Origin of the sequence: Pseudomonas sp. B5(2017) (genome assembly GCF_002112825.1) — a bacterium.
Lineage (GTDB): Bacteria > Pseudomonadota > Gammaproteobacteria > Pseudomonadales > Pseudomonadaceae > Aquipseudomonas > Aquipseudomonas putida_Z.
Genome location: NZ_NEIR01000007.1, coordinates 227393 through 281923, shown reverse-complemented (window position 1 = coordinate 281923; position 54531 = coordinate 227393). Strand labels below are relative to the sequence as shown.

Genomic DNA, 54531 nt, shown 5'->3' with positions numbered 1-54531 from the left:
ACGGGAAGCGCGCCAGCCACAGCGACATCAGCAATGCCCCCACCGCTGGCGCCGAGCGCAGCAGGCCGAGGCCCAGCGGGCCGGTCAGCAGGATGTCCTTGGCGAACACCGGCAACAGCGCGGTGGCACCGCCCAGCAGTACGGCGAACAGGTCCAGCGAGATGGCGCCGAGGATGTCCGGCCGGCTGCGAATGAAGCGGATGCCGGCCAGCAGCGATTCGATGCTGGCGCGTCCGCGCTGGGCCACCTGGCCGCGTGCCTGCAGGCTCAGGGTCAGCACGCAGGCGATGGCGTACAGGGCCACGGTGGGGCCGTATACCCAGATGCTGCCGAAGGCATACAGGAAGCCGCCAACCGCCGGCGCCACAATGGTTGCCGACTGGGTGGCCGAGGCCGAAGCCGCCACCGCGCGTGGGAACAGCCCGGCCGGTACCACATTGGGCAGCAGCGCCTGGGTCGCCGGCATTTCGAACGAACGCGTGGCACCGAGCAGGAAGGCGAGGGCGAAGATCAGCTCGCGGGTGACGTTGTCGGTGGCACTGCCCAGCGCCAGTGCCAGGGCTATCAGCCCCTGCAGGCTCTGGCACAGCGCAGCGACCTTGCGCCGGTCATAGCGGTCGGCGACATGCCCGGTGTGCAGCATGAACAGCACCCGTGGGGCGAACTCGACCAGGCCGACCAGGCCCAGGTCCAGCACATTGCCGGTCAATTGGTAGAGGTGCCAGCCAATGGCCACGGTGAGCATCTGGAAGCCGCTGGCGGTGAACACGCGGGCCAGCCAGAAGGCCAGGAAAGGGCGGTGGTGACGCAACAACTGCGGTGCGGAATCGGACATCGGAAACCAGGGGCCTCGGCGCAGTAGAGGGGTGCGCAGCGTATCATCTGTTTGTAACAAACGGTTACTGTTTGCCGGGGTCGGCACTTTTTCACGCGTCATGAAAGGGGGTGGGGCAACCGGTCACGCGGCAATCAACCACACGGCCCGGCGGGCCATTCAGGACTATGCTTCCTAGCAATCGTTGATCTGGGTCAATCGTTCCAGATGTAACGATCGGGCCCTTGGGCCGAAATCCCTGCGATCGAACAGAACAATTCCAACGCGCCGCACTCGACTACCGTGGGGGCAGTGGGCGACGGGGCCAGCGGCCCGGACGCCGGATTATCTGAAGAGGAAGCACCATGTTCGGAATAGAGGCCTTAGAGCTCGCCCGAATGCAGTTCGCCTTTACCGTGTCGTTCCATATCCTGTTCCCGGCCATCACCATTGGCCTGGCGAGCTACCTGGCAGTCCTCGAAGGCCTCTGGCTGCGGACCAACAACCAGGTCTACCGTGACCTTTATCACTTCTGGTCGAAAATCTTCGCCGTCAACTTCGGCATGGGGGTGGTTTCCGGCCTGGTCATGGCCTACCAGTTCGGTACCAACTGGAGCCGCTTCTCCGACTTCGCCGGCGCCATTACCGGCCCGCTGCTCACCTATGAGGTGCTGACCGCGTTCTTCCTCGAGGCTGGTTTCCTGGGGGTCATGCTGTTTGGCTGGAACCGCGTCGGCCGTGGCCTGCACTTCTTTTCCACGGTGATGGTGGCGCTCGGCACCCTGGTCTCGACCTTCTGGATCCTCGCCTCCAACAGTTGGATGCAGACCCCGCAAGGCCACGAGATCATCGATGGCCGGGTGGTGCCGGTGGACTGGCTGGCGGTGGTATTCAACCCCTCGTTCCCCTACCGCCTGATGCACATGGCCACGGCCGCGTTCGTTGCCACCGCGTTCTTCGTCGGTGCCTCGGCGGCCTGGCACCTGCTGCGCGGGCGTGACAACCCGGCGGTGCGCAAGATGCTGTCGATGGCCATGTGGATGGCGCTGATCGTCGCCCCGATCCAGGCGGTGATCGGTGACTTCCATGGCCTCAACACGCTCAAGCACCAGCCGGTGAAAATCGCCGCGATCGAAGGCCACTGGGAGAACGTGCCCGGCGAGCCGACCCCGCTGATCTTGTTCGGCATTCCCGACATGCAGGCCGAAACCACCCGCTTCAAGCTCGAGATCCCGGCGCTCGGCAGCCTGATCCTGACCCACAGCCTGGACAAGCAGGTGCCGGCGATGAAGGAGTTCCCGCCCGAAGACCGGCCCAACTCGACCATCGTCTTCTGGTCGTTCCGGATCATGGTCGGGCTGGGGTTCCTGATGATCTTCGTCGGCCTGTGGAGCCTCTGGCTGCGCAAGCGCGGCACGCTCTATACCTCGCGGCCGTTCCTGTACCTGGCCCTGTGGATGGGCCCTTCCGGGCTGATCGCGCTGCTGGCCGGCTGGTTCACCACCGAAATCGGCCGCCAGCCCTGGGTGGTGTATGGCCTGATGCGCACGGCAGACGGTGTGTCCAACCACAGTTACGCCCAGCTCGGCTTCACCCTGGTGGCCTTCGTGGTGGTGTACTTCGCCCTGTTCGGCACCGGCCTTGGCTACATGATGCGCCTGGTGCGCAAAGGGCCGCAGACCGGTGAGGGTGACGAGCACAACCCAGGTGGCCCTGGCACCAAACGCACGCCGGCGCGGCCGCTGTCCGCCGCCGATGATGGCCGAGAGGCCAACTCCGCCAGCCTGAGCAAGGGGAACTGAGCCATGGGTATCGACCTTCCGCTGATCTGGGCCGTGATCATCATCTTCGGCGTCATGATGTACGTGGTGATGGATGGTTTCGACCTGGGGATCGGCATGCTCTTCCCGTTCGTCAAGGGCGAGCAGGACCGAGATGTGATGATGAACACCGTCGCCCCCGTGTGGGACGGTAACGAGACCTGGCTGGTGCTGGGCGGTGCCGGGCTGTTCGGGGCGTTCCCGATGGCTTACTCGGTAGTGCTGGAGGCCCTGTACCTGCCATTGATCCTGATGCTGATCGGCCTGATCTTCCGCGGCGTGGCCTTCGAGTTCCGCTTCAAGGCCAAGGCCGACAAGCGCCATATCTGGGACAAGGCGTTCATCTGGGGCTCGTTGATCGCCACCTTCTTCCAGGGGGTGGCGCTGGGTGCCTTCCTCGAAGGCTTCAAGGTGGTCGACCGGCATTTCGCCGGTGGCACCCTTGACTGGCTGACCCCGTTCAGCCTGTTCTGCGGCCTGGGGCTGATCGTTGCCTACACCCTGCTGGGCTGCACCTGGCTGATCATGAAGACCGAAGGGGCGCTGCAGCAGAAGATGCACGACATCGCCCGGCCGCTGGCGCTGGTGCTGCTGGTAGTGATCGGCATCGTCAGCCTGTGGACACCGATCGCCTACCCGCAGATCGCCGACCGCTGGTTCAGCATGCCTAACCTGGTCTGGTTCATGCCGGTGCCGATCCTGGTGCTGGTGACCTTCTACGGGTTGCTCAAGGCGGTGGCGCGCAATGCGCACTACACGCCGTTCCTGCTGACGTTGGTGCTGATCTTCCTCGGTTACAGCGGCCTGGGCATCAGCCTGTGGCCGAACATCATCCCGCCGTCGATCTCGATCTGGGATGCCGCGGCACCACCGCAGAGCCAGGGCTTCATGCTGGTGGGCACACTGTTCATCCTGCCGTTCATCCTCATGTATACCTTCTGGAGCTACTACGTGTTCCGCGGCAAGGTGACCCATGAAGACGGCTATCACTAGGAGGGCTGCATGATGACCGGCAAGCATGGCTTGGACGAGAAGAAACCCCTGTGGCAGCGGCTGGGCTGGCTGCTGCTGATCTGGGCGATGAGCGTGGCGGCCCTGGGCGTGGCGGCCTACGTGATGCGCCTGTTCATGGGGGCTGCGGGGCTGACCACCCATTGAACCAATGGGGGCGCTTTGCGCCCCTTTCGCGACACAAGGCCGCTCCTACAGGGATCGCGATCATTCAGATTGTCGCGTCTCCCGGTAGGAGCGGCCTTGTGTCGCGATGGGCTGCAAAGCAGCCCCCAAAGCCTATTTACGAGCTTTAAGGATGACGAACTTGGGCGTTGCCGCCACCTGCTCCACCCCCCGGAACAACCGCGCCAGCTTGCTGTGATAACCCAGGTGCCGGTTACCCACGATATACAGCGCCCCGCCCACCACCAACGCCTCGCGCGCCTGCTGGAACATGCGCCAGGCGAGGAAATCGCCCACCACCTGCTGCTGGTGGAACGGCGGATTGCACAGCACCACGTCCAGCGACTGCTTCTCTACCCCCGCCAACCCATCGGCTGCCTCGAACACCGCCGGGCGCTCGCCCAGCGCGGCCTGCCAGTTCTCCCGCGCCGATTGCACCGCCATGTACGACTCGTCGACCAGGGTGTATTGGGCATCCGGGTTAGCCAGGGCGCTGGCGATCGCCAGCACGCCGTTGCCACAGCCCAGGTCCGCCACCCGCGCGCGGCCCAGTTCGCGGGGCAGGTGCGGCAGGAACGCCCGCGTGCCGATATCCAACCCCTCACGGCAGAATACGTTGGCGTGGTTGAGCAACTCCAGCGCCGGCACGTCGAGGCGGTAGCGGCTAGGGTAGGGCGAGCGGGCGACCGGCCGTTCGGCCACCGTCGCGGTCAGCAAGCGGGCCTTTTTCTGCGCCAGCGAGGCCTGCACCGGGCCGATGTATTTCTCCATCAGGTCACCGGCCGCCCGTGGCAGGTGCTTGATCATCGCCCCGGCAATCACCTGCGCACCGGGCGCCAGGTGGCCTTGCAGGCGGATCAGCTGTTCTTCGAGCAGGGCCAGGGTCTTGGGCACGCGCACCAGTACTCGGTCGAACGGGCCTTGCCAGTGTTCGCTGGCCGGTACGAACGGCACGCTGTCGAATGGCAGGCCATTGCGTGCCAGGTTCTTTTCCAGGGCCAGGTGCGCCAGGTGTGAATCGCCACTGCTGACCACCTGCAGCTTGCCCGCCAGGCTGGCGGCCAGGGCGCCGAAGCTGTCATTGAGCACCAGCACCCGGCAGTCGGCCCCTGGAGCCTGTTCGTGCAGCTGCGCAAGCAGGTACTCGTCGGCGGCATCGAAAGCCTGCAGCGGGTCGTTGGCCTGTTCCGGCTGGCGGATCAGGTCGAGTTCGGCGTAGGGGGTGGTCAACAGGGGCATGGCGTCTGGCTCGGGTACGAAACTGCCCGTTGCGGTTCGCCCCGGGCTTTGCCGGGCGATTCTACAGGGCTTTGCCCAAGGTCGCAGGTTTGAAGCTCAGAGCCAGCCACGCAGGGCGGCGATGGCGATGGCGCCGGCCTTGTTGGCGGCGTTGGTCTTGGTGATGACACTGCGTATATGGAAGTTTACCGTGCTTGTCGACAGTGACAGGATGCAGGCAACGTCGGCGGCGGTCTTGCCGGCGGCCGACCATCTCAGTACTTCCAGCTCCCGCTCGCTCATTTTCGGCTGCGGCGGGCATAGTGCAGTGAGGTGATGTGCGCTGATTACCTCATGCAGTTTGTGACTCAGCCACTGCACATTGCCGGCCTTTCTGTAGAGTTCGACAATACTGATGGGCTTGGTGGACCTGGCCACGCTTATCTGGCTTTCGTTGTGCTGCTGGTCGTGCAATGACTGCGTCCAGCCATGGCGCAAGCCGCTCTGGCAGGCAGCTTCACGAAATTGCGGAGCCTCGCGATACAGGTCATCGGTCCATAGCACAGGCATGGTGGATTTGTGGCTCAAATCGGCAGCCGGGTCCTGCTTGTGCAGGTCATCGCGCTGGTAGCGCTCGATCCATTCACGGGGGTAATTGCTGTACAGGAACAGGTGGGGTGTTTGCGTAGCGATCTGGATGCGAATGTTCAGCCCCAGGTACTCCATGCCCAGATCCTGCGCCATATGCACGGCCATGCCGAACAACTTCTGTGGGCAGCGTTCGGCGTCGAACGCACGAAGATACTCGGGTTTCCAGTGGCGCATCTGAAATACTCCTTGAGCCTCAGGTCCAGTCCGTTTGGGTGCCCGCATGATTGTAGGAAAAGACCTACCAATGTGCTGAGATTTTTTTGTTATAGCGGTCAGGATCCGATGCGACTTCGGCAGGATCGCCGCAGATGAGGCCCTACAAAGCAGTGGTTTTTATCCGCGCCACTTTGCGCGACACTGTGCGCACGCCAAACCTGGAGCCCGATATGACCGCTAGCGCTGAAAAGTTCACCCGCCAGACCCTGCTCGATGTTCAGCCACTCACGCCGAACCTCTTCAGCCTGCGGGTTACGCGCGATGCGGGGTTCCGCTTCCGTTCCGGCCAGTTTGCCCGCCTGGGCGTGACCAAGGCCGATGGCAGCGTGGTGTGGCGCGCCTATTCCATGGTCAGCGCGCCCCATGACGAGCACCTCGACTTCTTCTCCATCGTGGTGCCAGGGGGGGAATTCACCAGCGAGCTGAGCCGGTTGGGGGCAGGCGATACCCTGCTGATCGACCGCCAGGCCTTCGGCTTCCTCACCCTCGACCGCTTCGTCGGTGGCCGCGACCTGTGGTTGCTGGCGACCGGTACTGGCATTGCGCCGTTCATGTCGATCCTGCAGGACTTCGAGGCCTGGGAGCGTTTCGACAACATCAAGCTGGTGTACTCGGTGCGCGAAGCGAAAGAGCTGGCTTATGTGGATGAAATCGCCGGGCTGGAGCAACGCGATTACTTGGCCGAATTCGCTGGCAAGTTGCAGTTCATTCCGGTGGTGACCCGTGAACAGCACCCAGGGGCGTTGAACCAGCGGATTACCACGCTGATCGAGAATGGCGGGCTGGAGAAAGCGGCAGGGCTGGAACTGTCGCCGGAGCATTCGCGGGTGATGCTGTGTGGCAACCCGGAGATGATTGATGAAACGCGCAAGGTACTGAAGGCGCGCGACCTGCAATTGAGCCTGAGCAAGCGGCCGGGGCAGGTGGCTGTGGAGAACTACTGGTAAGGCCGTTGGGGCCGCTTTGCGGCCCATCGCGACACAAGGCCGCTCCTACAGGAACCGCGATTTCCTGGGAAATGCAAAAGCCTTGTAGGAGCGGCCTTGTGTCGCGACAGGGCTGCAAGGCAGCCCCCGGCAATCTCAAGGCAAGCGGTTCTGATTCTGCGCCTTGAGCAAGTCGCGGATCTCGGTCAGCAAGGTCTCTTCTGCAGTCGGCACAGGCGGTGCAGTCGGCGCCACGGCCTCTTCACGCTTGAGCTGGTTGATCGCCTTCACCCCCATGAAGATGGCAAAGGCCACGATCACGAAGTCGATCACGGTCTGGATGAACTTGCCATACGCCAGCACCACCGCCGGAACGTCACCTTCGGCAGCCTTCAGGGTAACTGCCAGGTCGCTGAAGTCCATGCCACCGATCAACAGGCCCAGTGGCGGCATGACCACGTCACCGACGAAAGACGAGACGATCTTGCCGAAGGCCGCGCCGATGATGATACCAACCGCCATGTCGACGACATTGCCTTTGACCGCGAAGGCCTTGAATTCACTGATCATGCCCATGTTTGGTTCCTTGTAACAAAAGGTAAGGTTTACGCAGTGTAAGCCACTCAAACGCTTCATGCGTTGTGCTCAGGGCCACAGACTGCTGTTAGAACGAATAGTTTTGTCGCATCCCGAGGCGTTCGAGGCACGTCCGGCTCGGCTATCATGGCGGTTTTTTTCCAGGAGACCCCAGCCATGGCCAAGGCCAAGCGCTTGTATGGCTGTACCGAGTGCGGTGCGACCTTCCCCAAATGGGCCGGCCAGTGTGGCGAATGCGGGGCCTGGAACACGCTGGTCGAGACCATGATCGAAAGCGGCGGTGCCGCTGCGCCCAGTAGCGGCCGTGCCGGCTGGACCGGGCAGCAGGCGCAGATCAAGACCCTGGCCGAAGTCAGCGTCGAGGAAATCCCGCGCTTCACCACCAGCAGCACCGAACTGGACCGCGTGCTGGGCGGTGGCCTGGTGGATGGCTCGGTGGTGTTGATCGGTGGTGACCCCGGCATCGGCAAGTCGACCATCCTGCTGCAGACCTTGTGCAACATTGCCGTGGGCATGCCGGCGCTGTATGTCACCGGCGAGGAGTCGCAGCAGCAGGTGGCCATGCGCTCCCGGCGCCTGGGCCTGCCCCAGGACCAGCTCAAGGTGATGACCGAAACCTGCATCGAGACCATCATCGCCACGGCCCGCGTCGAGAAGCCGCGGGTCATGGTGATCGACTCGATCCAGACCATTTTCACCGAGCAGCTGCAATCGGCACCCGGCGGCGTGGCCCAGGTGCGCGAAAGCACGGCGTTGCTGGTGCGCTACGCCAAGCAGAGCGGCACGGCGATCTTCCTGGTCGGCCACGTGACCAAGGAAGGCTCGCTGGCCGGCCCGCGGGTACTCGAGCACATGGTCGACACCGTGCTGTATTTCGAGGGCGAGTCCGATGGCCGCCTGCGCCTGCTGCGGGCGGTGAAGAACCGCTTTGGCGCGGTCAACGAGCTGGGTGTGTTCGGCATGACCGACCGTGGCCTGAAGGAGGTGTCCAACCCCTCGGCGATCTTCCTCAACCGCACCCAGGAGGAAGTACCGGGCAGCGTGGTGATGGCGACCTGGGAGGGCACCCGGCCGATGCTGGTGGAGGTGCAGGCGCTGGTCGACGACAGCCACCTGGCCAACCCGCGCCGGGTGACCCTGGGCCTGGACCAGAACCGCCTGGCCATGTTGCTGGCAGTGCTGCACCGCCACGGCGGTATTCCCACCCATGACCAGGATGTGTTCCTCAACGTGGTGGGCGGGGTGAAGGTGCTGGAAACCGCCTCGGACCTGGCGCTGCTGGCGGCGGTGATGTCCAGCCTGCGCAACCGGCCCCTGGCCCATGGCCTGCTGGTGTTTGGCGAGATCGGCCTGTCGGGCGAGGTGCGGCCGGTGCCCAGTGGCCAGGAGCGTTTGAAGGAAGCCGCCAAGCATGGTTTCAAGCGGGCCATCGTGCCCAAGGGCAATGCGCCGAAAGAGGCTCCGGCAGGGTTGCAGGTGATTGCCGTTACCCGGCTGGAGCAGGCCCTGGATGCGCTGTTCGAATAATTCGTGGCCTGTACCGGCCTCTTCGCGGGTAAACCCGCTCCCACAGGTACCGCATCAGCTTCAGGATTGCGCAAACCCTGTGGGAGCGGGTTTACCCGCGAAAGGGCCGGCACAGGCAAAACGAAAAAGGGGCCGACGATGCGCGTCGGCCCCCCCACCTCACCGCTCAGTCAGCGGTCAATGCTCGGCAACCGCGCTGCGCCTGACCGTTTCATTGCCATGCTCGTCCAGTTCCAGCATCGGCACTTCATTACCCTCGGCATCGAACAGCTTGCCATCCTTGAAGTAGTCGCCATCACGCAGCGCTGAAATGTCCGAGTACTGGATGGTGCGCTCGTACGCGGCGGCAAACACCGACTGCTGGTCCGAGTTGCCGGCGGTGAAGTGGTTGAAGATCAGGTTCAGCAGGATGGCCATGATCGCCGCCGAGCTGATGCCCGAGTGGAAGATGGTCTCGAACCAGTTCGGGAAGTGGTGGTAGAAGGTCGGTGCGGCAATCGGGATCATGCCGAAGCCCAGCGAGGCAGCGACGATGATCAGGTTGACGTTGTTCTTGTAGCTGACCTTGGACAGGGTGCGGATACCGCTGGCCGCCACGGTGCCGAACAGCACGATGCCCGCGCCACCCAGTACCGGAGTAGGGACTGCGGCAATCACCCGGCCCATGATCGGCAGCAGGCCGAGCACCACCAGGATCACGCCACCGGTGGCCACCACGTAGCGGCTCTTGACCCCGGTCACGGCTACCAGGCCGACGTTCTGGGCGAACGCGCTCTGGGTGAACGAGCCGAAGATCGGCGCCAGGATGCTCGAGGCCATGTCGGCGCGCAGGCCGTTGCCCAGGCGCTTGGAGTCGACCTTGGTGTCGATGATCTCACCCACGGCGAGGATGTCGGCCGAGGTTTCCACCAGGGTCACCATGATCACGATGCACATCGACAGGATCGCGGCGATGTGGAATTCCGGCATGCCGAAATGGAACGGCGTGGGGAAGGCGAACATCGGGCCCTCGGTGACCTTGCTGAAGTCGGCCATGCCCAGCGCCCAGGCGATCAGGGTACCGAACACCATGGCCAGCAGGATCGACAGGCGCGAGATTGCCGCGCTGCCCAGCTTGCTCAGCAGCAGCACGATGGCGAAGGTCAGGGCTGCCAGGCCGATGTTGGCCACGCTGCCGAATTCCGGCGAGGCGCTGTTGCCACCCATCACCCAGCGAGCGGCCACGGGCATCAGGGTCAGGCCGATGGTGGTGATGACGATGCCGGTTACCAGCGGCGGGAAGAACTTGGTGATGCGCGAGAACACCGGGGTGATCAGAAAGCCGATCAGCGACGCTGCCATGACCGCGCCGAGCACGCCCGGCAGGCCTCCGCCGCCCTCGCTGCTGAGGATTGCACCCATGGTTGCCACACCGGCGAACGAAACGCCCTGCACCAGCGGCAACTGGCAGCCGAAGAACGGCAGGCCGAGGGTTTGCAGCAGGGTGGCCAGGCCACCGGCAAACAACGAAGCGGCGATCAGCATGCCGATTTCGGCACCGTTCAGGCCCGCGGCCTGCCCCAGGATCAGGGGTACCGCGACGATCCCCCCGTACATGGTCAGCACATGCTGCAGACCATAGGCCAGGTTGGCACCAAGGCCGAGGTTTTCATCCTCGGGGCGCTTGGCGGGAGACGTGCTAGGGGACGTAGTCATGGAGCAGGCTCTCTGTTTATTGTTGTGGTGCTACTGTAGACACTTCCTACAAATGATTGCCACAAGAATTGTATACAATATTTTGATCGGAGCGCGCACAAGAGCGCCCGCAAGGTGTGCGAGAACCCAATGCAGAAGGCGTACCAACTCGTCAGAGGCTGTGCTAGAGGGGTGTGTACAAAACGCTGCTACCCAGGCTTAAAGCTGTCTGGGTAGACAGGAAACACAAGGTGGGGAAGCCATTAGCTAGCTAAGAGATTTCATTATTCGATGAGTTCGCGCAGCTCACGCATCATTTCGGTGCTGTCGGCCACGTTCAATTCCACAAGACGGTGCAAATGGCTCATCGACTCGACGTCGATGTACAGGCAGATGAAGCCCAGGCGGTCTGGTTCCTCATGGCGCAGTTCAACCTGCATCTGCACCTCGGTCACTTCGTCGTTGAGCAGGATGTACGCTTCGAAATCCTGGGTCAGATCGGCATCCCAAGGTTCGGGGCATTCGACCAGCAGGCCTTTGAGGGACAGATCGAGCAGTTTCACCTCCCAGCAACGTTCGCCCTGGCACAGCTTTGTCGGGGCGTCGAACTGGATGCGCTGGAAACGGCGGCGTTCGTCGTGATCGCTCATGGGGTAGATCCTCGCATAGGTCCTCAGGTGACATCCTGACTATAGTTAGAGTGGTATGTACATCAGGTACCGCAATCTGGCCGCAGAGGCTCTAGACCAAAGCAAGTGTGGCAATGCGCGATGACTCGCCCTAGACTCGATGGGCGGTCTTTTCCAATCCACCAGCTGGAAGCAAACCATGAACAACAATAATAGCCTGCTACGCCACATTCCGTGGCTGGCGCTGGCAGTCATAGGAGCCTGTGCGCTGGGTGTGGTTGCCCTGCGTCGCGGCGAGGCGATCAATGCCTTGTGGATCGTGGTCGCGGCAGTGGCCATCTACCTGGTCGCCTATCGCTACTACAGCCTGTTCATCGCCAACAAGGTGATGCAGCTCGACCCACGCCGTGCCACCCCGGCGGTGCTCAACAACGACGGCCTGGACTACGTCCCGACCAACAAACACATCCTCTTCGGTCACCACTTCGCCGCCATCGCTGGTGCAGGGCCCTTGGTCGGGCCGGTACTCGCCGCGCAGATGGGCTACCTGCCCGGTACGCTGTGGCTGATCGCCGGCGTGGTGCTGGCTGGTGCGGTGCAGGACTTCATGGTCCTGTTCCTGTCCACCCGCCGCAACGGCCGTTCGCTGGGCGACATGGTGCGCGAGGAGATGGGCCGCATCCCGGGCACCATCGCCCTGTTCGGCTGCTTCCTGATCATGATCATCATCCTCGCGGTACTGGCGCTGATCGTGGTCAAGGCCCTGGCCGAAAGCCCGTGGGGCATGTTCACGGTGATGGCGACCATCCCGATCGCGATGTTCATGGGCATCTACATGCGCTACATCCGCCCGGGCCATATCGGTGAGATCTCGGTCATCGGCGTGGTGCTGCTGCTGGCTTCGATCTGGCTGGGGGGCCAGATTGCCGCAGACCCGACCTGGGGCCCGGCGTTCACCTTCACCGGCGTGCAGATCACCTGGATGCTGGTGGGCTATGGCTTCGTCGCTGCGGTACTGCCGGTATGGCTGGTACTGGCGCCACGTGACTACCTGTCGACCTTCCTCAAGATCGGCACCATCGTCGGCCTGGCCATCGGTATCCTGATCATCGCGCCCGAGCTGAAGATGCCGGCGCTGACCCAGTTCACCGACGGCACCGGCCCGGTGTGGAAGGGCACCCTGTTCCCGTTCCTGTTCATCACCATTGCCTGTGGCGCGGTGTCCGGCTTCCATGCGCTGATCTCCTCGGGGACCACGCCGAAGCTGCTGGACAACGAAACCAACGCCCGCTACATCGGCTACGGCGGCATGCTGATGGAATCGTTCGTTGCCATCATGGCCATGGTCGCCGCCTCTGTGATCGAGCCAGGCGTGTACTTCGCCATGAACAGCCCGGCCGCAGTGGTCGGTGCCGACGTGGCGTCGGTTGCGCAAACGGTGAGCAGCTGGGGCTTCCTGATCACCCCTGAGCAGCTCGAGGCCACCGCCCGCGACATTGGCGAGCACACCGTGCTGGCCCGTGCCGGTGGTGCGCCGACCCTGGCCGTGGGTATCGCGCAGATCCTGCACCAGGTGCTGCCGGGTGAAAACACCATGGCCTTCTGGTACCACTTCGCGATCCTGTTCGAGGCGCTGTTCATCCTCACCGCGGTAGACGCCGGCACCCGTGCCGGGCGCTTCATGCTGCAGGACCTGCTGGGCAGCTTCGTGCCGGCGCTCAAACGCACCGAGTCGTGGACTGCCAACCTGATCGGTACTGCCGGCTGCGTGGCCCTGTGGGGCTACCTGCTGTACCAGGGCGTGATCGACCCGCTGGGTGGCATCAACACCCTGTGGCCGCTGTTCGGTATCTCCAACCAGATGCTGGCCGGTATCGCCCTGATGCTCGGCACCGTGGTGCTGATCAAGATGAAGCGCCAGCGCTACGTCTGGGTCACCCTGCTGCCGGCCGTGTGGCTGCTGATCTGCACCACCACCGCAGGCCTGATCAAGCTGTTCGACCCGAACCCGGCAGTCGGCTTCCTGGCCCTGGCCAAGAAGTACAGCACCGCGCTGGACGCCGGCCAGGTACTGGCCCCGGCCAAGGACATCGGGCAGATGCAGCACGTGATCTTCAACGCCTACACCAACGCCGGCCTGACTGTGCTGTTCCTGGTGGTGGTGTTCAGCGTGCTGTTCTTCGCTGTCAAGGTCGGCTTCGCCGCCCTCGGCCGCAAGGAGCGCACCGACAAGGAAACCCCGTTCCAGGCCCTGCCTGACGCTTGAGAGGACTGCTGCGATGTTCAACGACCTGGGTCGACTGGGTAAGTACCTGGGGCAGGCAGCCCGCCTGATGGTCGGCATGCCCGACTACGACAACTACGTCGAGCACATGCAGACCAAGCACCCGGACAAGCCGGTCATGACGTACGAGGAGTTCTTCCGCGAACGCCAGGAAGCGCGTTATGGCGGCAAGTCCGGGCCCAAGTGCTGCTAAGTCCAGGCTAGCGCGGTACTGTGTAGGAGCGGCCTTGTGTCGCGATCGGGCCGCAACGCGGCCCCGGCAATTTTGGCTGCGAAGCTGAAAATCCGGGGCCGCTTTGCGGCCCGATCGCGACACAAGGCCGCTCCTACAGGGATCGCGCTCCCCCCGTCCATTTCACTGCACAGGAGATGTTCTGCGTGCAGACGCCTATCCCCGTAACCGTACTCACTGGCTTCCTCGGTGCCGGCAAGACCACCTTGCTCAAGCACATGCTCAAGGCCGAGCACGGCCTGAAGATCGCCGTGATCGAAAACGAATTCAGCGAGGCCGGCATCGACAGCCAACTGCTGGGCGACGAGCCGGTGCAGGTGATGACCCTGGCCAATGGCTGCGTGTGCTGCAGCATCCATGGCGACCTGACCCGCGCCTTGTACCTGCTGCTCGAACGCCTGGATGCCGGCGAGATCGCCTTCGACCGCCTGGTAATCGAATGCACCGGCCTGGCCGACCCGGCGCCGGTGGCCCAAACCTTCTTCATCGACGAAGAGCTGCGTGAGCGCTACATCCTCGATGGCATCATCACCCTGGTCGATGCCGCCCACGCCGAGCTGCACCTGACCCAGACCATCGCCCAGGCCCAGGTCGGCTTTGCCGATCGCCTGCTGCTGAGCAAGACCGACCTGGTCGAGCCCGCTGCGGTCGAGGCCCTGCGCGAGCGCCTGGCCCGCATCAATGGCCGGGCTGCGATTCGCGTGGTCGAGCATGGTCGCATCGACCTGGCCGAGCTGCTGGATGTGCGTGGTTTCAACCTCAACCCCGATCTGGGCGCGAACCTGAAGCCAGCGCTACGCCCGCTGCTCAAGCCCGCTACCCCGGACCGGATCTCCACCTTGGTGCTGCGCACGGAAAGCGCGCTGGACATCGACCGCCTCAGCGACTTCATGAACGAACTGCTGGAAACCCACGGCAAGCAGCTGCTGCGCTACAAGGGCGTGCTGAACATTGCCGGTGAAGCGCGCAAGCTGGTGTTCCAGGGTGTGCTCAAGCTCTATGGCTTCGACTGGGACGCCGAATGGGCCGAGGGGGAAACCCGCGAGAGCGTGATGGTGTTCATCGCCGACGAACTGCCCGAAGCTACGATTCGGGCTGGGTTCGAGGCGCTGGCTGCGGGCTGAGCTGACGCGGCGTCTGGGCCTGGAACCACTGCGGCCATGAGCTGCGGTGGCGTGTCTCGAGCTCGATGCACGGGATCAGGCGCTCGGTCAGCAGCGCCGTCTGCCGCACCGCCTTGGCGGTGCGGTACTTGACGCTGTGGATGCACTCGCGGTCGCCGAACTCGCAGCGGTTCAGCGCGGTGCCGCCGCAGGGTCCGTTGGCCAGGCCCTTGGGGCAGGTTTCCGGGCAGATGTACAGGGTGTCTTCCAGGCGGCAGCGGCCGCAGGTGTCGCAGCCTACCAGCGGGTGCTTCACCGCGTGCTCCACCTTGTGCAGCACCTGCGCGCCAAGGCGGGTAGCCCACATCGGTTGGCGCACGGCCCAGCCAAATGCCTTGCTCAGGCCATTGCGGCGGCTGAACAGCAGCGAATGCATGCCGTGCATCAGGTGATAGCGCGCTTTCTCCTTGAACGAGGCATCGACCCGTGACTCGCCCTGGCGCCAGCTTGCCTGCGGCGGATGGAAGCTGACTGCCGGCAGGCCGGGCATCTGCCAGCTGGCCTGCCAGGCCGGCGCCCATTGTTCCAGTGTGTGGATTTGCGCCTGCCAGTGCTCGATGCGTGCCTCCAGGGCCAGCAGTTGCTTGAGTTCGTGAACCCCCGACAGATGCACGCCGGCGTAGCCCATCAGCTTCACGCCGATGATCTGCAAGGCCAGGCGGTCGACGCTGCGCGCCTGGGCAAAGGCCTTGGACTGCGCCGCTTCCGCTTCCAGCATGTCGCGCATGGACGGCGTGACGGTCACGCCGGCCACGTGTTCGAGCATCGTCGCACGCCCGTGGGTGAGGCTCATCAGGCAGGCCAGCATCGGCTTGGGCGCGGCCTGGCGGTTCATCCAGTGCATGGCTTCCTGGTGTTTGCCGGCATCGAAACCCAGTTGCAGGGTGAGGAAGTCGGCGCCCGCCGCCAGTTTTTTCTCGGCCTTGAAGTATTGGGCGCCGCCTTCTTCCTCGCAGTACTTGAACGGGTTGAGCGCCGCGCCAAGCAGCCAGTGCGGGCAGGCCTGGCGGGCGATCTGCAGGGCTGCGACCGATTCCAGGTAGCGCACCGGGCGCTGGCCGGGCTGGTGGCCCGGCAGGCGGTCGCCGGTGAGCAGCAACAGCTGGTCGAGGCCGGCGGCATCCATGCGTTGCAGTTGGGCGAGCAGGTGGTGGCGTTCGCGGTCCTTGCCGGAGAAGTGCGGCAGGGCGGGTACCGGGGTGCTGAACGAGGCGAGGGCGTCCAGTGGCGACATGTCCAGCGGGCTGCCGACCCGGTCGCCGATGGCCACGGTCATCGGCCAGCCACACAGGTGCGCACGTGCCAGGATCGCGTCCATGGCGGCGAAGCGTTCGGCCGAGGGCTTGGGAACGAACTCCATGACGCAGACGAAGGTGTTTTCGCGCAGCGCGGTTTTCAGCAGGCTCATGGGGCCGGGTACCTGGTTTGGTCAGGGTGGCATTGTGCGGCAGAAGGCGGGTGGGATCATGTCCGGATGCGCAGGGTGGTGCTCTGAATGAGACATCCGGGTTTGCCTGTGCCGGCCCTTTCGCGGCTAAAGCCGCTCCCACAGGGTGGCGCGGTACCTGTAGGAGCGGCTTTAGCCGCGAAAGAGCCAGTACAGGCAGTACAAATTCACGAACATGAATAAGTCTTGAGTTCATCTCAAATTTAATGAGTTTGTCTCAAGATGAAAGTGCCCGGAAAATCCCCTCATTCATTTATGCATGCTGAGGGACAAGACATGGCACTGGCACACAACCTGGGCTTTCCACGTATCGGCCACGACCGCGAGCTGAAAAAGGCCCAGGAAGCCTTCTGGAAGGGTGAACTCGACGAAGCCGGCCTGCGTGCCGTCGGCCGCGAGCTGCGTGCCCGCCACTGGCAGGTGCAGAAAGACGCCGGCATCGAACTGCTGCCGGTCGGCGACTTCGCCTGGTACGACCAGGTGCTGACCCACTCGCTGACCTTCGGCGTGATCCCGCAGCGCTTTCGCAGCCACGACGCTGCCGGGCCTACCCTGCAGACCCTGTTCGCCATGGCCCGTGGCGCTGTGGGTGACAGCTGCTGCGGCGGCGCGCACGCCCAGGAAATGACCAAGTGGTTCGACACCAACTACCACTACCTGGTCCCCGAATTCACCGCCGACCAGCAGTTCGCCCTGAGCTGGGAGCAACTGTTCGAAGAAGTGGCAGAAGCCCAGGCCCTGGGCCACGCGGTCAAGCCGGTGGTAATCGGCCCGCTGACCTACCTGTGGCTGGGCAAGGCCAAGGGTGGCGATTTCGACAAGCTGGAGCTGCTCGACCGCCTGCTGCCGCTGTATGACCAGATCCTCAACCGCCTGGCTGCCCAAGGCGTGGAATGGGTGCAGATCGATGAGCCGATCCTGGCCCTGGACCTGCCTCAGGACTGGAAGAATGCCTACGAGCGCGTCTACAACATCCTTCAGCGGGCGCCACTGAAGAAGCTGATCGCCACCTACTTCGGCGGCCTGGAAGACAACCTGGGCCTGGCCGCCAACCTGCCGGTCGATGGCCTGCACATCGACCTGGTACGTGCGCCCGAGCAGTACCCGACCATCCTCGACCGCCTGCCGGCCTACAAGGTGCTGTCGCTGGGCCTGGTCAACGGCCGCAACGTCTGGCGCTGCGACCTGGAAAAGGCGCTGGAGGTACTGCGTCATGCCCATGAGCGCCTGGGTGAGCGGCTGTGGGTGGCGCCGTCCTGCTCGCTGCTGCACAGCCCGGTGGACCTGGACCGTGAAGACCAGCTCGATGCCGAACTGCACAGCTGGCTGGCCTTCGCCGTGCAGAAGTGCCAGGAAGTGGCGCTGCTGGCCAAGGCCATCAATGCCCCGCACGCCGACGATGTGGCCGCCGCACTGGCCCAGAGCCAGGCCGTGCAGGCCAGCCGCGCCGCTTCGCCGCGTATTCACAAGCCGGCCGTGCAGGCCCGCCTGGCGGCCATCAAGCCCGCTGATAGCCAGCGTCAGTCGGCGTTTGCCCAACGTATCGCCAAGCAACGTGCGGGGCTCGACCTGCCGGCGTTCCCGACCACCACCATCGGTTCGTTCCCGCAGACCTCGGCGATTCGCCTGGCACGCCAGGCCTACAGGCAGGGCAAGCTGACCGAGGCCGATTACGTCGAGGCCATGCACAGCGAGATCCGCCATGCGGTGAAAATCCAGGAGGACCTGGGCCTGGATGTGCTGGTGCACGGCGAGGCCGAGCGCAACGACATGGTCGAGTACTTCGCCGAGCAGATCGATGGCTATGTGTTCACCCGCTTCGGCTGGGTGCAGAGCTACGGTTCGCGCTGCGTGAAGCCTGCGGTGATCGTTGGCGACCTGAGCCGGCCGAAGGCCATGACCGTGGAATGGATAAAGTACGCTCAGGGTCTGACCAGCAAGGTGATGAAGGGCATGCTGACCGGCCCGGTGACCATGCTGATGTGGTCGTTCCCACGTGAAGATGTGAGCCGCGAAGTGCAGGCGCGCCAACTGGCGCTGGCGATCCGCGACGAAGTGGTCGACCTGGAAGCGGCGGGCATCAGGATCGTGCAGATCGACGAAGCGGCCTTCCGTGAAGGCCTGCCGCTGCGCCACGGCGCCTGGGCCCATTACCTGGAGTGGGCCACCGAGGCCTTCCGCCTGTGTGCCTCGGGGGTGCGTGACGAAACCCAGATCCACACCCACATGTGCTACAGCGAGTTCAACGACGTGATCGAGTCGATCGCGGCGATGGATGCCGACGTGATCACCGTCGAGACTTCGCGGTCGGACATGGAGCTGCTGGCGGCCTTCGAGCGGTTCGCCTACCCCAACGAGATCGGCCCGGGTGTGTATGACATTCACTCGCCACGGGTGCCGACCCGTGAGGAAATGGTCAAGCTGCTGCGCAAGGCTGCCCGGCGTATCCCGGCCGAGCGCCTGTGGGTCAACCCGGATTGCGGGCTGAAGACCCGTGGCTGGCCGGAGACCGAGGCAGCGCTGGTGAACATGGTCGCAGCTGCCCGCGAGCTGCGTGCCACTGCCTGATTCTTCGCTGCCTGTACCGGCCCTTTCGCGGGTAAACCCGCTCCCACAGGGCCCCCACTGGATTCAGCTTCAGTGGGGGCCCTGTGGGAGCGGGTTTACCCGCGAAGAGGCCGGGCCTGCTTGACTCAGCCCGAGATCAACGCTCGATTGCCAAGGCCACGCCTTGCCCGCCACCAATGCACAGGGTTGCCAGGCCTTTCCTGGCGTCCCGCTTGATCATCTCGTGCAGCAGGGTCACCAGCACCCGGCACCCGGACGCACCAATCGGGTGGCCAAGGGCAATCGCCCCGCCATTCACGTTGACCCGCGTGGCATCCCATTCCAGCGCCTTGCCCACGGCCAGCGCCTGCGCGGCAAAGGCTTCGTTGGCTTCGATCAGGTCCAGCTCAGCCAATTGCCAGCCGGCCTTGTCCAGGCAGCGCTGGGTGGCCGAAACCGGGCCGATGCCCATGATCGCCGGGTCTACACCGGCACTGGCATAAGCCGCGATCCTGGCCAGCACCGGCAGGCCCAGGGCCTTGGCCTTGGCGGCGCTCATCAGCAGCACGGCGGCGGCGCCGTCATTCAGGCTCGAGGCGTTGCCGGCGGTGACGCTGCCGTCCTTCTTGAACGCCGGGCGCAGTTTGCCCAGGGATTCGGCGGTGGTATCCGGGCGTGGCTGCTCGTCCCGCGCGAACACCTTGGGTTCTCCCTTTTTCTGCGGCAGCACGATCGGGGTGATTTCATCATCGAAGCGGCCGGCCTCCATCGCCGCTACCGCCTTGCGCTGCGACTCGGCGGCAAAGGCATCCTGCTGCTCACGGCTGAGGCCGTACTGGTCCACCAGGTTTTCGGCAGTAATACCCATGTGGTAGTCGTTGAAGGCATCCCACAGGCCGTCGGTGATCATGCTGTCGATCAGCTGGCCATGGCCCATGCGCTGGCCGGTGCGGGCCGACGGCATCACGTAGGGGGCAAGGCTCATGTTCTCCTGGCCGCCGGCGATGACTACCTCGGCGTCACCACAGCGGATGGCCTGAGCGGCCAGGTGCAGTGCCTTCAGGCCCGAACCGCAGACCTTGTTCAGGGTCATTGCCGGCACGCTGAAGGGCAGGCCGGCCTTGATCGCGGCCTGGCGTGCCGGGTTCTGCCCGGCACCGGCGGTAAGCACCTGGCCGAGGATGACTTCGTCGACCTGCGCCGGGGCCAGCCCGGTCTGTTCCAGCAGGCGCTGGATCACGGCGGCACCCAGGTCTACTGCAGGCACAGTGGCCAAGGCGCCCTGGAAGCTGCCGATGGCGGTACGGGTTGCGGCGACGATGACCACGTCGTTCATGTTGTTGTTCTCCGTGCGATGGGCGTAATGCCTCAAGCATCGGTGGCTTTGGCTCATTTGTTAAGTTTGTTTTTCTTTGCGATTGATGCGTAAAGCAAATGAATGAGCGTAAAGCGGCCTGCAGAACTATGCTGAGGGATGCGCTACTACACTCATCTGGATGGGAGCACATGCCCATGCGTACATTGATCGCGCTGACCCTTTTGATTGGCAGCAGCACTGTATTAGCCGCCACCGAATGCACCACCGCTGACAAAAGCACCTGGCAGGATCAGGAAAAATTCCAGGCGCAGCTCAAGGAGCAAGGCTACAAGATCAACAAGTTCAAGGTCACCAAGGGCAACTGCTACGAGATCTACGGTTTCGACAAGGATGGCAAGAAGGTCGAGATCTACCATGACCCAGTGACGGGCAAGGCAGTCAAGACCGAGTACCACGATTGAACAGCGACGGCACGGTACAGCTGTGGGACCCCCTACTGCGGCTGTGCCACTGGTCGATCGCCGTGGTGTTCTTCGCCAACTACTTCTTCAACGAAGAGGGTGAAGACTGGCACCAGTGGCTGGGCTACTACGCACTGGCCGTTGTGGTGGTGCGTGTGATCTGGGGCTTTGTCGGGCCACGCAGCGCGCGTTGGGCCGACTTCTGGCCAACCCCGGCAAGCCTGGTCGGGCATGCTCGGGCGCTGCTGCATGGGGAGCTTGACCATCACATGGGGCATTCGCCGATTGGCGCCCTGGTGATGATGCTGATGCTGACCTGCATTGCCGGCCTGGGCCTTACCGGGTGGGCGTCGCAGGAGGTGGACGCGCTGTTTGGTGTCGACTGGCCGATGGACCTGCACAGCTGGCTGGCCAACGCGCTGCTGGTGCTGGTTTGCGTGCATGTGCTGGCGGCCATCTACGAGAGCGTGCGCATGCGGGAAAACCTGCCGTGGTCGATGATCACGGGGCGCCGTCGGCACCGCGATTGACTGTGGCGGCCTCTTCGCGGGCAAGCCCGCTCCCACAAGGACTGTGCAAAACTCAAGGTTTGCGCAGTACCTGTGGGAGCGGGTTTACCCGCGAAGAGGCCAGCACAGGCAACTCTGCTACACAGCCGGGCACTGATGGGTCACACAGTGAATCCCCCCGCCCCCCGCAGCAATGGCATCGATATCCAGCTGCACGATATCCCGCCCCGGATACAACGCCGCCAGCAGCCCCCGCGCTTTCTCGTCCGCCGCCCCATCGCCAAACTGTGGCGCAATGATCGCGCCATTGATCACGAAGTAGTTGATGTACCCAGCGGCAAAGTCGTCATTGCCTTTGCTGAACCTGTTGCGCCGCCCGTGCAGCGGCGGCGACACGACATGCACCTGCAACCTGCGGCCCTCGGCATCGGTGGCCCGCTTGAGGATATCCAGGTGCTTGCGCGTCACGGCGTAGTCATACGAGTCCGGGTCGTTATCCAGGTTGGCAATCACCACCCCCGGCCTGACGAAGCGGGCATAGAAGTCCACGTGCCCGTCGGTGATGTCCTGGCCGGCGATGCCCGGTAGCCAGATGATCTTGCTCAGCCCCAGGCGCTCCTTGAGCTCCGCCTCGATCTCGGCCTTGCTCCAGCCTTTGTTGCGGTTGGCGTTGACCCAGCTGCTCTCGGTCATGATGCCGGTGCCGTGGCCGTCCACCTCTATGGCGCCGCCTTCACCCACCAGGTCGCTGCGCTGGTAGCGGGCACCGGCCAGCGTGGTTACGCGCCTGGCCAGTTGGGCATCGTTGCGGTGACGTTGCTTGTTGCCCCAGCCATTGAAGTTGAAGTCCACCGCCGCCAGGGCTCCGTCATCATCGACGACGAAGTTGGCGCCGATGTCGCGCATCCAGATGTCGTCCAGCTCGCACTCGACGAAACTTGTGCGCTGGCTGGCACAGTGTTGCTCGGCCAGCTCGCGCTCGCTGGCCCGGCAGAACACCGTCACTGGCTGATAGCGCGCGATGGCCTGGGCGATGCGACCGAGGGCGGCCTGCACATCGGCGGTGAAGTCCTCCCAGATCGCATTCTGGGCGCCGAAGGCGATGAATGCGCGCTGCTGCGGCTCGCCTTCGTCCGGCATGAACCAGCGCCCCGGTTCTTCGGCGCGGGCCAGGCCCAGCGGTAGGCCGAGGCTGGCACCAAGGCCGGCGGCCAGCGAAAGTTGCAGGAAGGTTCTACGGCTTGGCATGGCTCAGTCCTGTGCAGTCTTGAAGCGGGTCCACACGCGCATGCGTGCACGCATGTCGGCCTGTGGGATATCGCGGCCCGGGATCAGCCGGGCATAGGTGGCTTGGTCGAGGTAGATATCGGGGTTGTCGCGCATGCGCGGGTCCACTGCCTGGCGTGCCTTGGCGCTGGCGGTAGGGTAACCGGTGAAGTTGCTGATGGCCGCCATGTTCGCCGGGCGCATGACGAAATTGATGAAACGATAGGCGTATTCCGGGTGCTTGGCATCGGCCGGGATGGCCATGGTATCCATCCACACCGTGGTGCCTTGGCGCGGCACGCGGTACTGGAAGTCGAGATGCTTGCCCGCGGCGTCGGCGGTACGCTGCGCCTGGATCACGTCGCCACTGTAGCCCAGTGACAGGCACAGGTTCTCGTTGACCAGTTCGGTCACCGGTTGCGACTGGAACTTGCGCACGTACGGGCGAATCGCCTTGAGCAGTTCGCTGGCTGCGGCCAGGTCTTCGCGCTTGGCACTGCGTGGCTCGCGGCCCAGGTAGTTGAGGACCACTGCCAGCACTTCGTCGGGCGAGTCGATGACTGAAATACCGCAGTCGGCGAATTTGGCGGCCAGCTCCGGCTTGAACAGCAGGTCGAGGTTGTCCAGCGGTGCATCGGGCATGCGCTGGCGGACTTTGTCGGCATTCACCGTCAGGCCGATGGTGCCCCAGGTGTAGGGCACGGTCGCCTGGCTGGCCTTGGGGTATCGGGCGTGCAGCTGACGCAGCCCGGGCTCGATGTCGTCCAGGGCCTCCAGGCGGCTGTGGTCCAGTGGCTGCAGGCTGCCGGCGCGCATCAGGCGCTCGGCGACGGTATCACCGGGGAAGACCAGGTCGTAGCCACTGCGCCCGGACATCAGCTTGGCCTCGAGCACTTCGCTGCCATCCATCACATCGTAGATCACCTGGATGCCGGTTTCGGCCGTGAACTGCTTGAGAGTGTCCTCGGCAAAATAGTCGGCCCAGTTGTACAGGCGCAGCACGGGCTGCTCGGCCTGAGCCTGGCAGGCGCAGACGGCCAGCGCCAAGGCGGCCAGAACGTGGCGTTTCATGCTCATGCCCTCAGGGTGTGTGGGTGGGTGCCGTCCAGGGTCAGCAGCGGTGCGTACATCTCCGGGCGGCGATCGCGGTAGATGCCCCAGCTCAGGCGGTCTTCCCGCATGCCGGCCAGATCCAGGTCGTGCAGCCAGATGCCACTGCTGTCGCGGTCGGCTTCGGCGAGCATGGCGCCCTTGTGATCGCAGATGAACGACGAGCCATAGAAGCGCATGGCCAACGATGCGTCGCTGGCTGCGACTTCTTCGCCCACCCGATTGGCCGCCACCACCGGCAACAGGTTGGCGGCGGCGTGGCCGCGCATGGCCACCTGCCAGTGGTCGCGCGAGTCCAGTTCGGCACAGCCGGGCTCGGAGCCGATGGCGGTGGGGAACAGCAGCACTTCGGCGCCCATCAGTGCCAGGCAGCGGGCGGTCTCGGGGAACCACTGGTCCCAGCAGATGCCGATGCCCAGGCGGCCGAAGGCGGTGTCCCAGACCTTGAAGCCGGTATCGCCGGGGCTGAAGTATTCCTTCTCCTGGTAGCCGATGGCGTTGGGGATGTGGGTCTTGCGGTAGACGCCAAGCAGGCGGCCATCGGCATCGGCCACGGTCAGCGAGTTGAAGAAGGCATTGCCGGCGCGCTCGTACCAGCTCAGCGGCAGCACCACGCCCAGCTCGCCGGCCAGTGCGGCGAAGCGCTGCAGGATCGGGCTGGCGGGGTAGGGCTGGGCGAGGGCCTGGTGCTGGTGGTCCTGTTCGATGCAGAAGTACGGGGTGGCGAACAGCTCCTGCAGCAGGATCACCTGGGCCCCCTTGGCGGCAGCCTGGCGTACCAGTTGTTCGGCGCGGTCGAGGTTGCCAGGCAGGTCCCAGCTGCACGGCATCTGGGTGGTGGCGATGCGCAGCAGGCTCATGGCTGCACCTCGGGTTGTTGCTGGGTGATGCAATGGATGCCGCCACCGCCATGGGCGATGTGGTCGATGCGCACCGGTACGATCTCCCGGCCCGGGAAGGCGTGGGCCAGTTGCGCGGCGGCTTCCTGGTCGGCGGCGATGCCATAGGCCGGCATGATGATCGCGCCGTTGGCGATGTAGAAGTTGGTGTACGAGGCGCAGAATACCTCGGCGTCCTGGTCGACGGCGGCGCTGGCTTCATACAGGTCGAGCAGCTCGAAGTGCCGGCCTTGCGCGTCGGTGGCCAGTTCCAGGGCGCGGCGGTTTTCCCGCACGACTTCGGCGTATACCGAATGCTGGTCATGGGTGGCATCGACCAGCAGCACGCCGGGTCGGGCGAAGGCGCATACACCGTCGACGTGACCGTCGGTCATGTCGCCGGTGATGTATTGTGGGTCACCCGGTAGCCAGATGGTCTTGCGGATGCCCAGGTAGCGGGCGAAGCAGGCCTCGAACTCGGCCTTGCTCACGCCAGGGTTGCGGTTGGGGTTGAGCAGCACCGACTCGGTGGTGATCAGGGTGCCTTCGCCGTCCACATGAATCGCCCCGCCTTCGTTGCACAGCGCAGTGCTGAAGCCATCCAGGCCCAAGTGGTCGAGGATGCGCCGGCCGAGGCTGCGGTCCTGGCCGTGTTGCGACTTGCCTCCCCAGGCGTTGAAGCGCCAGCTCAGGCCGGCCAGGCCATGCTGTGGGTGGCAGACGAAGCTAGGGCCGCTGTCCCGGCACCAGCTGTCGTCCACGGCCATTTCGACCAGTTCGATGTTGGCGCCGCAGAGGGCACGTGCGCTTTGCAAGGCCGAAGGGTCGACCACCATCTTCACCGGCTCGAAACGGGCGATGGCCGCCGCGACCCGGGCGTAGTCCTGCTGTACGTCGGCCAGGCGCACGTGCCAGCCGCTTTCCCACAGGGCCTGGTTGTGTGGCCAGACCATCCAGGTGGCAGCGTGGCGGGCCCATTCGGCGGGCATGCGCCAGCCGCTGTCGAGGGACAGGTGCATAGTGAACTCCGATCAATTAAGGATTTTTATCAACGAAGCCCGCCGTCGCGGGTGTTGATGTCCATGCTATGGCTAGGCTTGGCCTGCGACAAACGATAGATTTAGCGCACATCTGATCAGCAGGGCTTATCAATCATGCTCAAACACTGGCCACCCCTGAATGCCCTGCGCGGCTTCGAAGCCGCTGCGCGGCTGGGCAGCTTCCACAAGGCCGCCGAAGCGCTGAACCTGACCCAGTCGGCCATCAGCCAGCAGATTCGCAGCCTGGAAACCTACCTGGAGCAGCCGCTGTTCCACCGCAGTGGCCGCAGCGTGAGCCTGACCGACGCCGGGCACGACCTGCTCAGCACCACGCAGTCGCTGCTGCAGCACCTGGCGGTGGGCATTCGCCGGCTCGACCAGTACCGCAAGCCCAACCAACTGGTGGTCAACACCAGCCCGGCCTTTGCCAGGCACTGGCTGCTGCCGCGGCTGGCCGACTTTCACCAGCGCTGCCCGGATGTCGACTTGTGGTTGTTCACCAGTTTCGAGGTGCCGGACATGGCGACCGAGACCATCGACCTGGCCATCCGCGACGACCTCAGTGCCCAGGCCGAGTGCAGCTTCAACGTGCTGCACCAGGACCAGCTGTACCCGGCCTGCCACCCGGCGTTGCTGCAAACGCCGATGTCGCGGCGCACCACCTTGCATGGCGAGCGCGAGATGGACTGGAGCCACTGGCAGCTGGAGGGTGGCGAGGATGTGGGGCAGCAGGGCAAGGGGCTGAACTTTTCCGACCCCGGGCTGCTGCTGGATGCGGCGAGCGAGGGGTTGGGGGTGGCCCTGGTCAGCCAGTTGCTGGCGCGGCGGGCGGTGGAGGAGGGGCGTTTGCAGGCTTTGTCGGCGCAGCGCGTGCGTGGGCCGGCGTGGGCGTGCCTGGTGCATCGGGATAGCCAGGATGATCCGCTGGCCCGGCAGTTCCTGGAATGGCTGAAAGGGGCTCTCTTGTCAGATTGATGTTGCCTGCACTGGCCCTATCGCCGGCAAGCCAGCTCCCACAGGTCCCTCACAGGGCTCAAGTTTTGCGCTGTCTTTGTGGGAGCTGGCTTGCCGGCGATAGGGCCGGTACAGGTAATCCACCGTTTTGCATCCCCAAGATCACCCCGTAATATGTGTCGGATAACCTGCGGGGGTAGTCTCACCCTCTGATCAACCGGAATCGCCCATGGCGGCGCTTCCCCCGGCATAAACCTGACGAGGTACAGACATTGGCCATCATTCATCCTAAGGTCCGCGGTTTCATCTGCACCACGACTCACCCGAAGGGCTGCGAGCTCAACGTCCGTGACCAGATCGAAGCCACCCGCAAGCTGGGCGTGCGCGAGGATGGCCCGAAGAAGGTCCTGGTCATCGGTGCTTCCAGCGGCTACGGCCTGGCAGCCCGCATCACCGCGGCGTTCGGCTTCAAGGCCGACACCCTGGGCGTGTTCTTCGAAAAGCCAGGCACCGAGACCAAGGCCGGCACCGCTGGCTGGTACAACGCTGCAGCCTTCGACAAGTTCGCCAAGGCCGAAGGCCTGTACAGCAAGTCGATCAATGGTGACGCTTTCTCCGACGAAGCCCGTGCCAAGGTCATCGAACTGATCAAGAACGAAATGGGCGGCAAGGTCGACCTGGTCATCTACTCGCTGGCCTCGCCAGTGCGCAAGCTGCCGCAGACCGGTGAACTGGTGCGTTCGGCCCTGAAGCCGATCGGCCAGCCGTACAAGTCGACCGCCATCGACACCAACAAGGACACCATCATCGAGGCCAGCATCGAGCCGGCTACCGAGCAGGAAATCGCCGACACCGTCACCGTCATGGGTGGCCAGGACTGGCAGCTGTGGATCGACGCCCTGGCTGGCGCCAACGTGCTGGCCGAAGGCGCCCGCACCGTGGCCTTCAGCTACATCGGCAGCGACATCACCTGGCCGATCTACTGGCACGGTGCGCTGGGCCAGGCCAAGCAGGACCTGGACGAAACCGCCCTGCGCCTGGACAAGAAACTGGCCGGTGAAGTAAAGGGCGGCGCCAACGTGGCGGTGCTGAAGTCGGTGGTTACCCAGGCCAGCTCGGCCATCCCGGTGATGCCGCTTTACCTGTCCATGGTGTTCAAGATCATGCAGGAGAAGGGTGTTCACGAAGGCACCCAGGACCAGCTGGACCGCATGTACCGCGACCGCATGTACCGTGCCGACGGCGCGCCGGCCGAGGTCGACGAGAAGGGCCGCCTGCGCCTGGACGACTGGGAACTGCGTGATGACGTGCAGGACGCCTGCAAGGCGCTGTGGCCACAGGTGACCACCGAGAACCTGTTCGAGCTGACCGACTATGCCGGCTACAAGAAGCAGTTCCTCAACCTGTTCGGCTTCGAGCGCGCTGACGTCAACTACGACGAAGACGTGGCTACCGATGTGAAGTTCGACTGCGTCGAGCTGTAATCGCTGTCGGCCTGTACCGGCCCTTTCGCGGGTAAACCCGCTCCCACAGGGATCCCTTTTAACTTGAGGGAAATGGAGTACCTGTAGGAGCGGGTTTACCCGCGAAGAGGCCGGTACAGGCTATAAAATCTTTGCTAGCTTTGGCGCACAACAACAGGGAATGTGCCATGAGCAGCCTCACCCAACCCGCCACTGCCTTTCGCCACACCGCAGCCGACGGCTACAGCCTCGGCGGCTTCCGCTGGCGCCACGCCCGACCTGACCCCCAGCGCCCGCTGGTGATCATCAACGCTGCCACCTCGGTACGCTGCCGCTACTACTCGCGTTTCGCCGACTACCTGTTCGCCCAAGGTTGCGATGTGCTGACCTACGACTACCGTGGCATCGGCGAATCCCGCCCGGCCTCGCTGCGCGGCTTCCAGGCATCCTGGAGCGACTGGGGCCGGCTGGATTTCGAAGCCATGCTGGTGCATGCCGCAGAACATTTCCCCGGCCAGCCGGTGGACGTGGTGGGGCACAGTTTTGGCGGCTGCGCAGTGGGGCTGGCACCGTCGGCGAGCAAGGTTCGCCGGGTGGTGATGGTTGGCGCGCAATTCGCCTATTGGCGCGATTACGCGGCTGACCAGCGTTGGCAACTGTTCGGCAAGTGGCATGTGGTAATGCCGCTGCTCACCCGGGTGTTCGGTTACTTTCCCGGCAAGCGCCTGGGTTGGCTGGAGGACACGCCATCCGGCGTGGTGCACGACTGGACCACCCGTACCCCACGCTATGAGCACCGACCCAGCGGGCGTGCACTGGAGGCACTACCGTTCGCCCAGGTGCGGGCGGCGACGCTGGCCATCAGCCTGACCGATGACCCCTTTGGTACCGTGGCGGCGACCGAACGTTTGCTGGGTTATCTGCAGGGCGCCGAGCGCCAGCACCTGCGCATTGCGCCTGTGGATATCTCGGTCGATGAAATTGGCCATTTCGCGTTCTTCCATGACCGCTTTCGCGAAAGTTTGTGGCCGGTGGCCTTGCAGTGGTTGCGGCAGGGGGGATTGGCGGGTGAGGTGCCGGGAACCATCATCAGCTGAGGTTGGTTTCGAGATCTTGGGGCCGCTCTGCGGCCCTATCGCGACACAAGGCCGCTCCTACAAGGGAACGCGGTCTTCTGTAGGAGCGGCCTTGTGTCGCGATGGGCTGCAAAGCAGCCCCGGCTATCTCAAGCCTTGCGCGCAAGCGGCAGCTCGGCAAACTTGACGCCCGCCAGCCCATGCTTGATCAGCGCACGGATATTGCCATGGTCGCTGCCCTCGGGCGTGGCTACCACGTCACGGTAGTGCTCGCCAAAGGCCAGCAGTGCTTCCTGGTCGCTCAGCCCTTCCAGCACCGCCAGGCCCAGGGTCTTGCACGAACCTTCGTTCTGCCCGGCCGCATTCGCCACGCCGCCATTGTCGAAGGCCTGTGGCTGGTAGCTGTAGTTGTCGGCAATGAACGCCAGGGTGTCGGCAAACATGTGTTGGCCGCTGGCCAGGCTGGCGCGCAGGGTGTTCAGGTCAGTCACGGGGTTTTCCTTTTTCGAACGCCGCTTGTTGGTCGGCGCTGGCTTCTTTCTGGTATTGGGCTTTCCACTCGGCGTAAGGCATGCCGTACACCGCTTCGCGGGCGTCATCCAGGCTCAGGTCGAGCTGGCGCTCGTCAGCCGCGGCCTTGTACCACTTGGACAGGCAGTTGCGGCAGAAGCCGGACAGGTTCATCAGGTCGATGTTCTGCACGTCGGTGCGCTTCTGCAGGTGTTCGACCAGGCGCCGGAACGCGGCGGCCTCGAGTTCGAGCTGTTGCTGTGGGGTCATGGGCTTCTCTCAGGTCATGCGGTTCTTCAGGTGGCGGCCACCGTTGATGACCACCTGGCTGCCGGTGCTGTACTGGCTGGCGAGCAGGTACTTGACTGTCTCGATCAGCGGGCCGGCGCCGGGTTCGAACTCCAGCAGGGCCTTTTTCAGGGTCTGCTGGCGGTAGGTTTCGTCACCCCCTTCCTTGAGGATCAGCAGCCCCGGCAGGATACCGTTCACATGCACCTTGGGCGCATATTTTTCGGCGAACGACAGCACCATGTTCTGCAATGCGGCCTTGGTCGCGGCGTAGCCGATATGGCTTTTGCTGCCGCGTGAAGAGGTTTCGTCGCAAATGTGGATGATGTCGGCCTTTTCCACCTTGGCCAGCAGGTCGCCCAGGGCCAGGTTGAGGTGGTAGGGCGCTTCGACGTGCAGGCGGAACATGGTCTCGAGGTTGTCGAGGCCATCGTCGAGCCACAGCGAGGCGTTGTGGATGATCGCGCGCAGGCCGTCGTAATGGTTGTGCAGATACTCGATCAGGGCCTGGCGGTCGGCCGCCTGGCACAGGTCTGCCTGGAACTGCACGATGTTCGGGTGGGCCGCCTGTGGCTGGACGCTGCGGCTGGCACTGACCACCGTATGGCCGGCCTGTGCCAGTTCAAGGGCCAGGGCCAGCCCGACGCGCTGGCTGGCTCCGGTAACGAGAATGGGGCTGTTCATGTTCGGGGCGGTCAACTTGTCTGTCCTTTGGTTGCCGCCCAGCATACCCGAACTGTCTACCGCGTGTACGGCCTGGCCTCAGCGGCTGCGCAGGGCGCCAGCGGGGGCCGGGGATGCATGCAGCCAGCCGGCCAGCAGGCGGGTGGAAAGGGGGATGAACAGGTAGACCATCACCGGCGTCAGGCCCAGGGTGCTGAGCAGTACCCGGGGCACCAGGTCCAGTGCTGCCAGCCAGTGGCCGAACACCAGGTTGAACACCAGCGAGACCGGGAAGAAGGCCAGCCAGATGGCCACGGCCTGCTTCCAACGTGGCGGTTTTTGCACCATATTGGTGCCAAACCAGTCGTCAATGCCGCTTACGCGCGCCTCTTTGGGGCGTTCGAACAGGCCGTTGCCGCGCTGCAACCAGGCCCGGCGCGAGGCGGAATGCTCCCAGGCATGCAGGGTCGGCTCGTCGCTGAAACGGAAAATGATCTGGAATTCGTCGCTGTCGCGGGGTGGCGCCAGGATGCCCGAGCCAAGGTAGCCGGGGAAGTCGGTGGCCAGCTGTTCGCCTTCATGCAGCCAGGCCAGCAGGTCCTGGTAGCGGCCATGGGCGGCGCGGCGCGACACCATCAGGGTGACGGGTGGGGTAGACATCGTGTATCTCCTGGCAACGGGGCTGGCGGGTAGCCGGCCCCTTTGGCTGTGTGGCCCGGGGTGGTGGGCGACGCAGGCGTGCATGCAAGAATCGGGCGCGGATTATCGCCCATGTGCGATCTTCGGCAACTGTCAGCCGGCAAACGGTTGCCGTAGTAGACTAGGTGTTCAACTTGGGCACACAGGGTACCCCTTGCAGATGAACGAACAGGGACTGAACCCGGTAATCGATGCGAGCCTCGCGCAGCAGGACCTGTTTCCGATCCGTGAGGTTTCCCGCCTGACCGGCGTCAACGCCGTGACCTTGCGCGCCTGGGAGCGCCGCCATGGCCTGATCCAGCCAACCCGCACCGACAGTGGTCACCGCCTGTACTCCCAGGCCGACATCGATGACATCCGCCGCATCCTTGGCTGGCTGGAGCGCGGCGTGGCGGTAAGCAAGGTCGCCAGCATCCTCGCCCGCGACCATGCCCTTGCCGGGCAGGCGGGTGGCGCGACGGGCGCCTGGGTGCGCTGGCAGCAGCAGATTCGCCAGGCGCTCCAACGTTTTGACCTGGCCGGCCTGGACCGCCTGTTCGACGAGGTGTTTGCCGCTTGCACACTGGACCAGGTATTCAGCGAAGTGTTCATGCCGGTGTGGCATGACCTGGCGGTCGGGCAGGGCGGCTACGGGCAGGCCAGCGAGTGGCTGTTCCTCGATCAGTTCCTGCGTGGCCGGGTGTTCGCCCGCTTGCAACTTGCCCGTGTACCGCGCAGCCGCATGGTGCTGCTGGCACCGTTGCCGGGGCAGTGCCACGAACTGGAGTTGCTGGTGACCAGCCTGATCCTGGGCAGTGATGAAGTTGGCGTGACACCACTGGCGAGCGGGCAGCCGCTGGCAGAACTGGCACTGGTCTGCGAGCGCCTGAAGCCGGATGCCCTGGTGCTGTTCTCCCACCAGCCGCCCACGGCGGAACTCACCCGGCGCCTGACACGCCTGGTGGCAGGGCTGGAATGCCCGTTGTTACTGGCGGGTGAAGCGGCGGAACTGGCACAGGACAGTCTGGCTGGCAGCCCGATCGCCTGCCTGGGCGCGCAGGGTAGCGTGATGCGCCAGCGTTTGCGGCAGTTTCTGGCCGGTCAGTTCGATACCTGAGTGTGCAGCTCTGGGTGGGCCCGGCGATGGGCCTGGAGGATGTAGTCGCGCAGGCGTTCGATCTCTTCGGCCGGGCTCTGGCTGAGGTCGTAGGCGGCCAGGTCCGGGCCGATGCGCCGGCCCAGCACGCCATGCAGTTCGATGGGGGGGATGCCGCCAGGGGCGAAGCGCAGTTCGAAGTGGGCTGGTGCCGCTGGCAGGCCACGGACTTCCAGCAATGTACCCTTGAACGAAATATCGCGGACCCACAGGCCGCTTTCCTGCCCATGGGCATCGAGCAGCGCGCTCGGCTGCTCCATCGACAGGCGCCAGGGGCGCAGCATGGGCCCGTCTTCGTAGATTTCCGGTGAGCCCAGTTGCAGGTGCAGGGCATGGAACTCGTCTTCCACCAGTTGCAGCGGGAAGCTGATCTGCTGGTTGTTGAACTGGGCCTGCAGGGTTACCTGCTCGTTGGCCACCAAGCGGGTAAGCAAGCTCTGGATGCGGCGGTCGCCATTGACCAGCAGGCTCGACATGGGGTCGGCCAGGTTCAACTGCGGCGAATGCTGCATGTTCTGTATGAAATCCAGCTCGTCCTGGGTCAGGAGCGCTTCTGCTTGCATGATCGAACTCGATGGCGATTTCTTCAACGGGATTGACCGTGCGCGGCGTACTTGGTTCAGGTGCGTTCGTCGGGTTTCGGACGAACGCGCAGTTGCGCCAGTTCCCGTTCCAGTTCGACCTGGCGAGTAACGTCTTTCTGGATACCGATGAAGTAGGTGCGCTGTTCGTCGTCGCGCCTTACCGGGGTGATCGACAGTTCGTTCCAGAAAGCGCTGCCATCCTTGCGGTAGTTGCGCAGCACTTCGCGGCACGGTCGGCCTTCGGCCAGGGCCTTGCGGATGCGGGCGCGGCCAAGCTGGTCGCGGTCGTCGGCCTGCAGGAAGCGGCAATCCTGGTAGAGGATTTCGTCACGGCTGTAGCCGGTCAGGCGTTCGAAGGCCGCGTTCACATAGATGAGGATGGTGTCGTCGCCTTCCTGTTCGGCGACCACGATGCCGTCATTGGACGCATCGACCATGGATTGCAGTAGTTGCGCGTTGATCATGTTCGGGCCATTGAATAAACAAGGGTGCGAAGCAGGGCTGAGGAGGGTGACTTTGGTAGAGGCGGCCTTTTGCCAGCGCCGGATGCTAGTATCCTACGTTTTCACTCAGTTTCGGAATCCTCTACCCGATGAAAGTCGCCATTATTTCCGGATCGGTCTACGGCACCGCCGAAGAAGTCGCCCGTCACGCTGAATCGCTGCTCAAGGCTGCGGGCCTGGAGGCCTGGCATGCGGCGCGCGCCACCTTGCAGGACCTTGAAGGTTTCGCCCCCGACGCCTTGCTGGCCGTGACCTCGACCACTGGCATGGGCGAACTGCCGGACAACCTCATGCCGTTGTACAGCAGCATTCGCGATACCCTGCCTGCGGCCTGGCGTGGCCTGCCGGGTGCGGTGATTGCACTGGGTGACAGCAGTTATGGCGATACCTATTGCGGTGGTGGCGAGCAGATGCGCGAGCTGTTTGCCGAACTGGGCGTGCGCGAAGTGCAGCCGATGCTGCGCCTGGATGCCAGCGAGACGGTGACTCCGGAGGCGGATGCAGAGCCTTGGTTGGCTGAGTTGGCAGCAGCATTGAAAGCCTCCTGACCCCAAGCCAGGCGCGGTCCCCTGTGGGAGCGGCCTTGTGTCGCGAAAGGGCCGCAGAGCGGCCCCGGCAATTGATGCACCAGCGCTGAATTCCTGGGGCCGCTTTGCGGCCCTTTCGCGACACAAGGCCGCTCCCACAAAAAAGAGCGTGTTAGCCGTGGAGCTCGCGCAACAAGGCCAACCACGCCTGCGCCGCCCGTGACAGATACGCCCCGCGCCGCCAGATGAACGCGATATCCCAACGCAAATCCCCCGGCGAGCGCAGCGGCAAGCGCACCACACCGGGGCGCTCCAGCGCTTTCGCCACCACACGGGGCAGCAGCACCACGCCCTGGCCCGCCGCCGCCAGCGCCGCAAGGAAGTCCGCCTGGCCACTGCGCCCGCCTTCCTTGGGGGTAAAACCCTGCTGCTGGCATGCCTTCAGCAACCGGTCATTGAGCACGAAGCTGCGCTGGTAAAGCAGGAACGGGGTATCGGCCAGCTGCTGCAGGTCCACCCCGTCCTGGCCCGCCAGCTCGTGGCCGGCAGGCAACAGGGCATCCAGTGGTTCGTTGCAGAACGGCTGGTAGTCGAACGCCTCGTCACTGGGCGTCAGGCTGCCACCCAGTTCCAGTTCGCCACTCTTGACTGCCTGTTCGATGCTGCGGCTGCCGCCTTCGAGCAACTGGACCGCGATGTTCGGGTGACGCCGCCGATACTCGGCGAACAAGCCGGCGAACAGCGCGTCGCTGCCCAGCATCGGCAAGCCCAGGCGCAGTTCACCGCGGCCCATCTGGCTGAGGTCGTCCAGTTCGCTGAGCAGCGCCTGACGTTGGCGCAGCAAGCCTTCGCCACGCTCCAGCACGATGCGCCCGGCAGCGGTCAGGTGCAGCTGCGAGGCCTGGCGCTCCAGCAGCGGCTGGCCCACATCTTGCTCCAGCTGGGCCACCTGTTTGCTCACCGCTGACTGGCTGATGTGCAGGGTCTGAGCCGCCTGGGTAAAACCGCCGCGGTGGACCACTTCGATAAAGCTGCGCAGCTGTTTGAATTCCATGATCGCAATTCCATTCTGGAATGGCGTTCAGTCTAACAATTCGCTTCTGGCCTAGGCAGCCAAATCTTAAAATGAGGGCCTGTCGAGGAACCCCCCATGAAACCCGCGTTATTGAAAAAAGCCCTGCGCCTGCTCGTCGAGCTGGCGATCCTCTGTGCCTTGTTCCTGTTCGGTGGCCAGCTTGCCACCTGGCTGGGCTGGCCGATACCTGGCGGTGTGATGGGCCTGGCATTGCTGCTGTTGCTGTTCGCCTCGGGTGTGCTCAAGCCGGCCATGCTGCAACTGGGCGCCGGCTGGCTGATGGCTGAGATGCTGCTGTTCTTCATCCCGGCGCTGATGAGCCTGCTCGATTACGGCGCCCTGATCCGTGACGAGGGCTGGCGAATCCTGCTGGTGATCGCCGTGAGCACCCTGATGGTAATGGTGGTGACCGCGTTGACCGTGGAACTGGTGTGCCGCTGGAGGTTGCGCCATGAGCCTTGAACCTATGCCGCTGTTCTGGCTGGCCCTGACCTTGCTGGCGTACCTGGGCAGCCGCTGGTTGTACCGGCGCAGCGGGCGCTACCTGCTGTCGCCGCTGATCCTGGTGCCGGTTCTGTTGCTGGCGGTGGCCGTGCCGCTGCACACCGCCTATGCCGAGTACGCCCGCAACACCCACTGGCTGATGAGCGTGCTTGGCCCGGTGACCGTGGCCTTCGCGGTGCCGATCTGGCAGCAACGGGCCATGCTGGTGCGCCACTGGCCGGCACTGATGGTGGGCATGGTCGCCGGCAGCAGCGCTTCGATCGCCAGTTCCTGGGGGTTGGCTCATATGTTGGCGCTGGACAGCGCGACCAGCCTGTCGCTGGTGCCGCGTTCGATCACCACGCCCTTTGCCATGCCATTGGCCCATGACCTGGGCGGCGTACCGGAACTGACGGCGGTGTTCGTGATGTTCACCGGCGTGCTGGGCGCCATGTTCGGCGGTGTGCTGCTGCGCTGGTTGCCATTGCGCACACCACTGGCGCGAGGCGCGCTGTTCGGCGTCGGTGCCCATGGTGCCGGTGTCAGCCGGGCACAGGAGGTGGGCCGCGAGGAAGGCTCGGTGGCCGGCCTGGTCATGGTCCTGACCGGGCTGTTGAACCTGTTCGCGGCACCGCTGCTGGCCATGCTGCTCTGACCGTTCGTGCCACTGACTCGCCAAGTCATCAAGCTGGCTGGCAACGCAAGTTCCAGCCCATGGGCTGCTGGCTAGACTCTGCCTCGACATAGAGAGCACATGTAAGTGCCGAGGTGACATGCAATGACCGCAGCCTTGCTCTATTCCACCAACACCACCTCACCGGGACCGTTCTGATGCCCATGGCCGAAATTCCATTGTGCGTCTGGCGTACCCGGGGACAGAGTTACAGCTTCCGGGGCCAGAGCATCCGCTACTGGACCGCAGGGCAAGGAGAGCCCCTGCTTCTGTTGCACGGCTTCCCTACTGCCAGCTGGGATTGGCGCTACCTGTGGGGGCCATTGGCCCAGCGCTTCCGGTTGATCGCCTGCGACATGCTCGGATTTGGTGATTCGGCCAAACCGGTCGATCACCTGTACAGCCTGATGGAGCAGGCCGACCTGCAGCAGGCCTTGCTCGCCGAGCTGAAGGTCGAGCAGCCGGTGCATCTGCTGGCCCATGACTACGGCGGCAGCGTGGCGCAGGAACTGCTGGCGCGGCATCATGAACAGCGCGCCAACATCGCCAGCTGCGTGTTCCTCAACAGCGGGCTGTTCCCCGAAAGCTGCCGCATGCTGCTGATCCAGAAGTTGCTGCTCAGCCGTCTGGGCTGGCTGGTAGGGCGTTCGTTCGGGCGTGACGACCTGGTGCGCAGCGTGATCCAGGTCTACGGCTCTTGCACCCAACCCAGTGAAAGCGTGCTGGATGACTTCTGGAGTTTGATCGCCGCCAACCGTGGCACGCGCATCCTGCACAAACTGGTGGGGTACATGCCGGAGCGCAGGTTGCACCGCGAGCGCTGGGTTGGCGCGATGCAGCACGAAGGCGTGCCGCTGCGCTTGATCAGTGGCGTGGTCGACCCGCTGTCCGGCGCGCACATGGTGGAGCGCTACCGGCAACTGGTGCCGGAGCCGGACACCGTGCAGTTGCAGGGCATCGGCCATTACCCGCATACCGAAGCGCCGGTGCAGGTGCTGCGCCATTACCTGGCCTTTCGTGAACAACCGCTGAGCTGTTTCCAGCAGAAAGTGGCCTGGTACTGACAGGGCCTCATCGCCGGCAAGCCGGCTCCCACAAGTACAGCGCAGGCCTGGAGGCCGGCGCGGTTGGTGTGAGAGCTGGCTTGCTGGCGATGTGCTGCACAGCGGCCCCATAACCATCGTGCTGCGTTATTGCCAGGCATTCAGCCTGCGTGAGCTTGATTGTCCACCTGCCGCTGGCGGCGGACACTCGGCTGACCTGAACCTGCCTGGAGCCATGAGCATGAGCGAGCCTGTCCGTCTGCAAGATCGCGTGGTGATCGTCACCGGAGCCGGGGGCGGCCTGGGCCGCGCCCATGCGCTGCTGTTCGCTGCGCGTGGTGCGCGGGTGGTGGTCAACGACCTCGGCGGCTCCACCCACGGTGAAGGTGCCAGCGCCTCCGCCGCCGACCAGGTGGTAGCGGAGATCCGCGCCGCTGGTGGCAGTGCCATTGCCAACCATGACTCGGTCAGCCACGGCGCGCGTATTGTCGAGCAGGCCCTGGACAGCTTCGGCCGGGTCGATGTGCTGGTGAACAATGCCGGCATCCTGCGTGACAAGACCTTCCACAAGATGGAAGACAGCGATTGGGAGCAGGTGTATCAGGTGCATGTCGAGGGGGCTTACAAGGTCACCCGCGCCGCCTGGCCGCACCTGCGCGAGCAGAACTGGGGGCGGGTGATCTTCACCGCTTCCACGTCCGGTATCTACGGCAACTTTGGCCAGGCCAACTACGGCATGGCCAAGCTGGGCCTGTATGGGCTGACTCGTACCCTGGCGATCGAAGGGCGCAAGCACGGCATCCTGGTCAACGCCATCGCCCCCACCGGTGGTACCCGCATGACCGAAGGGTTGATCCCGCCCCAGGTGTTCGAGCGGCTCAAGCCAGAGCTGGTCAGCCCGCTGGTGGTGTACCTGGGCAGCGAGCAGTGCCAGGGCAGCGGTGAGCTGTTCGAAGTGGGCGGCGGCTGGGTGGGCAAGGTGCGGTGGGAGCGTAGCCTGGGGGTAGGCTTCGATCCGCGTGAAGGCTTTACCCCGGAGCAGGTGGCGGAGAACTGGGCACGGATTGGCGACTTCGACGGGGCAGTGCACCCACAGGACAGCTTGCAGGCGTTGCAGCAGATGATGGCGAACTTGCAGAAGTATCCGCTGGGCTGAAACTTGTATGCCTGTGCCGGCCTCTTCGCGGGTAAACCCGCTCCCACAGGTACACCACAAGCCTTTGGGGTAGTGATATCTCTGTGGGAGCGGGTTTACCCGCGAAGAGGCCGGCACGGGCGAAGAGTTTTTCAGGGCAAATAAAAAAGGCCGCTGCAAGCCGCAGCGGCCAATCGAGACGTCAGATCAAGGAGCTTCAAAATCTACGTCGGTGAACCTCGCAAGCCTGAAAGGCGGGGGGGAGAGCCCTTCATGCCGGCCAGTGAGTTAAGAATAAGCGCCTGATCCTGTAGGAAAAATAGCCGCTTATGACATTCACCTTTACGTATCGGGCAATAGTGCCGCAAGCGCTCAGCCGGCGGGCGAATAGCCCATGCGCCAGCTGGTTTCCCGCGCTGCCGCCAGCAGCCGTTGCGCCGCCGGGCCATGCTCGTCGGCATGGAAGATCGACGTCGGCCCGACCACGGTCATCACCGCGGCGACCTGCCCCATGGCATTGAACACCGGGGCCGACAGCGCATCCACGCCCGGCATCAACAGCCCGTGCACATGGTGCAGGCCACGTTCACGAATGCCCGCCAGTACCGCCTGGTAGTCGGCGGCGCTGTGCTGCAGGGCGGCCAGTTCCCGGTCACGCAACTCCACGGTCTCGCGCTCGGGCAGGTAGGCGGCGAACACCAGCCCGGTGGACGACGTGAGCAGCGGCAGTACCGAGCCGATCTGCGTTACCACGGTGACCGCACGTACCGCCGGCTCGATGCTGACCACTGTCGCGCCCTGGTTGCCCCATACGGCAACGAAGCAGCTCTCGTTCAGTTCATCGCGCAGCTGCGACAACGGTAGCGCGGCAATCTTCAGCACATCGATACTGCCCAGCGCCGCCAGCCCCACCCGCAGTGCCTCGCGCCCCAGGCCGTAATGGTTGGTGGCCGCATCCTGCTCGGCAAAACCGCTGGCGATCAATGCCTGCAGGTAACGGTGCACCTTGCTCGCCGGCATCTGCACATGTTCCGCGAGGCGCGACAGGGAGGTGGACGGGGAGAGCTCGGCAAGGGCCTTGAGGATGTCGGTGCCGACCTCCGCCGAGCGGACTTTCTGCTTGCCGTTGTCGGCGGGGGAGCTGGCTTTGGCCATGGACATCTTCTTCCGGATTCGTCGAGTCGCGCCTTTATAGCTTGACGCATTGCCCGTAGCAAATTACGTTATTCGTAATCTGATTACGATAAAAACAATGCAGACGCGCTGCCACCCCGCCCCGGGCCAGCAGCCAGCTGCCAGCAACGGCTCGGCCAGAGCCCGGAGGCATCGATGAATCGCGATACGTCACCCGACCTTCACTACCTCAGCGGCTTCGGCAACGAGTTTGCCAGCGAAGCGCTGCCAGGGGCCTTGCCGGTCGGGCAGAACTCGCCGCAGAAGGCGCCCTATGGGCTGTATGCCGAGCTGCTCTCGGGCACGGCGTTCACCATGACCCGCAGCGAGCTGCGCCGCACCTGGCTGTATCGTATTCGTCCGTCTGCCTTGCACCCGCGTTTCGAACGCCTGGCGCGTCAGCCGCTGACCGGCCCGCTGGGGGCCATCACCCCCAACCGCCTGCGCTGGAACCCCCAGCCGATCCCCGTCGAACCGACCGATTTCATCGAGGGCTGGCTGCCCATGGTGGCCAACGCCGCTGCGGAAAAACCGGCCGGCGTGAGCATCTACATCTACCGCGCCAACCGGTCGATGGAGCGGGTGTTCTTCAACGCCGACGGTGAACTGCTGCTGGTGCCGCAACAGGGCCGCCTGCGCATTGCCACCGAACTGGGGGTGATGGAGGTCGAGCCGTTGGAAATCGCGGTAATCCCGCGTGGCATGAAGTTTCGCGTCGAGCTGCTCGACGTCGAGGCCCGCGGCTACATCGCCGAAAACCACGGCGCGCCGCTGCGCATCCCGGACCTGGGCCCGATCGGCAGCAACGGCCTGGCCAACCCGCGCGACTTCCTCACCCCGGTGGCGCACTACGAAGAGGCCGATGGCCCGGTGCAGCTGGTGCAGAAGTTCCTGGGCGAACATTGGGCCTGCGAACTGCAGCACTCGCCACTGGACGTGGTCGCCTGGCACGGCAGCAACGTGCCGTACAAGTACGACCTGCGCCGCTTCAACACCATCGGTACGGTCAGCTTCGACCACCCGGACCCGTCGATTTTCACCGTGCTGACCTCGCCGACCAGCGTGCATGGCCTGGCCAACATGGACTTCGTGATCTTCCCGCCACGCTGGATGGTGGCCGAGAACACCTTCCGTCCACCATGGTTCCACCGCAACCTGATGAACGAGTTCATGGGCCTGATCAACGGTGCCTACGACGCCAAGGCCGAGGGCTTCCTGCCGGGCGGTGCCTCGCTGCACGGAGTGATGAGCGCCCATGGCCCCGACGCGGAAACCTGTGAAAAGGCTATTGCCGCCGACCTGGTGCCGCACAAGATCGACAACACCATGGCCTTCATGTTCGAGACCAGCCAGGTGCTGCGCCCGAGCCTGCAAGCCCTTGAATGCCCGCAGTTGCAGGCCGACTACGATAGTTGCTGGGCCACCTTGCCGAGCACCTTCAACCCGAACCGGAGATAACCCATGAACCAGACCGCCATTGCCCGTAGCTGGGTCGAGCACGCTAACGGGCACAGCGACTTCCCGCTGCAGAACCTGCCGTTGGGCATCTTCAGCCGGCCGGGTGAAGCCAAGCGCTGTGGCGTGGCCATCGGCGACGCCATCCTCGACCTGGAGGCGGTGCTGGCCGCCGGCCTGTTCGACGGTGCCGCCAAGGCCGCTGTCGAGGCCACCCGTGGTGGGGCCTTGAACGCATTCTTCGCCCTCGGCCGCAATGCCCGCGTTGCCCTGCGCGAGCGCCTGCTGGTGCTGCTGGGCGAGCACAGCGAACACCAGGCGGCGCTGCAGGCCGCACTGTACCCGGCCAGCGCCTGCCAACTGCATGTACCGGCGCAGATCGGTGACTACACCGACTTCTACGTGGGTATCGAGCACGCCAAGAACGTCGGCAAGCTGTTCCGCCCCGACAACCCGCTGCTGCCCAACTACAAGTACGTGCCGATCGGTTATCACGGCCGCGCCTCGACCATCCGCCCGTCCGGCACCGATGTGCGCCGGCCCAAGGGCCAGACGCTGCCGGCCGGGCACACCGAGCCAAGCTTCGGCCCCTGCGCGCGCCTGGACTACGAGCTGGAGCTGGGTATCTGGATCGGCCAGGGCAACGACATGGGCCAGGCGATCCCGGTAGGCGATGCCGCCGAGCACGTGGCCGGTCTGTGCCTGCTCAACGACTGGTCAGCGCGCGATATCCAGGCCTGGGAATACCAGCCGCTGGGGCCGTTCCTGTCCAAGAGCTTCATCACCACCATCTCGCCCTGGGTAGTTACCGCCGAAGCGCTGGAACCGTTCCGCTGTGCCCAGCCGGCACGCCCGGAAGGTGACCCACAGCCACTGTCGTACCTTCTGGACAAGCGCGACCAGGCCGCTGGAGCATTCGATATCGAGCTCGAGGTGCTGCTGCTGACCGAGGGCATGCGCGAGCAGGGTCTTGCCCCGCATCGCCTGACCCTGAGCAACACCCGCAGCATGTACTGGACCGTGGCACAGCTGGTCGCGCACCACAGCGTCAACGGCTGCCAGCTGCAACCGGGCGACCTGTTCGGTTCGGGCACGCTGTCGGGCACCGCGCCAGGTTCGTTCGGCAGCCTGCTGGAGATCACCGAAGGCGGCAAGCACCCGGTGGAACTGGCCAGTGGCGAGGTGCGCAAGTTCCTCGAAGACGGCGACGAGATCATCCTGCGTGCCCGCTGCGTGCGTGATGGCGTGGCCAGCATCGGTTTCGGCGAATGCCGCGGCACGGTCATCGCGGCCAACTGAGGAGGCACGGGCATGGAGCTGTACACCTATTACCGTTCCACCTCGTCCTACCGGGTGCGCATTGCCCTGGCACTGAAGGGGCTGGCCTACCAGTCCCTGCCGGTCAACCTGTTGCAGGGTGAGCAGCGCGGTGCGGACTATGTCGCGGTCAACCCGCAGGGCCGTGTGCCGGCCTTGCGCACCGATGGCGGTGAGCTGCTGGTGCAATCGCCGGCGATCATCGAGTACCTGGAAGAGGTTTATCCACAGCCCGCGCTGCTGCCTGCTGCGGCCGAGGCGCGCGCCAAGGTACGGGGTGTGGCGGCGATCATCGGCTGCGACATCCACCCGCTGCACAACGTCAGCGTGCTCAACCGGCTGCGCCAGGCTGGCCAGGACGAGAGCCAGGTCAACCAGTGGATCGGCCACTGGATCAGCCAGGGGCTGGCGGCAGTGGAGCAGCTGATAGGCGATCGCGGCTTCTGCTTCGGTGATGAGCCGGGCCTGGCGGATGTCTACCTGATCCCGCAGTTGTACGCGGCCGAACGCTTCAACATCGACCTCGACAGCTTCCCGCGCATCCTGCGGGTTGCCGCCTTGGCGGCGGGGCACCCGGCGTTCGCCCAGGCCCACCCAGCACAGCAGCCGGACAGCCCGGCTCAGTGAATGGAACGGTTCGCCGCCGGAAGCTTGCCGATACGCTCGGACAGTTTCAGGCGCTGGACCGGGTCCTCCGTCAGCAGTAACGCATGCTCCAAGTCGAAGCGCTCGGCCTGCGGGCAATCCAGGTGCTGGTAGAGCGAGGCGCGGGTCACATAGTCGCTGACCTGCACCGGGCCCAGTTGCATGACCCGCTCGGCATCGATCAGCGCCGCCAGGTGGTCGTCGTTGCTGATGTGCAACTGGCGCAGGTTGCGTGACAGGCGTTGCAGCATCTGCAGCGGGCTGGCACTGCGCATGTGCTCGGCGGTCAGCGCTACATGCGGGCCAAACTGGCGAGCCAGCAGCTCACGGCAATCGTTGGGGTACAGGCGGCGGCCACCACAGGGGTCGAGCAGGTGATCCGCACCTGGCACGCGCAGCAGGAAATGGCCAGGGAAGCCTACGCCCTCAAGAGGGATGGACAGGCGCCGGGCCAGTTCCAGGGCAAGGATGGCCAGGGCCAGCGGTTGGCCACGGCGGCGCTGCAGCACCTTGTCCATCATCGCGGCATGCGGGCGCAGCGGGTGGTATTCATCCTGCTGGAAGCCCAGGGCATTGAGTTGGCGCAGCAGTGGCTGGGCCAGTTCGCACAGCGGCAGCATCGGCAGGTTGGCGCTGATCTCGCGCTGCAGGTCATGCAGCTTGGCAAGGCTGGCCGCGGGCTCGACGCTGCGGTCGTGCTCGGCGGCAATCCATAATGCGGCTTCCAGCAGGGCGACGGGCTCGCGTTCCAGGCAGGCCAGGCAGGCTTGACGTGGCTTCATGGGGCTTCTCCACACACGCTTGAGTATTAGCTGCGGCGCGCGGTTTCGTCCAGTGGTCCGGCGGCGGTGCCAGCCCAAGGGCCATGCCTATACTGGAGAGAGCACCTCGTAGGGGAGCCTGTCGATGTTCGCGCTGATGCAAAGCACCCGTACCCAGTCGCTGCACTTGTTCACCCACCCGCCCACCGGCCTGAAGGCCGTGGTGGCTATCCACAGCGAGCAGTTGGGCCCGGCCATGGGCGGTTGCCGCTACCTGCCTTATGCCGATGATGAAAGCGCCATGGCCGACGCCATCCGCCTGGCCCAGGGCATGAGCTACAAGGCGGCGCTGGCCGGCCTGCCACTGGGGGGCGGCAAGGCGGTGATCATGCGCAACCCGCATGTGGAAAACCGTGCCGCGCTGTTCGAGGCCTTTGGCCACTTCATCGACACCTTGCAAGGGCGCTTCATCATCGCCGTGGACAGCGGCACCTCGACCCTGGACATGGACTGCATTGCCCAGAGCACACCCCATGTGACCAGCACCACGGCCTCGGGTGACCCCTCACCGCATGCGGCGATGGGGGTTTTTGCCGGCATTCGTGCCACCACTTCGTTCCGCCTTGGCAGTGATGACCTGCAAGGGCTGCGGGTTGCGGTGCAAGGGTTGGGCAATGTCGGTTATGCGCTGGCGGAGCAACTGCATGCGGCGGGTGCTGACCTGCTGGTGAGCGATCTGGACCCTGGGCGGGTGCGGCTGGCGGTGGAGCAGTTCAATGCCCATCCGGTGACCAACGATGCGTTGATCAGCACCCCTTGCGACATCTTTGCCCCTTGCGGCGTGGGCCCTGTGTTGAACGGGCAGAGCGTGATGCAGTTGCGTTGCGCGGCAGTGGCGGGGGCGGCGAACAACCAGCTGACCACCTTGCAGGTAGCCGACCAGCTGGAGTCGCGCGGGATACTGTATGCGCCCGATTACGTGATCAATGCCGGTGGGTTGATCTACGTGGCACTTACCCATCGTGGCGAAGACCTGGGCACCATCACTGCGCACCTGGCGCGGATACCTTCACGGCTGACCGAAGTGTTTGGCCATGCACAGGCAGAGAAGCGCTCGCCGGCGCGGGTGGCGCAGATGCTGGCGGAGCGGTTGCTCTACGGCTGAGGGTTGATACCGGCTTTGCTGGCCTCTTCGCGGGCACGCCCGCTCCCACAGGAATACCTCCGGCCCAGCGCTTGTGCCGTACCTGAAGCAGCAACTGCCCCGTCCAAACCTTGAAACCTGCGCGGTCCCTGTGGGAGCGGGTTCACCCGCGAACACGGGCGTAGCCCGTGCCATCCACCGCGTCGCCTGTTTCGCGGGTAAACCCGCTCCCACAGGGATAGCGCCCGAGCCCAGCGCTTGTGCCGTACCTGCAGAAGCCGCCAGTGCAGGCAATTACTCGGCCGCTGGCCCTTCGAGCAACTCGGCCAGCGCATCCGGCTGGCTCTTGAACGCCCGGGCGAACACATCGCGGTTCTTGGCCATGTAGATACCGGCTTCCTCGACCTGTTTCTCGCTCAGCGAGGGCACTGCCTTGTGCAGTACTTCGGCCAGGCGCTCGGCCAGTTCGAGCATCTTGTCGTGACGGTCTGCTTCGGCCTTATCCATGAACAAGCGCTCCGGGTCGCGGCTGCTGCGGTACACCACTTCGACGGCCATTCATCACCTCTATGCCTTTTGCTGGGTTGATACTGTATTCATATACAGTAATGGCAATGTTGATTGCTTCGCAAGCAGAAATTGTAGCGTGGTGCAGAGGGCTTACTGCTTCATGCCCAACTCAGCATCATCCATCAGCGCCTTGGCCATCCGGGCCCTTTCGCGGGTGAACCCGCTCCCACAGGTACGGCATCTACCTCAAGGCCTGTGGAGATCCTGTGGGAGCGGGTTTACCCGCGAAGAGGCCAGCCCAGACAACGCAACACCCAAACCTCAGTGCAAAGTCCGAGTTTCAGCGGGCATCTGCACCTGAACCAGTGCCGACTCAAGCAAAGCCCGCAACGTCTCCAGCTCATGCATTGAGGTCATCATCAGGATCGAAGCCGGCGATTTGGGCTGCAGTAGCAAGGGCTGATGCACCACGGTGGCTGCTCGCTTCTGGCAACTTGCCACGCCTCAAGGTGTCTTGCGGCAATCGGTCGCCTTCCAAGGCAGGGGCCTGGCCTTTTAACTGCATGGCACAAGCGTCACGCCGGTGACGCATCATCCTTCAAGACGTATCGGGGAATGGAACATCGTGAACATCAAATGGGCAGAAAAGCTGCGCAAGGGCCTGCACGGCTCGGCCGACTCGCTGGGCAACCTGTGCGTCGAGGCATTCCATTACCTGGCGCTGTTCGGCATTGGCGCGATCACCGCCTATGCGGCAGTGATGACGTTCCTGGACATGCTCGGCAAGGGCGGGGTCAGTGTCGATGACATCCTGCTGCTGTTCATCTACCTGGAGCTGGGGGCGATGGTCGGTATCTACTTCAAGACCAACCACATGCCGATCCGCTTCCTGCTGTACGTGGCAATCACCGCGCTGACCCGCCTGCTGATCGGCGACGTCTCGCACCACAAGGCGCCGGACGTAGGGCTGTTGTACGTGTGCGGTGGCATCCTGTTGCTGGCGTTCGCGATCCTGGTGGTGCGCTACGCTTCGTACCGCTACCCCTCGACCAAGGTGCTGGATGCCAACGGCAAGGAAGTGGAGGAGGGCAAGTAGCCCTCAGTTGGCGATGAAATGGCGCGGCTCGTGGCGGGCGTCACGGGTCAGCGCGGCCAGCACCTGCAGAGGGTTCTGGCTGTGTTCGATGGCCAGGCCCAGGCGGATGCTGTCGATCACCCGCTGCAGGCGTACCGGGTCATTGCGCTGGGCCTGGGTGATGAGGCGCTTGGCGACCACGCCAGCGTCGTCGGACAGGGTCAGCATGATGCTGCCGTCGAGGTTTGCAATGCTCAGGTTGACCCGGTATTCGGGGGCGAATGCAGCACTGATTCGTTCGAATGGGTTGTTCATGGTCATGCTTCTGCGGTGAATGAGTGCAGAAGTTGACCGGGGAAATTACCTGTTGGTTCAGCGCCATCGATCGATACAAACGAAAACGCCCGGCATCAGGCCGGGCGTTTGCATTGCCGATCAGGCGTCCGGATCACTCAGTTCCAGGGCTCCGCGCTTGCTGCGCAGCTTGCCGTAGAAGTGTTCCAGCGCGTGGTTGAGCTTGGTGGCGGCACCATCGACCGCCTGGTCCAGCGAAGTGGCGGTGTGGGTCACGGAAATCGGTTGGTGGCCTTTGGGGCGAGCCTCCATCTGGCAGCGTTTGTCATGCGGTCCGGGCTTGGCGCCGTTCTCGTCGCGCAGGTGAACCTCGATGCGGGTGAGGTCGTCTTCGTAACGTTCCAGCGAGTTCTGCAGTGTGCTGCGGACCCACTGGTCGAGCCGGGCGTTGCCTTCGAAATGGTTGCTGCTGTTGACCTGGATTTGCATGATTCAATCCTTATTCAGCTTGCTCGCATGGAGACGCGCCTAGGCCTTTGAGACCCTTGGAATTTCTGCGCCTCTTGACTCTAAGGTCAGGCAACGGCGAAACGAATTCAAGCCCTTTTCGAAAATAAATTTCTTGTTGCATTCAGGGCGGCAGGCGGCTCATCGCTCGGCCTTTGCTTATGAGAATTGAAATCATTATTATTGCAGGCCCGAAAACGCCCGGACCTTCGCCATGACGCGCAAAACCGCCGGTCTCTCGCTCAGCTATCGCCTGGCCGTGACTTCACGCAGCCTGGCCGCGCTGCTGGGCGGCTACCTGCTGGCGTCCGTGGCCAGCGTCTGCATCACCCTGCTAGCGCCGCTGTCACAGGTCGATGCCACGCTCACCGGCCTGCTGCTGTCATTCGTCTTCTACCTGCTGGCGTTCATCTGGTGCTTCGCCTGCCGCAGCGCTTTGCGCGCCTGGCTGGGCGTGCTGGCGCCAAGCGTGCTGCTGGGGGTGATCAGCGGGTTGGCCTACTGGATGAAAACCCCATGAAAGAAGGCTTCCGCCAAGCCATGGCGTGGCTGCACACCTGGACCGGCCTGATCTTCGGCTGGCTGTTGTTCGCCATCTTCCTTACCGGCACGCTGTCGTATTTCAAGGAAGAAATCACCCACTGGTCGCAGCCGGAAGTGCGCAGCCATGCACTGGACCCGACCCATAGCCTGGAGGTGGCCCAGCGGTACCTGCAGGACAACGCCGGGCATTCGGGCACCTGGCTGATCCGCATGCCCAACGCACGCGAGGCCGCCTTGAGCGTGGGTTATCGCGACCCCAATGGCGGGCCACGCGGCTTCGTCACCAAGACCCTCGATACCCAGACCGGCCAGCCGGTGGAGGCACGCGACAGTCGCGGTGGCGAGTTCTTCTACCGCTTTCACTTCCAGCTGCAGATGCCATACCCCTTCGGCCGCTGGCTGTCGACGTTCTGCGCCTTCATCATGCTGTTGGGGCTGGTCACCGGCATCATCACCCACAAGAAGATCTTCAAGGAGTTCTTCACCTTCCGCCCTGGCAAGGGCCAGCGTTCCTGGCTGGACGGGCACAACGCCATTGGCGTGCTGGTGCTGCCGTTCCACCTGATGATCAGCTACAGCAGCTTGGTGCTGTTCATGTACATGGTGATGCCGGCAGGCATCATGGCCAGCTACGGCAATGACACCGGCAAGTACTTCAACGACCTGTTCGGCCGTAACGATGCGCCCAAGGCGGCCCATGTGGCCGCGCCGCTGTTACCGTTGCCGAGCCTGTACGCCAAGGTGCAGGACCTGCAACCGGGCGCGCGTATCGGCCGTATCCAGGTGGAAAATGCCGGCGACAGCAATGCCCGCGTTACCTTCACCCAGTCCGCGGCCGACCATGTGGCCTATCGGCGCAGCGCCAATTGGACCTTCGATGGCGCCAGCGGTGTGCTGTTGAGCCAGGGTAAGCCGGAGAGCGGGGCAATGATGACCGCCTTCAGCTTTGCCGGCCTGCACATGGGCAATTTCGCCGGGCCCTGGCTGCGCTGGCTGTACTTCTTCTTTGGCGTGGCCGGTACCGCGGTAATCGGCACCGGGCTGGTGATGTGGCTGGGCAAGCGCCAGCTCAAGCATGCCAGGAGCGAACGCCTGCCGGGCGAACTGCGCCTGGTCGAGGTGCTCAATATCGCCAGCATGAGCGGCCTGTTGCTGGCCGTGGCGGGCTTCTTCTGGGCCAACCGCCTGATCCCGATGGGTGTTGACGGCCGGGCCGATTGGGAGGTCAACGCCTTCTTCAGCGCCTGGGGCCTGTCGCTGGTGCACGCTGTGCTGCGCAGCGGGCGCCGGGCATGGGGCGAGCAACTGGCGCTGGGCGCGCTGGCGTTCGCCTTGCTGCCGCTGCTCAACGGCCTGACCACCGGCCAGGGCCTGAACCATTCGCTGTCGGCGGGTGATTGGGCCATGGCCGGCTTCGACCTGACAGCGCTGGGCACCGGCCTGTTCCTGGCCTGGTTGGCCGGCAAGATGTTGCACAGCCCGAAACCTGTGGCCAAGCGTGCCCCGCGTGCAGCAAAGAAGCCGAGCACTGAAACGGCGGAGGCGAGCTGATGCTGGGTAATGCACTGATCGCTTACGCCGGCTTCGTTGCCCTGTGCCTGGCCATGGAGAAGCACTTCGTCGACCTGCTCGGGCGCAAGCCGCGCCCCGGGCAGTTGCGCCTGTTGCGCAGCACCGGCTGGCTGTTGCTGGTGCTGTCGCTGGTGCTCAGCGTGCACCAGCGTGGCTGGGCCCATGGCCTGGTGGAGTGGACCGCAGTGATGATGGCCGGGGTGACCCTGTGGGTGTTCGGCCTGCCATACCAGCCCCGCCTGTTGCTGGGCCTGGCCGCCGCCAGCGTGGTGCTGGGGCCGTTGCTGGCCGTGTTCGCCGAGTGATCAGGTGAGCGAGCCGGGCGACATGATCGAGGCGGATGCCGAAAGCGGCGGTGGGCGTGCGCGCTTCGTCCAGGTGTTCCAGGCCCAGCGGGCACGCATGGAGGCCCTGGTGAGCCGCCGGGTCGGCTGCCGGGCCACCGCATCGGACCTGGTCCAGGAACTGTTCCTGCGCTTCTGGCGTCGCCCCGAGGTCGAGGTCGAGGCGCTGGACACCTATCTGCTGCGTTGCGCCGGCAACCTGGCCATCGACCACCTGCGCAGCGAAGGCAGCCGCGAGCGCGTGGCCGAAGCTGTGCTGCCGCTGGATGAAGCGGCCATGGCCCAGGCCCCGGAGCAGGCCGTGGAGGTCGATCACGACTTGCAGCGCATCGACGCTGCCTTGCGCGCCTTGCCCGAGCGCACCCGGCAGATCTTCCTGCTCAACCGTATCCACGGCTGCAAGTACGGCGAGATCGCCAAGGCCATGCAACTGTCCCAGAGTGCTGTGGAAAAGCATATGATGCGCGCCCTCGAAGCGTGCAAGGCGAGTGTTGCCGAGCCCGCGTCCACCCCACGCCGGCCAGGGAGTGCCCGTCGATGAGCCGTTTACCGCCGATCACCGAGGCGCAGTCCCGGGCTGCACTGCAATGGCTCAGCCGCATCAACGAGCAGCCCGCGCAAGCCGAGGGCGCGGCGTTCAAGCGCTGGCTGCTGGCCGACCCCGGGCACCGTGAGGCCTACGCCCAGGCCCAGGCGCTGTGGCAGAACAGCGCAGCCCCGGCGGCGCGCCTGGCCGCTGAAGAACAGGCAAGCCTGCAACGTTACCTGGATGCGATGGCCAGGCCACCGGCCAGGCACCCCTGGCGGCAGCGCGCCGCAGCGCTGGCGGTGGCTGCCTGCCTGGTGCTGGCCGTGGGCGTTGCCGGTGGTTGGCACCCGGCCCTGTGGCTGCAGGACCTGCAGGCCGACTACAGCAGTGCTGGTCAAGTTCGCCAGGTGACCTTGGCCGACCAGTCGCAGGTGACGCTGGATGCGGGGAGCGCGATTGCAGTCGATTTTGCGCAGGGCGAGCGCCGCGTGCGGTTGTTGCATGGTGCGGCGTTCTTCCGGGTCACGCATACCGGCACGCCGTTCGTGGTGGAAGCTGCCGGCGGCGAGGTGCGCGTGCTTGGCACTCAGTTCGAAGTGCGCGAGCAGGGCGAGGGCGCCCAGGTCACGGTACGCAGCGGGCGCGTGGCGGTGAGCCCGGCACCGGGCACCGCAGCGCGTGAACTGACGGCCAACCAGCAGGCGGCCTACGCTGCCGGCCGAGTCGGCGACACCCTGACGGTGGACAGCGACAACCGCCTGGCCTGGCGCCAGGGCTGGCTGAATTACTACCAGGTGCCGCTGGCGCAGGTGGTCGAGGACCTGGGGCGTTATTACCCGGGGCGCATCCTGTTGCTCGATGATGAGTTGGGGCAGCGCAAGGTCAGTGGCAGTTTTCCCGTGGCCGAGCCGTTGCTGGCGCTGGATTCGCTGGGCAAGGTGATGGGCTTTTCGCGGCAGACAGTTCTGGGGCGGTTGACCCTGATCCGGTAGTCGCCTGTGCGGGCCTCTTCGCGGGTGAACCCGCTCCCACAGGAAGGGCGCAAGTTTCAAATCCTGTGCAGTACCTGTGGGAGCGGGTTCACCCGCGAAGAGGCCCGCACAGGCAAAAATATTTTCAGATAGCGGGTGAGGTAACAGGACGTGGCATCCGTGTAATGAGTGGAAGTGCGATTCATTCGCAGTCATATCCCTCTCACAGGTCAGCGTCCATGAAGTTCACCCCGCGTTGCGTCCCTCTCTGGCTCGGCCTTTCCGCGCTCCCGGCATTCGCTGTCGCCCCCCTGGCCTGTGCCGCCGAGCAGCAGCAGGCGTATGCCTTCGCCCAGCCAGCGCAACCCCTTGCCCAAGCACTTGGCGCCTTCAGCCGCACCACCGGCCAGAGTGTGATCTACACCCTGGAACTGCCTGGCGTGCAGGCGCCGGCGCTGAACGGCAGGTTCAGCGCCGAACAGGCCCTGCAACAGCTGCTGGGCACTACCGGGCTGGCCTGGCGCCGCGTCGATGCACGCACGCTCACCCTCGAAGCAGTGGACACCTCCGGCGCCCTCAACCTGCAGGCCATCACCGTGACCTCGCAACTGGACGACTACAGTTACCAGCCCCCGGCTACCGCCTCGATCATGCGCGGGCAGGGCCCTAGCCAGGACATCCCCCAAGCCATCAACGTGGTGCCGGCCCAGGTCATCCGTGACCAGGCCCCGCGCAACCTCGATGACGCCCTGGCCAATGTCAGCGGCATCACCCAGGGCAACAATTTCGGTGGCACCTCCGACACGGTGATGAAGCGCGGCTTCGGCGACAACCGCGACGGCTCGATCATGCGCGATGGCATGCCCATCGTGCAGGGCCGCAGCCTCAACGCCAGCACCGAGCGGGTCGAAGTGCTCAAGGGCCCGGCCTCGCTGCTGTACGGCATCCAGGACCCGGGCGGGGTCATCAACGTGGTCAGCAAGCGCCCGCAACTCGAGCAGTACAACGCCCTGACCGTGCGCGGGTCGACCTACGGCAGCGGCAAGAACGGCAGCGGTGGCGGGTTCGACAGCACCGGCGCGCTCGGCGACAGCAACTTCGCCTATCGCCTGATCGTCGACCACGAAGATGAAGACTACTGGCGCAACTACGGCGTGCACCGCGAATCGCTGGTAGCGCCGTCGCTGGCCTGGCTGGGCGAAGACACCCAGGTGGTACTGGCCTACGAGCACCGCGAATTTCTCTACCCCTTCGACCGTGGCACGGCGTTCGGCAACAACGGCCACCCGCTGGATATCCCAGCCACGCGGCGCCTGGACGAGCCCTTCAACGACATGGAGGGGCGTTCCGACCTGTACCGACTGGAAGTCGACCACCAACTGGCCGATGACTGGAAGCTGCACTTCGGCTACAGCTTCAACCGCGAAACCTATGATGCCAGCCAGGTGCGGGTGACCGGCGTGAATGAAAAAAGCGGCACGCTGTCGCGCAGCATCGACGGCACCCACAACGCCATGAGCCGTGACCAGTTCGCCACCCTGAGCCTGGCCGGCAATGTGGAACTGGCCGGGATGCAGAACGACCTGCTGTTCGGTGTCGATCATGAAGACCGCAAGGTCTTTCGTGGCGACCTGATCCGGCAGAGCGCCCAATCTACCTTCAGCTACATGAACCCGATCTACGGGCAGGAAGTGGAGGGCACCACCGTCAAAGCCAGTGACAGCGACCAGACCGACAAGCTACGCACCGACGCGTTGTTCGTGCAGGACGCGCTGCACCTGGATGATCACTGGATCCTGGTGGCCGGTGCGCGCTTCCAGCAGTTCGACCAATACGCTGGCCGCGGCCGCCCGTTCAAGGCCAACACCGACATCAATGGCCAGGCGTGGGTGCCGCATGCAGGTATCGTCTACAAGGTGGACGAGCAGCTGTCGTTTTATGGCAGCTATAGCGAGTCGTTCAAGCCCAACTCCACCATCGCGCCGCTGGTCGGCAATGTGGTGCTTGACTCGTCGGTGGCGCCGGAGGAGGGCAAATCGTGGGAGCTGGGCGCCAAGCTCGACATGCCAGGCCGCCTTACCGGAACCCTGGCGTTGTTCGACATCACCAAGCGCAACGTGCTGGTTTCCAACTTTGATACCAGTACGCGCGAAACGGTGTACAGCAATGCTGGAGAGGTCAGCTCACGGGGTGTCGAGCTGGACCTGACCGGCCAGTTGAGTGAGCGCTGGAGCCTGATCGGCAGCTACGCCTTCACCGATGCGCAAGTGACCAAGGACCCGGACCTCAAGGGCAACCGCCTGCAGAACGTGGCCCGCCACAGTGGTTCGCTGTCGGCGGTGTATGACTATGGCAGCCTGTTCGGCGGCGATCGCCTGCGCATTGGCGCGGGGGCGCGATACGTGGGCGAGCGCGCTGGCAACCCGACCAACACCTTCGACCTGCCGTCCTATACCGTGGCCGATGCCTTTGCCAGCTACGAGACCAGGCTCGACGAGCACAAGGTGCTGTTGCAACTGAACGTGAAGAACCTGTTCGACAAGGTTTACTACAGCTCGGCGGTGAACCAGTACTTTGTGGCCATTGGCGATGCGCGGCAGGTGAGCTTGTCCAGTACCTTCGAGTTCTAGGCCAGCCTGTACCGGCCTCTTCGCGGCTAAAGCCGCTCCCACAGGTACTGCACTGCCCTTGAGGGTGGCGCGGTCCCTGTGGGAGCGGCTTTAGCCGCGAATGGCCGAACGGTACTCGCCAGGCGTTGCACCGACCGCCTGGCGGAACCGGTTGCTGAAATGGCTGGCACTGGCAAACCCGCACAACAGGGCAATCTCCCCCAAAGGCATCAACCCCAGCCGCAACAGCTGGCAGGCCCGGTGCAGCCGCCGGGCCAGCAGGTACTGGTGCGGCGGCAGCCCGAAACTGGCGCGGAACATGCGCGCAAAGTGGTATTCGGACAGGTTGCAGCGCAAGGCCAGTTCACCCAGGGTGATGGGCTGGTCGAGATGCGCTTCGATGTAGTCGACCATTTGCCGGCGCAGGCTCGGTGCCAGCCCGCCTTTCAGGCGCAGGCCCTGGCGCAGCCCGACCTGGTTGAGCAGCGCATGGTCGACGATCTCGTGCGCCAGGCTGCTGGCCAGCAAGCGTTCGCCAGGTTCATCCCAGTCCAGGGTTATCAGTTGGCGAAAGCGCTTGGCCTGCTGCGGGTCATCGAGAAAGGTCGCTTCCTGCAGTTGCAGCTCACGCGGTTCACGGTCGAGCAGGCGCACGCAGCCGAGGGCGAATTGCGCCTCGCTGACATACAGGTGCGCCAGGCGGATCGCGCCATTGACCACCCAGTTCGATTCCTGCCCGGCCGGCATCACGCACAGCTTGTCGGGCGC

General features: G+C 64.4%; 56 protein-coding genes (2 of these 56 only partly in view). 31 read left to right on the top strand and 25 right to left on the bottom strand.

Annotated features, from left to right (window positions below; all coding sequences use genetic code 11):
- Positions 1-835: the 5' portion of an MFS transporter gene (locus CAG00_RS13375; protein WP_025340646.1), read on the bottom strand. 386 nt of this gene lie to the left of the window's left edge; only the first 835 of its 1221 coding nucleotides appear in the window; its start codon is at positions 833-835; its stop codon lies beyond the left edge, outside the window.
- A gap of 344 nt (positions 836-1179) precedes the next feature.
- Here CAG00_RS13375 and CAG00_RS13370 point away from each other — a divergent pair, with 344 nt between their 5' ends.
- From CAG00_RS13370 to CAG00_RS13360, 3 genes are read left to right on the top strand one after another with little or no spacing between them, the layout of a single operon-like run.
- The gene (locus CAG00_RS13370; protein ID WP_075046379.1) at positions 1180-2616 is read left to right on the top strand and encodes a cytochrome ubiquinol oxidase subunit I; all 1437 of its coding nucleotides are present in this window, start codon (positions 1180-1182) and stop codon (positions 2614-2616) included.
- Positions 2617-2619: 3 nt separating this feature from the next.
- Entirely contained in the window at positions 2620-3627 is a 1008-nt protein-coding gene (cydB, locus tag CAG00_RS13365) for a cytochrome d ubiquinol oxidase subunit II (RefSeq protein WP_085664463.1), read from the top strand.
- A gap of 9 nt (positions 3628-3636) precedes the next feature.
- On the top strand, positions 3637-3792 hold the full coding sequence (locus CAG00_RS13360) for a DUF2474 domain-containing protein (protein ID WP_008094148.1): 156 nt from the start codon (positions 3637-3639) through the stop codon (positions 3790-3792).
- Positions 3793-3924: 132 nt separating this feature from the next.
- Here the strand turns inward: CAG00_RS13360 and CAG00_RS13355 are convergent, their stop codons facing one another.
- The gene (locus CAG00_RS13355; RefSeq protein ID WP_085664462.1) at positions 3925-5049 is read right to left on the bottom strand and encodes a methyltransferase; all 1125 of its coding nucleotides are present in this window, start codon (positions 5047-5049) and stop codon (positions 3925-3927) included.
- 96 nt (positions 5050-5145) lie between these two features.
- Entirely contained in the window at positions 5146-5853 is a 708-nt protein-coding gene (locus tag CAG00_RS13350; protein ID WP_085664461.1) for an autoinducer binding domain-containing protein, read from the bottom strand.
- Positions 5854-6065: 212 nt separating this feature from the next.
- Here CAG00_RS13350 and CAG00_RS13345 point away from each other — a divergent pair, with 212 nt between their 5' ends.
- Positions 6066-6842, top strand: coding sequence for a ferredoxin--NADP reductase (locus CAG00_RS13345; protein WP_085664459.1), 777 nt, complete (start codon positions 6066-6068; stop codon positions 6840-6842).
- A 135-nt stretch (positions 6843-6977) separates the two neighbouring features.
- Here CAG00_RS13345 and mscL read toward each other — a convergent pair whose 3' ends face one another.
- Positions 6978-7397: a large-conductance mechanosensitive channel protein MscL gene (gene mscL, locus CAG00_RS13340; RefSeq protein WP_063913403.1), complete on the bottom strand. Its 420-nt coding sequence runs from the start codon at positions 7395-7397 to the stop codon at positions 6978-6980.
- 177 nt (positions 7398-7574) lie between these two features.
- Here mscL and radA point away from each other — a divergent pair, with 177 nt between their 5' ends.
- Entirely contained in the window at positions 7575-8945 is a 1371-nt protein-coding gene (radA, locus tag CAG00_RS13335; protein ID WP_003251626.1) for a DNA repair protein RadA, read from the top strand.
- Between the two features lie 177 nt (positions 8946-9122).
- Here radA and CAG00_RS13325 read toward each other — a convergent pair whose 3' ends face one another.
- Complete coding sequence (locus CAG00_RS13325) at positions 9123-10640, bottom strand: nucleobase:cation symporter-2 family protein (protein ID WP_085664457.1); 1518 nt, start codon at positions 10638-10640, stop codon at positions 9123-9125.
- Positions 10641-10903: 263 nt separating this feature from the next.
- Positions 10904-11269, bottom strand: coding sequence for a PilZ domain-containing protein (locus CAG00_RS13320; RefSeq protein ID WP_085664456.1), 366 nt, complete (start codon positions 11267-11269; stop codon positions 10904-10906).
- A gap of 178 nt (positions 11270-11447) precedes the next feature.
- Between CAG00_RS13320 and CAG00_RS13315 the strand changes: the two genes are divergently transcribed.
- The 3 genes from CAG00_RS13315 to yjiA all read left to right on the top strand — a co-directional run bounded on the left by CAG00_RS13315 (position 11448) and on the right by yjiA (position 14888).
- Complete coding sequence (locus CAG00_RS13315; RefSeq protein ID WP_085664455.1) at positions 11448-13514, top strand: carbon starvation CstA family protein; 2067 nt, start codon at positions 11448-11450, stop codon at positions 13512-13514.
- Positions 13515-13527: 13 nt separating this feature from the next.
- Positions 13528-13725, top strand: a complete 198-nt coding sequence (locus tag CAG00_RS13310) for a YbdD/YjiX family protein (protein ID WP_013974210.1) — start codon at positions 13528-13530, stop codon at positions 13723-13725.
- A 185-nt stretch (positions 13726-13910) separates the two neighbouring features.
- On the top strand, positions 13911-14888 hold the full coding sequence (gene yjiA / locus CAG00_RS13305) for a GTPase (protein WP_015271793.1): 978 nt from the start codon (positions 13911-13913) through the stop codon (positions 14886-14888).
- Here the strand turns inward: yjiA and CAG00_RS13300 are convergent.
- Positions 14848-16335 (bottom strand): methylenetetrahydrofolate reductase C-terminal domain-containing protein, encoded by a 1488-nt coding sequence (locus tag CAG00_RS13300; RefSeq protein ID WP_085664454.1) that lies wholly within the window; start codon positions 16333-16335, stop codon positions 14848-14850. The two genes, yjiA and CAG00_RS13300, sit on opposite strands and share 41 nt — an antisense overlap.
- Before the next feature lie 315 nt (positions 16336-16650).
- Here CAG00_RS13300 and metE point away from each other — a divergent pair, with 315 nt between their 5' ends.
- Positions 16651-18942 (top strand): 5-methyltetrahydropteroyltriglutamate--homocysteine S-methyltransferase, encoded by a 2292-nt coding sequence (gene metE, locus CAG00_RS13295; RefSeq protein ID WP_085664453.1) that lies wholly within the window; start codon positions 16651-16653, stop codon positions 18940-18942.
- Between the two features lie 136 nt (positions 18943-19078).
- On the opposite strand, the gene CAG00_RS13290 is transcribed toward metE, so the two are convergent.
- Positions 19079-20257 (bottom strand): acetyl-CoA C-acetyltransferase, encoded by a 1179-nt coding sequence (locus CAG00_RS13290; protein ID WP_085664452.1) that lies wholly within the window; start codon positions 20255-20257, stop codon positions 19079-19081.
- 176 nt (positions 20258-20433) lie between these two features.
- Between CAG00_RS13290 and CAG00_RS13285 the strand changes: the two genes are divergently transcribed.
- Together CAG00_RS13285 and CAG00_RS13280 are read left to right on the top strand one after the other, a co-directional pair.
- Positions 20434-20700: a PepSY domain-containing protein gene (locus tag CAG00_RS13285; protein WP_085664497.1), complete on the top strand. Its 267-nt coding sequence runs from the start codon at positions 20434-20436 to the stop codon at positions 20698-20700.
- The gene (locus tag CAG00_RS13280) at positions 20697-21230 is read left to right on the top strand and encodes a cytochrome b/b6 domain-containing protein (protein ID WP_025340632.1); all 534 of its coding nucleotides are present in this window, start codon (positions 20697-20699) and stop codon (positions 21228-21230) included. Before CAG00_RS13285 ends, CAG00_RS13280 begins: the two co-directional genes overlap by 4 nt.
- A 117-nt stretch (positions 21231-21347) precedes the next feature.
- Here the strand turns inward: CAG00_RS13280 and CAG00_RS13275 are convergent, their stop codons facing one another.
- From CAG00_RS13275 to CAG00_RS13260, 4 genes are read right to left on the bottom strand one after another with little or no spacing between them, the layout of a single operon-like run.
- A complete protein-coding gene (locus CAG00_RS13275; protein WP_085664450.1) occupies positions 21348-22457 on the bottom strand; it encodes an agmatine/peptidylarginine deiminase in 1110 nt (369 codons plus the stop codon).
- 3 nt (positions 22458-22460) lie between these two features.
- Positions 22461-23546: an extracellular solute-binding protein gene (locus tag CAG00_RS13270; RefSeq protein ID WP_085664449.1), complete on the bottom strand. Its 1086-nt coding sequence runs from the start codon at positions 23544-23546 to the stop codon at positions 22461-22463.
- A 2-nt stretch (positions 23547-23548) separates the two neighbouring features.
- A complete protein-coding gene (aguB, locus tag CAG00_RS13265; RefSeq protein ID WP_025340629.1) occupies positions 23549-24445 on the bottom strand; it encodes an N-carbamoylputrescine amidase in 897 nt (298 codons plus the stop codon).
- Positions 24442-25482 (bottom strand): agmatine/peptidylarginine deiminase, encoded by a 1041-nt coding sequence (locus tag CAG00_RS13260; protein WP_085664448.1) that lies wholly within the window; start codon positions 25480-25482, stop codon positions 24442-24444. Before CAG00_RS13260 ends, aguB begins: the two co-directional genes overlap by 4 nt.
- A 135-nt stretch (positions 25483-25617) precedes the next feature.
- On the opposite strand from CAG00_RS13260, the gene CAG00_RS13255 reads away from it, so the two are divergent.
- The 3 genes from CAG00_RS13255 to CAG00_RS13245 all read left to right on the top strand — a co-directional run bounded on the left by CAG00_RS13255 (position 25618) and on the right by CAG00_RS13245 (position 29017).
- The gene (locus CAG00_RS13255; protein ID WP_025340627.1) at positions 25618-26478 is read left to right on the top strand and encodes a LysR substrate-binding domain-containing protein; all 861 of its coding nucleotides are present in this window, start codon (positions 25618-25620) and stop codon (positions 26476-26478) included.
- A 251-nt stretch (positions 26479-26729) separates the two neighbouring features.
- Positions 26730-27941, top strand: coding sequence for an enoyl-ACP reductase FabV (gene fabV / locus CAG00_RS13250; protein ID WP_075046363.1), 1212 nt, complete (start codon positions 26730-26732; stop codon positions 27939-27941).
- A gap of 167 nt (positions 27942-28108) precedes the next feature.
- Positions 28109-29017 (top strand): alpha/beta fold hydrolase, encoded by a 909-nt coding sequence (locus CAG00_RS13245; RefSeq protein WP_085614340.1) that lies wholly within the window; start codon positions 28109-28111, stop codon positions 29015-29017.
- A 128-nt stretch (positions 29018-29145) separates the two neighbouring features.
- Here the strand turns inward: CAG00_RS13245 and CAG00_RS13240 are convergent, their stop codons facing one another.
- From CAG00_RS13240 to CAG00_RS13225, 4 genes are read right to left on the bottom strand one after another with little or no spacing between them, the layout of a single operon-like run.
- A complete protein-coding gene (locus tag CAG00_RS13240; RefSeq protein ID WP_085664447.1) occupies positions 29146-29487 on the bottom strand; it encodes a HopJ type III effector protein in 342 nt (113 codons plus the stop codon).
- On the bottom strand, positions 29480-29776 hold the full coding sequence (locus tag CAG00_RS13235; RefSeq protein WP_003260708.1) for a DUF1244 domain-containing protein: 297 nt from the start codon (positions 29774-29776) through the stop codon (positions 29480-29482). The genes CAG00_RS13240 and CAG00_RS13235 overlap by 8 nt, the downstream gene beginning before the upstream one ends.
- A gap of 9 nt (positions 29777-29785) precedes the next feature.
- Positions 29786-30523: a dihydromonapterin reductase gene (folM, locus tag CAG00_RS13230; protein WP_075046361.1), complete on the bottom strand. Its 738-nt coding sequence runs from the start codon at positions 30521-30523 to the stop codon at positions 29786-29788.
- A 33-nt stretch (positions 30524-30556) separates the two neighbouring features.
- Positions 30557-31117, bottom strand: coding sequence for a hypothetical protein (locus CAG00_RS13225; RefSeq protein ID WP_015271784.1), 561 nt, complete (start codon positions 31115-31117; stop codon positions 30557-30559).
- Between the two features lie 199 nt (positions 31118-31316).
- Between CAG00_RS13225 and CAG00_RS13220 the strand changes: the two genes are divergently transcribed.
- Positions 31317-32252: a MerR family transcriptional regulator gene (locus CAG00_RS13220; protein WP_085664446.1), complete on the top strand. Its 936-nt coding sequence runs from the start codon at positions 31317-31319 to the stop codon at positions 32250-32252.
- On the opposite strand, the gene CAG00_RS13215 is transcribed toward CAG00_RS13220, so the two are convergent.
- Positions 32237-32854 carry a hypothetical protein gene (locus CAG00_RS13215; RefSeq protein WP_085664445.1) on the bottom strand — a complete coding sequence of 206 codons (618 nt, stop codon included), beginning with the start codon at positions 32852-32854 and terminating at the stop codon, positions 32237-32239. The genes CAG00_RS13220 and CAG00_RS13215 overlap by 16 nt on opposite strands.
- A gap of 56 nt (positions 32855-32910) precedes the next feature.
- Positions 32911-33339, bottom strand: coding sequence for a PAS domain S-box protein (locus CAG00_RS13210; RefSeq protein WP_085664444.1), 429 nt, complete (start codon positions 33337-33339; stop codon positions 32911-32913).
- Positions 33340-33467: 128 nt separating this feature from the next.
- On the opposite strand from CAG00_RS13210, the gene CAG00_RS13205 reads away from it, so the two are divergent.
- The gene (locus CAG00_RS13205; protein ID WP_085664443.1) at positions 33468-33926 is read left to right on the top strand and encodes a flavodoxin; all 459 of its coding nucleotides are present in this window, start codon (positions 33468-33470) and stop codon (positions 33924-33926) included.
- A gap of 151 nt (positions 33927-34077) precedes the next feature.
- Here the strand turns inward: CAG00_RS13205 and CAG00_RS13200 are convergent, their stop codons facing one another.
- On the bottom strand, positions 34078-34959 hold the full coding sequence (locus CAG00_RS13200; RefSeq protein ID WP_085664442.1) for a LysR family transcriptional regulator: 882 nt from the start codon (positions 34957-34959) through the stop codon (positions 34078-34080).
- Between the two features lie 96 nt (positions 34960-35055).
- Here CAG00_RS13200 and CAG00_RS13195 point away from each other — a divergent pair, with 96 nt between their 5' ends.
- From CAG00_RS13195 to CAG00_RS13180, 4 genes are all read left to right on the top strand, one after another.
- Positions 35056-35442, top strand: coding sequence for a CidA/LrgA family protein (locus tag CAG00_RS13195; protein WP_085664441.1), 387 nt, complete (start codon positions 35056-35058; stop codon positions 35440-35442).
- Positions 35432-36118, top strand: a complete 687-nt coding sequence (locus CAG00_RS13190) for an LrgB family protein (RefSeq protein ID WP_085664440.1) — start codon at positions 35432-35434, stop codon at positions 36116-36118. The genes CAG00_RS13195 and CAG00_RS13190 overlap by 11 nt, the downstream gene beginning before the upstream one ends.
- Before the next feature lie 176 nt (positions 36119-36294).
- Positions 36295-37200: an alpha/beta fold hydrolase gene (locus CAG00_RS13185; protein ID WP_085664439.1), complete on the top strand. Its 906-nt coding sequence runs from the start codon at positions 36295-36297 to the stop codon at positions 37198-37200.
- Between the two features lie 220 nt (positions 37201-37420).
- Positions 37421-38335, top strand: coding sequence for an SDR family oxidoreductase (locus CAG00_RS13180; RefSeq protein WP_085664438.1), 915 nt, complete (start codon positions 37421-37423; stop codon positions 38333-38335).
- A gap of 351 nt (positions 38336-38686) precedes the next feature.
- Here CAG00_RS13180 and CAG00_RS13175 read toward each other — a convergent pair whose 3' ends face one another.
- Positions 38687-39469, bottom strand: coding sequence for an IclR family transcriptional regulator (locus tag CAG00_RS13175; RefSeq protein WP_025340615.1), 783 nt, complete (start codon positions 39467-39469; stop codon positions 38687-38689).
- Positions 39470-39643: 174 nt separating this feature from the next.
- On the opposite strand from CAG00_RS13175, the gene hmgA reads away from it, so the two are divergent.
- Genes hmgA through maiA form a run of 3 tightly spaced genes read left to right on the top strand, consistent with a single transcriptional unit; the run spans position 39644 to position 42886 of the window.
- Complete coding sequence (hmgA, locus tag CAG00_RS13170; protein WP_085664437.1) at positions 39644-40945, top strand: homogentisate 1,2-dioxygenase; 1302 nt, start codon at positions 39644-39646, stop codon at positions 40943-40945.
- 3 nt (positions 40946-40948) lie between these two features.
- Complete coding sequence (gene fahA / locus CAG00_RS13165) at positions 40949-42241, top strand: fumarylacetoacetase (RefSeq protein ID WP_085664436.1); 1293 nt, start codon at positions 40949-40951, stop codon at positions 42239-42241.
- A 12-nt stretch (positions 42242-42253) separates the two neighbouring features.
- The gene (maiA, locus tag CAG00_RS13160; RefSeq protein ID WP_085664435.1) at positions 42254-42886 is read left to right on the top strand and encodes a maleylacetoacetate isomerase; all 633 of its coding nucleotides are present in this window, start codon (positions 42254-42256) and stop codon (positions 42884-42886) included.
- Here the strand turns inward: maiA and CAG00_RS13155 are convergent.
- Complete coding sequence (locus tag CAG00_RS13155; RefSeq protein ID WP_085593040.1) at positions 42880-43686, bottom strand: SirB1 family protein; 807 nt, start codon at positions 43684-43686, stop codon at positions 42880-42882. The genes maiA and CAG00_RS13155 overlap by 7 nt on opposite strands.
- 124 nt (positions 43687-43810) lie before the next feature.
- On the opposite strand from CAG00_RS13155, the gene CAG00_RS13150 reads away from it, so the two are divergent.
- Complete coding sequence (locus tag CAG00_RS13150; protein ID WP_085593042.1) at positions 43811-44830, top strand: Glu/Leu/Phe/Val dehydrogenase dimerization domain-containing protein; 1020 nt, start codon at positions 43811-43813, stop codon at positions 44828-44830.
- A gap of 273 nt (positions 44831-45103) precedes the next feature.
- Here the strand turns inward: CAG00_RS13150 and CAG00_RS13140 are convergent, their stop codons facing one another.
- Positions 45104-45367, bottom strand: a complete 264-nt coding sequence (locus tag CAG00_RS13140) for a YebG family protein (RefSeq protein WP_085664434.1) — start codon at positions 45365-45367, stop codon at positions 45104-45106.
- A gap of 577 nt (positions 45368-45944) precedes the next feature.
- Here CAG00_RS13140 and CAG00_RS13125 point away from each other — a divergent pair.
- Positions 45945-46415, top strand: coding sequence for a phosphate-starvation-inducible protein PsiE (locus tag CAG00_RS13125; protein WP_025340608.1), 471 nt, complete (start codon positions 45945-45947; stop codon positions 46413-46415).
- 3 nt (positions 46416-46418) lie between these two features.
- On the opposite strand, the gene CAG00_RS13120 is transcribed toward CAG00_RS13125, so the two are convergent.
- Together CAG00_RS13120 and CAG00_RS13115 are read right to left on the bottom strand one after the other, a co-directional pair.
- On the bottom strand, positions 46419-46709 hold the full coding sequence (locus CAG00_RS13120; protein WP_025340607.1) for a DUF3509 domain-containing protein: 291 nt from the start codon (positions 46707-46709) through the stop codon (positions 46419-46421).
- Between the two features lie 120 nt (positions 46710-46829).
- A complete protein-coding gene (locus CAG00_RS13115; RefSeq protein ID WP_003260689.1) occupies positions 46830-47177 on the bottom strand; it encodes an HPF/RaiA family ribosome-associated protein in 348 nt (115 codons plus the stop codon).
- 232 nt (positions 47178-47409) lie between these two features.
- Here CAG00_RS13115 and CAG00_RS13110 point away from each other — a divergent pair, with 232 nt between their 5' ends.
- The 6 genes from CAG00_RS13110 to CAG00_RS13085 all read left to right on the top strand — a co-directional run bounded on the left by CAG00_RS13110 (position 47410) and on the right by CAG00_RS13085 (position 53784).
- Positions 47410-47715: a DUF3649 domain-containing protein gene (locus CAG00_RS13110; protein ID WP_085664431.1), complete on the top strand. Its 306-nt coding sequence runs from the start codon at positions 47410-47412 to the stop codon at positions 47713-47715.
- Positions 47712-49289, top strand: coding sequence for a PepSY domain-containing protein (locus CAG00_RS13105; RefSeq protein ID WP_085664430.1), 1578 nt, complete (start codon positions 47712-47714; stop codon positions 49287-49289). Before CAG00_RS13110 ends, CAG00_RS13105 begins: the two co-directional genes overlap by 4 nt.
- Positions 49289-49615: a DUF3325 domain-containing protein gene (locus tag CAG00_RS13100; RefSeq protein WP_085664429.1), complete on the top strand. Its 327-nt coding sequence runs from the start codon at positions 49289-49291 to the stop codon at positions 49613-49615. The genes CAG00_RS13105 and CAG00_RS13100 overlap by 1 nt, the downstream gene beginning before the upstream one ends.
- Before the next feature lie 22 nt (positions 49616-49637).
- Positions 49638-50195, top strand: a complete 558-nt coding sequence (locus CAG00_RS13095) for an RNA polymerase sigma factor (RefSeq protein ID WP_176240884.1) — start codon at positions 49638-49640, stop codon at positions 50193-50195.
- Positions 50192-51175 (top strand): FecR domain-containing protein, encoded by a 984-nt coding sequence (locus CAG00_RS13090; RefSeq protein ID WP_085664428.1) that lies wholly within the window; start codon positions 50192-50194, stop codon positions 51173-51175. Before CAG00_RS13095 ends, CAG00_RS13090 begins: the two co-directional genes overlap by 4 nt.
- A 218-nt stretch (positions 51176-51393) precedes the next feature.
- Positions 51394-53784, top strand: coding sequence for a TonB-dependent receptor (locus CAG00_RS13085; protein WP_085664427.1), 2391 nt, complete (start codon positions 51394-51396; stop codon positions 53782-53784).
- Positions 53785-53874: 90 nt separating this feature from the next.
- Here the strand turns inward: CAG00_RS13085 and CAG00_RS13080 are convergent, their stop codons facing one another.
- Positions 53875-54531 carry the 3' portion of a helix-turn-helix domain-containing protein gene (locus tag CAG00_RS13080; RefSeq protein WP_075046302.1) on the bottom strand. It continues 219 nt past the right edge of the window, so only the last 657 of its 876 coding nucleotides appear in the window; its start codon lies off the right edge, out of view; its stop codon occupies positions 53875-53877.

What these genes read in the sequence shown, in the direction of transcription:
- CAG00_RS13105 (WP_085664430.1), top strand. Translation starts at nt 47,712, where the DNA reads ATGAAAGAAGGCTTCCGCCAAGCCATGGCGTGGCTGCACACCTGGACC.
- CAG00_RS13225 (WP_015271784.1), bottom strand. Translation starts at nt 31,117, where the DNA reads ATGTCTACCCCACCCGTCACCCTGATGGTGTCGCGCCGCGCCGCCCAT.
- folM (WP_075046361.1), bottom strand. Translation starts at nt 30,523, where the DNA reads ATGCTGGGCGGCAACCAAAGGACAGACAAGTTGACCGCCCCGAACATG.
- CAG00_RS13245 (WP_085614340.1), top strand. Translation starts at nt 28,109, where the DNA reads ATGAGCAGCCTCACCCAACCCGCCACTGCCTTTCGCCACACCGCAGCC.
- aguB (WP_025340629.1), bottom strand. Translation starts at nt 24,445, where the DNA reads ATGAGCCTGCTGCGCATCGCCACCACCCAGATGCCGTGCAGCTGGGAC.
- CAG00_RS13220 (WP_085664446.1), top strand. Translation starts at nt 31,317, where the DNA reads ATGAACGAACAGGGACTGAACCCGGTAATCGATGCGAGCCTCGCGCAG.
- CAG00_RS13155 (WP_085593040.1), bottom strand. Translation starts at nt 43,686, where the DNA reads ATGAAGCCACGTCAAGCCTGCCTGGCCTGCCTGGAACGCGAGCCCGTC.
- CAG00_RS13370 (WP_075046379.1), top strand. Translation starts at nt 1,180, where the DNA reads ATGTTCGGAATAGAGGCCTTAGAGCTCGCCCGAATGCAGTTCGCCTTT.
- CAG00_RS13185 (WP_085664439.1), top strand. Translation starts at nt 36,295, where the DNA reads ATGCCCATGGCCGAAATTCCATTGTGCGTCTGGCGTACCCGGGGACAG.
- CAG00_RS13215 (WP_085664445.1), bottom strand. Translation starts at nt 32,854, where the DNA reads ATGCAAGCAGAAGCGCTCCTGACCCAGGACGAGCTGGATTTCATACAG.
- CAG00_RS13175 (WP_025340615.1), bottom strand. Translation starts at nt 39,469, where the DNA reads ATGGCCAAAGCCAGCTCCCCCGCCGACAACGGCAAGCAGAAAGTCCGC.
- CAG00_RS13235 (WP_003260708.1), bottom strand. Translation starts at nt 29,776, where the DNA reads ATGACCCCACAGCAACAGCTCGAACTCGAGGCCGCCGCGTTCCGGCGC.
- CAG00_RS13115 (WP_003260689.1), bottom strand. Translation starts at nt 47,177, where the DNA reads ATGCAAATCCAGGTCAACAGCAGCAACCATTTCGAAGGCAACGCCCGG.
- CAG00_RS13090 (WP_085664428.1), top strand. Translation starts at nt 50,192, where the DNA reads ATGAGCCGTTTACCGCCGATCACCGAGGCGCAGTCCCGGGCTGCACTG.
- CAG00_RS13190 (WP_085664440.1), top strand. Translation starts at nt 35,432, where the DNA reads ATGAGCCTTGAACCTATGCCGCTGTTCTGGCTGGCCCTGACCTTGCTG.
- CAG00_RS13290 (WP_085664452.1), bottom strand. Translation starts at nt 20,257, where the DNA reads ATGAACGACGTGGTCATCGTCGCCGCAACCCGTACCGCCATCGGCAGC.
- CAG00_RS13195 (WP_085664441.1), top strand. Translation starts at nt 35,056, where the DNA reads ATGAAACCCGCGTTATTGAAAAAAGCCCTGCGCCTGCTCGTCGAGCTG.
- radA (WP_003251626.1), top strand. Translation starts at nt 7,575, where the DNA reads ATGGCCAAGGCCAAGCGCTTGTATGGCTGTACCGAGTGCGGTGCGACC.
- CAG00_RS13085 (WP_085664427.1), top strand. Translation starts at nt 51,394, where the DNA reads ATGAAGTTCACCCCGCGTTGCGTCCCTCTCTGGCTCGGCCTTTCCGCG.
- CAG00_RS13355 (WP_085664462.1), bottom strand. Translation starts at nt 5,049, where the DNA reads ATGCCCCTGTTGACCACCCCCTACGCCGAACTCGACCTGATCCGCCAG.
- CAG00_RS13315 (WP_085664455.1), top strand. Translation starts at nt 11,448, where the DNA reads ATGAACAACAATAATAGCCTGCTACGCCACATTCCGTGGCTGGCGCTG.
- CAG00_RS13270 (WP_085664449.1), bottom strand. Translation starts at nt 23,546, where the DNA reads ATGAAACGCCACGTTCTGGCCGCCTTGGCGCTGGCCGTCTGCGCCTGC.
- CAG00_RS13320 (WP_085664456.1), bottom strand. Translation starts at nt 11,269, where the DNA reads ATGAGCGATCACGACGAACGCCGCCGTTTCCAGCGCATCCAGTTCGAC.
- mscL (WP_063913403.1), bottom strand. Translation starts at nt 7,397, where the DNA reads ATGGGCATGATCAGTGAATTCAAGGCCTTCGCGGTCAAAGGCAATGTC.
- CAG00_RS13275 (WP_085664450.1), bottom strand. Translation starts at nt 22,457, where the DNA reads ATGCCAAGCCGTAGAACCTTCCTGCAACTTTCGCTGGCCGCCGGCCTT.
- CAG00_RS13260 (WP_085664448.1), bottom strand. Translation starts at nt 25,482, where the DNA reads ATGCACCTGTCCCTCGACAGCGGCTGGCGCATGCCCGCCGAATGGGCC.
- CAG00_RS13255 (WP_025340627.1), top strand. Translation starts at nt 25,618, where the DNA reads ATGCTCAAACACTGGCCACCCCTGAATGCCCTGCGCGGCTTCGAAGCC.
- CAG00_RS13210 (WP_085664444.1), bottom strand. Translation starts at nt 33,339, where the DNA reads ATGATCAACGCGCAACTACTGCAATCCATGGTCGATGCGTCCAATGAC.
- CAG00_RS13180 (WP_085664438.1), top strand. Translation starts at nt 37,421, where the DNA reads ATGAGCGAGCCTGTCCGTCTGCAAGATCGCGTGGTGATCGTCACCGGA.
- fahA (WP_085664436.1), top strand. Translation starts at nt 40,949, where the DNA reads ATGAACCAGACCGCCATTGCCCGTAGCTGGGTCGAGCACGCTAACGGG.
- CAG00_RS13205 (WP_085664443.1), top strand. Translation starts at nt 33,468, where the DNA reads ATGAAAGTCGCCATTATTTCCGGATCGGTCTACGGCACCGCCGAAGAA.
- CAG00_RS13120 (WP_025340607.1), bottom strand. Translation starts at nt 46,709, where the DNA reads ATGAACAACCCATTCGAACGAATCAGTGCTGCATTCGCCCCCGAATAC.
- CAG00_RS13100 (WP_085664429.1), top strand. Translation starts at nt 49,289, where the DNA reads ATGCTGGGTAATGCACTGATCGCTTACGCCGGCTTCGTTGCCCTGTGC.
- hmgA (WP_085664437.1), top strand. Translation starts at nt 39,644, where the DNA reads ATGAATCGCGATACGTCACCCGACCTTCACTACCTCAGCGGCTTCGGC.
- cydB (WP_085664463.1), top strand. Translation starts at nt 2,620, where the DNA reads ATGGGTATCGACCTTCCGCTGATCTGGGCCGTGATCATCATCTTCGGC.
- CAG00_RS13360 (WP_008094148.1), top strand. Translation starts at nt 3,637, where the DNA reads ATGATGACCGGCAAGCATGGCTTGGACGAGAAGAAACCCCTGTGGCAG.
- CAG00_RS13200 (WP_085664442.1), bottom strand. Translation starts at nt 34,959, where the DNA reads ATGGAATTCAAACAGCTGCGCAGCTTTATCGAAGTGGTCCACCGCGGC.
- CAG00_RS13110 (WP_085664431.1), top strand. Translation starts at nt 47,410, where the DNA reads ATGACGCGCAAAACCGCCGGTCTCTCGCTCAGCTATCGCCTGGCCGTG.
- CAG00_RS13140 (WP_085664434.1), bottom strand. Translation starts at nt 45,367, where the DNA reads ATGGCCGTCGAAGTGGTGTACCGCAGCAGCCGCGACCCGGAGCGCTTG.
- CAG00_RS13310 (WP_013974210.1), top strand. Translation starts at nt 13,528, where the DNA reads ATGTTCAACGACCTGGGTCGACTGGGTAAGTACCTGGGGCAGGCAGCC.
- metE (WP_085664453.1), top strand. Translation starts at nt 16,651, where the DNA reads ATGGCACTGGCACACAACCTGGGCTTTCCACGTATCGGCCACGACCGC.
- CAG00_RS13325 (WP_085664457.1), bottom strand. Translation starts at nt 10,640, where the DNA reads ATGACTACGTCCCCTAGCACGTCTCCCGCCAAGCGCCCCGAGGATGAA.
- CAG00_RS13350 (WP_085664461.1), bottom strand. Translation starts at nt 5,853, where the DNA reads ATGCGCCACTGGAAACCCGAGTATCTTCGTGCGTTCGACGCCGAACGC.
- CAG00_RS13285 (WP_085664497.1), top strand. Translation starts at nt 20,434, where the DNA reads ATGCGTACATTGATCGCGCTGACCCTTTTGATTGGCAGCAGCACTGTA.
- CAG00_RS13300 (WP_085664454.1), bottom strand. Translation starts at nt 16,335, where the DNA reads ATGAGCCTGCTGAAAACCGCGCTGCGCGAAAACACCTTCGTCTGCGTC.
- CAG00_RS13150 (WP_085593042.1), top strand. Translation starts at nt 43,811, where the DNA reads ATGTTCGCGCTGATGCAAAGCACCCGTACCCAGTCGCTGCACTTGTTC.
- maiA (WP_085664435.1), top strand. Translation starts at nt 42,254, where the DNA reads ATGGAGCTGTACACCTATTACCGTTCCACCTCGTCCTACCGGGTGCGC.
- CAG00_RS13095 (WP_176240884.1), top strand. Translation starts at nt 49,638, where the DNA reads ATGATCGAGGCGGATGCCGAAAGCGGCGGTGGGCGTGCGCGCTTCGTC.
- CAG00_RS13345 (WP_085664459.1), top strand. Translation starts at nt 6,066, where the DNA reads ATGACCGCTAGCGCTGAAAAGTTCACCCGCCAGACCCTGCTCGATGTT.